The following is a 57,671-nucleotide window of genomic DNA, read 5'->3' on the forward strand; positions in this document are numbered from 1 at the left end:
ACAATGAGAAACCTTACAAGGAGAAATCCTCGTAAGGTTTTTTTGTTTATTGTTTACTGCCATTAACGTGGACCGCTTACATAGCTATATGGAGGATGAGGAGAGCAATTACCTGCCTCGTTATGTTGTATTAAATACAACATAACACTTACTTTTTCGCTACGAAATAACTTCCCGTTGCATAAAATACAACCATTTCACCGAAATATGCGAAAAAAGGGCTCGCAACTCAAAGAATGTTGCACTATGTACAACGAAGTGGCAAGCTCGCACTATTTTTGCATGATTTTAATGCATAAAGTACAACATAGGCGACGCAGGAGTCCCCCCTGGTGAGGTGAACGTCCAAAGAAACCAAACATTGTTTGTCAATTTTACAAAAGTGCGGATAGAATCAAATAAATCATTTAAACTTAGATTACAATAAGGCAAAGTTTACTTTGATGCCTGCCTGCAGATGTATATTCATATATAGATGCTGAAGTTGCAACAAGAGATAGGAGTGATGCGTGTGGGGAATACATATGTTCAGATTGGAATGGCGATGCTGCGTACAGGGATTCTGGGATATGGCGGTGGACCGTCGATAGTCCCGTTAATTCGGTATGAGGCAGTGACGCGTTTTCAATGGATGAAAGATGAGGAGTTCATGGAGGTACTGGCGATAGCGAATACGCTGCCTGGGCCCATTGCTACGAAGTTGGCCGGGTACCTGGGCTACCGCCTTAAAGGAACTGCCGGAGCAGCCGTTGGGGTGCTTGCGCATATTTTGCCTACCTGTGTGGCGATGGTGGGGTTATATTCATTTATTCAATTTTTTAGTACATCGCGTGTGATCAAAGGGATGATAGCTGCTGTTGTGCCGATTGTGGCGGTGATGCTGGGTGTCATGGCGTATGAGTTTGGGGAGAAAGCCATCAAGGGATTGGGCTGGGTGGCAGGCATTACTTTTTTCGTGATCTCTTTCTTACTGCTGCAGACGTTTTCTGTGCATCCGGCGATTGTTATTTTTCTCTTCCTCCTATATGGTGCCTTCCATCATAAGCTCAAGGATAAGTGGAAGAAGAGACGGTTGGGGACTGGTGAGGACGCATGATGGAATGGTGGCATTTATTCGTTAGTTTTTTTCTGGCCAATGTGTTTGGATACGGAGGAGGTCCTTCTTCGATCCCATTGATGTATCAGGAGATTGTCACGAACCATGACTGGATGACCAGCAGCGAGTTCTCTAACATGCTGGCGCTGGGCAATGCCCTGCCAGGGCCGATTGCGACGAAGATTGCCGCTTATGTCGGGTTTCAGCTCGGCGGATGGATCGGGGTTATGGTGGCTGTAGCGGCAACGGTGGTTCCGTCGATTATCGCACTCATCATTTTATTGAATATCCTGCAGAAATATAAGCAATCTCCTGTGATAAAAGGAATGACGCTGCTTGTACAGCCCGTAATTGCTATCATGATGGTGCTTGTTACTTGGAGCAGTCTGGTGGAGTCTACAAAGGCAATTGGATACCTTCAGTTTATTGGCATCGCGGCAGTGGCATTTTATCTGATTCAAAAGAGAAAGATTCATCCTGCTTTTGTCATTGTGGCCGGCTTTGTATATGGCGGCATCTTTCTTTCCTAGAGCGAGATTAGCTAAGGAGCAGTCACAAAACGTCTGTAGAGACGGTTTGTGACTGCTCCTTTTTGCATTCGCGTCAGGTTAGTTGACGCCTCGTTTGGCGCCTAGCACAAAATAGGAGGTATTTTTCGTGTACAGCGCTAATAAGATGTGATGTTAATTGACGTATATTTCACCTGAACAGTATAGTGGAAAAAATGGATAGAAGTATGTAGCAGCAGCAGATCCTTCCTGGGGAGATGCTGTTTTGAGCATATGCGGTTATACGAGGAGGGGCGCGATTGAAGAAAGAGGAGCAGTACTCCGTTGAGATGATCCGGATTGTGAAGCAATTTGGCTCGGTTATCGCGAACGATGAGGTGAATTTTCAGGCAAAAGCAGGAGAAATTCATGCGCTGCTCGGGGAAAATGGCGCCGGCAAAAGCACGATGATGTGCATGCTCTCCGGGGTATATCGCCCCACACATGGCGAGATCCGCTTGCATGGCGAGAAAGTGCGCATTCGCTCACCTAAGGATGCGATGCGGCTTGGCATCGGCATGGTGTTTCAAAACTTCAGGCTCGTGCAGACTCTAACGGCTGCGGAGAATATTGTGCTTGGCGAGGCGTCCTCATTCTGGAGAGGCCAGCGTTGGTTAACGCGGAAGTCTGAGGAGATTGAGGCGATTTCCAAGCATTTCGGGCTGCCGTTCCCAGTCGACCGGCCGATCTGGCAGCTATCCGTCGGCGAACAGCAGCGGGTAGAGATTGTGAAGACGCTCTATCGCGGAGCCGACTTCATTATTTTGGATGAGCCGACGTCGGTCTTGACGCCAGGTGAGGTCGAGCAGTTGTTTGAGACGCTGAACCGCATGAAGCAGGAAGGTAAAACCGTCATCATGACAACACACAAGCTGAAAGAAGTGATGTTCGCTTCCGATCATATTTCCGTAATGCGCAAAGGAAAAATGATCGCAACGATGGCGAAATCAGAGACGAGCGAACGTGATTTGGCGCAGCTGATGGTCGGACAAGAAAGCGTAAATGGCCGATCCGGTGTAAGGGAGAAGTCATTGGGCAGCCCGATGCTGGTGGTTAGCGGTTTGAACGTTTATGCGGATCATGGGCGTAAGGTGCTGGATGGGCTTCATTTTGATGTGAAGGCAGGGGAAATTGTCGGGGTTGCCGGCGTCTCGGGAAATGGGCAAAAAGAGCTCGCGGAGGTGTTAACAGGTCTTCGCCCATGGAAAGACGGTGACATCCGTTTTGACGGCAGTCCGCTGCGCAACGGTTCAGTGCGGGGAGCTATTGAGCAAGGCATCGCCCATGTACCGGAAAGCCGGATGAAGAGTGGTCTCGCGGGAAGTTTGGGAGCGGTTGATAATCTGCTTTTCAAAACCTACCGTTCCCCCGAACGTTCGCGCTTCGGTCTGCTTCGCACAGAGAAGAATCGGCATTGGTCGCAGAAGCTTGTTGAGCTTTTTGATGTGAAGACGCCGGGAATCGATGCGCCTGTGCGCCACTTGTCGGGGGGCAATCAACAGAAGCTGCTCCTCGCCAGGGAAGTGGACCTCGATCCGAAGCTGATGGTTGCGGTACATCCCACGCAAGGGCTCGATGTTGGCGCGACAGCCGGCGTCCATGATTTGTTAGAGGGTCTGCGGAAAAAGGGACGCTCTGTTCTGCTCATATCCGAGGACTTGGATGAGGTGCTGCAGCTATCCGACCGGATTATGGTCATGTACGGCGGACGCATCGTGGGCCATATAGCCCGGGAGGAAGCGAACCGCGAATATATCGGTATGCTGATGGCAGGCTCAGAGGAGGAGGACGCAGGATGAGTGAACAACAAACGGTCGGAACAATTCCAATGGAAACGAAAGTTGTCAAGCGTGAATCAGGTTTACGTCTACCGTATCGTTTGGAGATTGACCCGGCGGGTCGCGAAAGCCCATGGTGGATGACCATTGTATCCATCGTTTTGGCATTGGTAGCTTGCGGTATTTTTATCTCATTGAATGGTATGAACCCGATTACCGTCTATGCCAAAATGCTGACGGGAGCCTTCGGCTCTTCCTTTGGTCTGACGGAGACGTTGGTTAAGGCAATCCCTCTGCTGCTATGCGGCCTGGGAGTATCCATCGCGTACCGGATTTCCGTGTGGAATATCGGTGCGGAGGGGCAGTTTTTGGCCGGTGCTATGGCGGCGACAGCGGTAACGATCTATTTTCCACATCTGCCGATGTACCTTTCAATTCCCTGTATGCTGGTGGCTAGCATCGTGGCGGGGGGACTTTGGGGGCTGCTGACGGCGATCCCGAAGACCTATTTTCAAGTCAACGAACTGATTACATCCCTGATGCTGAATTATGTGGCGCTGCTTGCTTTGAATTATGCGGTATTCGGTCCATGGAAAGATCCGAAAGGTTTCAACTTCCCAGGCTCGCCGATGTTCACTGCGGCGCAATCTTTACCTACTTTTGGCACGTCGCGGCTCCATATGGGTATCCTTTTTGCCATCGTTGGTGTGCTGCTTTATGCGTTCGTCATTCGGTATACACGTTGGGGATATGAACTGCGGCTGATTGGAGCTAATGCGGAAGCAGCGCGGAATGCAGGTATAAGGATTTCCAGGCATGTGTTGGTTGTTATGGTCATAAGCGGAGGTCTGGCAGGGCTTGCCGGCATGGGGGAGGTATCGGGTGTGGCGCATCGTCTCATGTATGGCATTTCTCCGGGGTATGGGTATACGGCGATTATTGTGGCGTGGTTGGCGAAGCTGAATCCGCTTAGTCTGGTAGTTTCGTCGGTGCTTTTTGGCGGATTAATTGTGGGTGGATATAGTGTGCAAACAATTGGTCTCCCGTCGTCGATTTCGTCGATGATTCAAGGAGCTATCTTGTTTTTCCTGATTGCAGGCAGTATGGCGGGCAAATTTCGCATGCGCCGTAACAGCTGATTAGCTTGAGACGACAGTGGCCATTGAGGAGAAGGGGCTGAATGTAATGGAGATCCTTACGCAATTGATTGTCTCGGCCATTTCATCGGGGACTCCGCTGCTTTTGGCTGTGCTTGGCGGGATTCTGATCGAGAGGTCCGGCATCACCCAGTTAGGAGCAGAAGGGCTTATGTTGATGGGGGCGGTAACCTCTTGTCTTTTGTTCATACATACCGGGAGTTTAACATTGGCTATTCTCTGCGTTCTTGCCGTGAGTGGACTACTAGGGCTGCTGCATGGGGTGCTGAGTGTATCGCTGCATGCGAATCAAGTGGTATGTGGATTGGCGATGACGATTTTCGGTACCGGTCTTAGTGCATATCTGGGTAAGCCGGTGAGCGGGCAGCCTCTGACCGGAGCGGTGCCAAAGCTTCATTTGACTTGGCTGGAGAATGTACCTTTCTTGGGGAAGATTTTTGCGCATATGGACCTGTTTACTTGGTTTAGCTTTGTGCTGGTACTTGTGATGCATTTGTTTATTCATCGGACTTCATGGGGGCTGCACCTGAGAGCTGTCGGAGATAATCCTGCTACTGCAGATGTCATGGGTATACCTGTCGTGGCAATTCGGTATGGCTGCGTTATCATCGGTTCCATGTTAATTGGTCTAGGTGGAGCAGATCTGCTGCTTGTGTACACGCCAACATGGAATGAAGGGATGACGTCCGGGCGCGGCTGGATTGCCGTGGCGCTCATAATTTTTGCCAGGTGGAATCCGACTCGGGCCTTGGTATGCGCGTATTTCTTTGGGGTTTTGGATATTCTGGGTTTCCGCGTACAGCTGATTGGAAGCCATATTCCTTCTTACTTTCTGAAAATGATTCCCTATCTCGTAACCATTCTCGTTCTTATGTACTTAGGCTGGCGTAACCGCAATAAACCTTCGGGCGCGCCGGAAGCGCTGGGTATTCCCTATATTAGGGAACAAAGATTTTAGACGAAGCTGGAGGGTAGCCGATGAATGGACCAGAGAATCACTTGTTTTATTTAAAAAGATGCGTTGAACTCTCCGTCCTAGCCAGACAGTCTGGCAATACGCCATTCGGTGCGTTGTTGGTAGGGCCGACAGGGGAAATTCTTTTGGAGCAAGGCAACATAGAAATAACGGAATCGAATTGTACAGGGCATGCTGAAACCACGCTGATGGAAGCGGCCTCGAAAAAATACAGCAAAGCCGAGTTATGGACATGCACGCTGTATACTTCTGCTGAACCGTGCGCCATGTGTGCGGGTTCTATTTACTGGGGCAACGTGGGGCGCGTTGTTTATGGCATTTCGGAGACACGTCTGGCTGAATTGACCGGGGCGGATGAGCAGAACCCGACGCTGGATTTGCCGTGTCGGGTCGTTTTTGCTCGAGGCAGCAAGCCGATACAGGTGATCGGCCCGGTTGCAGAGATTGAGGCGGAGGCTGTTGCGGCGCATGCTGGTTATTGGGGGTGAGAAGCGCGTTGCAGAAGCCCAAAAATGAAAGCTGCTAGGGAGAACTCTTTGTCCCTAGCGGCTTTTTTTGTAATTTTACAAAAAAAGTTACTGATGTTATGAAACTTTACAAACTTCTTTCATATAAATTGACCCATGGGGATGGCGCATTTACAATGAAACAAATCTTGATCAAGAATGGTTAACATTTACATCGTTAGAGAGGTGATGGGGAGTGGCGCTAACACTTCAGGAAGTGAATGAACTGACACAGGAAGGGTTTGTCGATGCTTTCGGCCCATTGTTTGAACACTCCCCTTGGGTGGCGAAGCGGGCGTGGAGTTCACGGCCTTTTGCAACAAGACAGGATCTGATCAGCAGTTTGGAAAGGGAAGTATGGCGCGCGAATCGGGAAGAGCAGTTGGCTCTGCTGCGAGCTCATCCCGACTTGGGAACGCGAGTCCGCATGACGGACCACTCCGTAAATGAGCAGGCGGGAGCAGGCCTGAACCAGTTATCACCGGATGAATACGAGCAGTTTCTTCAGCTTAACAAGCAGTACACGGAGGCTTTTCAGTTTCCGTTCATCATGGCCGTCAAGGGTCAGACCAAGGAGACGATTCGCGAAGCGCTGAGCCATCGCATTCATCGAGAGGTGCAGGAGGAGATGGGCAAGGCTTTACAGGAGGTTTGCAAAATCGGGCGGTTTCGCCTAGAAGCCGTGTTAGTAGATGAAGCGGAGGGGAAAGCGATGAAGAACGGATCTGAGAGAATTATGTACTACGGCAAAGGCGATGTATGGGTGTACAGGTCCTATGCCAAACCGCTAACCAATCTGACGTTAATCCCTGAATCGGGTTTTGTGGGACGAGACAATGTGCTTTTTGGAATGAACATTAAGGTGGCGGTTAGCGGAGAGAAGTTTTTCACTTCTTTTACGGAAGGAGATAACACGTTGGTTGTGGCCACGGATTCCATGAAAAATTTCATCTTGCGCAAAGCTGGAGAATATGAAGGCGCAACGGCTGAAGGATTTCTCGCCTTCGCAAGCCGCAAGCTGCTAGAGACCTATCCGCAGATGACCGGCGTGAAAATGACCGCCGACCAAGTTGCTTTTGATGCGCTGCCGGTACCGGGGGCCCAAGGCTTCGAGAATGGGAATCTGGTCTACAGGTATTCACAAAATGAGCATCCGACAGCCAAGGTAGAGCTCACAAGGACGGAAGAGGGCATCTCGATTCAGGAGCATGAAGGCGGTATTGCCGATCTGAAGCTGATTAAGGTGAAGGGCAGTTCATTCGCAGGCTTCGTACGAGATGAGTATACAACACTACCAGAATCTTATGACCGCCCGCTGTTCATTTTCCTGGATATCGCTTGGAGCTATGAGGAAGTTGAGGATGCGTTGGATTCGGATCTGGGACGTTATGTGGCTGCTGAACAAATTCGGGACATTGCACATACAGTCTTTCATGAACAACACTCGCCATCGATTCAAAATCTCATCTACCGCATCGGACAGCGCGCGTTACTCAGATTCCCGCAGTTAAAAGAGATTCGGTTCGAATCAAATAACCGTACGTGGGAAACGATTCTTGAGCAGGCCACGGCAGGTGAAGGAAAGGTGTTCACAGAGCCTAGACCGCCGTATGGTTTCCAAGGCTTTTCGATGACAAAAAGTGATCTGGAGGGCCTATGAGCGCTGGACTAACAACGCACGTTCTGGACATTAGCCAAGGCAAACCGGCACAGGCGGTGCGGATAGAGTTGTACCGTCTTCAAGAGGGAAGGGCCGAACTTCTTCGGACCGAAATCACGAATGCCGATGGCCGACTGCAGGAGCCTATGCTGAGTGGGGAAGCTTTTGTACCCGGATCCTATGAGTTAGTGTTCCATGTCGGAGATTACTTCAGGGAGACGGGAGTACCTTTATCCGATCCTCCTTTTCTGGATCAAGTGCCCATCCGTTTCGGCGTTGCCGCAGCAGATAGCCATTATCATGTCCCGCTTTTGATTGCACCGTGGGGATATAACACGTATAGAGGAAGCTAGTGTTTGAAAAAAAAGTGTGGCTATATTTACGTCCGAGGGAGGATTTCGCATGGATGATCAACAGTTTGACCTCGTGATTCGCAAAGGTACCGTGGTACTCATGGATGACGTGCGGCAGGTAGACATCGGTATTCTAGGCGGCAAAATTGCTGCGTTAAGCGAAAACCTCAGCTACTCGGAGCAAACGCCTGTTTATGAGGCGGAACACCTGCATATCTTGCCCGGCATGATTGATGCACATGTTCATTTCAACGAACCGGCGCTTGGTCATTGGGAGGGCTTCGCGACAGGCTCGGCGGCTCTCGCAGCTGGAGGATGCACGACATTTATCGATATGCCGCTTAATGGCGTACCTCCAACGGTAAGGCTCAGCGCTCTGGAACAAAAGCTGGCAGCGGCCAAAGGACACTCCGTGGTCGATTATGCCCTGTGGGGAGGATTGGTTCCCGGCAATATCGGGCATCTGCAGGAGCTGGCGGAGGCAGGCGTCATCGGCTTCAAGGCTTTCATGTCCTGTCCCGGCGGAGAAGGGGAAGATATTTTCGCTGAGGTGGACGACAAAACACTCTACAAAGGCATGCAGGAGATCGCCCGCTTGGGGCTAGTGCTCGCTCTTCACGCTGAAAGCGAAGAGATCATATCCAAGCGAGCCGCCAAGGCTCAAGCGGAAGGCAGACGAGGAGCGCTCGACTACGTTGCGACGAGGCCGATCGCTGCGGAGCTGGAAGCGGTGAACCGCGCGCTGTGCTACGCAGAGCAGACGGGCTGCCGGCTGCATTTCGTGCATATTTCCAGCGCAGAAGGTGTGCAGGCCATCACGGAGGCGAAGGCCAAAGGGCTGGACGTCACGGTGGAAACGTGCCCGCATTATTTGGCGCTGACCAGCGCCGATCTGGCGCAGCTGGGTCCGGTCGCGAAGTGCGCGCCTCCGCTGCGCACGGCGGAAGATCAAGACCGGCTGTGGGCGGAGCTGATGGCCGGGCGGCTTGATATTCTCGCTTCGGACCACTCCCCGTGCCCAACGTCCATGAAGCAGGGGGATTTTTTCGAAGCGTGGGGCGGCATCTCCGGGGCGCAGAGCTCCATGGAGCTGATGTTGGATGAAGGGCATCTTCGCAGAAATGTGCCGCTGCCCGAGCTGTCGAGGATGCTTTCGCTTGAGCCTGCCAAGCGTTTTGGACTGTATCCTCGCAAGGGGGTTATTGCGGTCGGAGCGGATGCCGACCTCGCATTGGTTGATATGAGCAGGGGCTATACCCTGCAGGCGAATGATTTGCTTTACCGCCACAAGCATAGTCCTTATGTGGGGCGGGCGTTTGGATGCCGTGTGCAGGCGACATTTTGCCGTGGAAGCAAGGTGTATGAGCTTGGAGAAGGAGTTACGGAGACGGCGGATGGCGCATGGTTACGTCCCGCAGTGATCGTTGGAGGTGAGGTCGGTGGCTAAAAGGGTACCGAATTCACTTGATTTGTTGTCCCAATTCGGTGAGCGGATGCTTGAGGAGTTGGAGGAGCTTTCCTCGTATGGGGCTAATGCCGAAGGAGGCGTGACTCGACTGCTTTATACGGATCCATGGCTGAAGGCACAGCGAGCGATTATAAGCAAAATGCAGCTGCTGGGGCTGGAAGCCGGTTTCGATGCGGTTGGCAATGTATTTGGAAAGTTGCTCGGCAGTCAGCCGGATAAGAAGCCGGTACTGACAGGCTCCCATATCGATACGGTCAAAACCGGCGGAAAGTACGATGGCGCATACGGTGTCGTCGCCTCGATGATGGCCTTGGGTTATCTGAAAGCGACTTACGGAGCGCCGAAGCGAACGCTAGAAGCTGTTTCGTTCTGTGAAGAAGAGGGCAGCCGATTCCCGCTGGCCTACTGGGGCTCAGGGCATGTCACCGGCGTAAGACCCTTGCGGCTTGCGGATGAGATTGCAGATAGCGATGGCGTTACTTTGCTTGAAGCGATGCGGGAAGCAGGATTTGATGCTACAACTGCTGGGCAGCAGTACCCGGCAAAACGCGAATTCATTGGCGGTTATATCGAGATTCATATTGAGCAAGGTTCCATTTTAACCTACAAAAAGAAACAAATTGGCATTGTAACGGCCATCGTTGGCCAAATCCGACTAACCGTACAGGTAACGGGCAGCTCTAATCATGCGGGAACAACGCCAATGAAGATGCGCAAGGATGCGCTCGCCGGAGCGGCAGAAATGGTGGCAATAACGGAGCAAATGGCCCTTGAGGCAGGAGAGCCGCTTGTTGCTACTGTGGGACGTTTGGAAGTAAAGCGGGGAACCTCGAATGTGGTGCCGGGCGAAGTGGAGTTTACACTGGATATTCGGCATACTGACGAGCCCGAGATGCGTACATTTTGTGTAAGGTTGCTAACAAGGCTCGAAGAGATCGCGATGCGAAGAGGGCTTACTATAGAAACGGTTGAAAATTTACATGCTCCACCGGTCGCGATGCAGGAAAGCATGGCGAAAGAAATTGAAGCTGCCTGTGAAGCCGGCGGATTTCAGCATATGCGGCTGCCAAGCGGCGCAGGACATGATGCTCAGCTGTTCGGACCGATCTGTCCGTCAGCGATGATTTTCGTACCGAGTGTTGGCGGCATAAGTCACAGTCCGGAGGAATTTACGGAAGCGGATGATCTGATCGCCGGATTCCACACACTGGTTCATGTGCTATACCAATATGGCTATGGGGGGAAAGCAGATGAAACACTATAAGGACTTGTCGCCCTCGCCGAGAACCATTATGACCCCCGGACCTGTAGAGGTCGATCCACGGGTGCTGCGTGCGATGTCGTATCCGATTCTGGGGCAGTTCGATCCGGAATTTACAGAATTAATGAATGAAACGATGGAAATGCTTCGCGATGTGTTTCAAACGAGCAATCAATGGGCCTTTCCAGTAGACGGCACCTCGCGTTCCGGTATTGAAGCCGTGCTTGTAAGTGTTATTGAGCCAGGGGACAAGGTGCTTGTTCCTATTTATGGACGTTTCGGTCATCTGCTTGTAGAAATTGCTGAACGCTGCGGTGCAGAGGTTCTCATGTTGGAGCGGGAGTGGGGGTCTGTGTTCGACACACAGGAGATCATAGACGCCATCCACCGGGAAAAACCGAACATCGTCGCGATGGTCCACGGCGAAACGTCAACAGGCTGCATCCAACCGTTTGATGGCATCGGCGCAGCTTGCCGGGAAGTGGATGCGCTGCTAGTCGTGGATGCGGTAGCCACAATTGGCGGTGTCCCGGTTCAAACGGATGCATGGCAGCTCGATGCCGTCATCGGCGGGACGCAGAAATGCTTGTCCGTCCCATCGGGCATGTCGCCGATCACCTATAATGACCGAGTCGAGGCCAAGGTGCTGCGGCGTAAAACGATCGAACGGGGGCTGCGTGACCAAGGTTCGGCCGTTTCCAGTTTGAAGCCGGTGGCGAGCAACTATTTTGACCTGGGCATGCTGCAGGATTACTGGAGCCCGAAACGGCTTAATCATCACACGGAAGCTACATCCATGCTTTATGCTTTGCGCGAAGGGCTGCGTCTAGTCCTGCAGGAGGGACTGGATGAACGCTACCTTCGGCATAAGCGTCATGAAGCAGCGCTGGTCGCCGGCTTGCAGGCGATGGGGCTTACGCTTTATGGCAATCCGGCCTGCAAGCTGCCGGTCGTCACCTGCATCCGCATTCCGGATGGCATTGACGGAGAGTCCGTGCGCTCGATGCTGCTGAATACGTTCGGCATTGAGATTGCCAGCTCTTTCGGGCCATTGAAAGGTCAAATTTGGCGAATCGGCACGATGGGCTTCAGTTGTAATCAAAAGAACGTACTACACGTTCTTGGCGCTCTGGAGGCTGTTCTTCTCTGGCACAGAGCCGATGTGAATGTTGGTGCAGCGCTGCAAGCAGCCCTCAATCAATACGCTCGTAAGGAGGAGGAACAGCCATGTTAAACATCATGCCGCGAGCGGAGCGTGCCATGGTTGCTACGCCTCATTATTTGGCTAGCAGCGTGGGCAGCGCGATTTTGCAGCAGGGAGGCAATGCTTTTGACAGTGCCATTGCGATTAGCGCGACGCTCGGCGTTGTGTATCCGCATATGACGGGCATAGGCGGGGACGCTTTCTTCCTGATGTATGATGCAGCAACAGGTACCTATACAGGATTTAATGGAAGCGGGAAATCTGCTGCGCTGGCGAGCCCTGATTTTTACGAGGCTAAAGGTTTGCAAGCGATTCCGCAAAGGGGGATTCTGAGCGCGATTACGGTGCCGGGCATGGTCGATGCGTGGTGGCAGGTGTGGGAGAAATACGGCAAGCTGCCCTGGGAGAAACTGTTGGAACCCGCAATCGCCTATGCGGAAAAGGGGTTTCCGATTTCACGTAATTTACGCTACTGGATGAAGAAGGATGAAGCCTTCATTCGGGCTTCTGAACAGCTCAGTGCGATATATATGACCGGCGGTGAGCTATTGAAGGAAGGGGATCGACTGGTTCAGAAAGAGATGGCTGAGACGCTGCGCCAGATTGGTCTGGATGGCCGGGATGCTTTTTACAATGGCGCTGTCATGAAGGCGGTTGTGGAGAGTATGCAACAGGACGGCGGATTGCTGCAGGAAGAAGATTTTACGAGTTATGCGGGGGAATGGGTGAAGCCGCTCTCTAGCACGTACCGGGGCTATGAGATTTATCAAATGCCGCCGAACTCGCAAGGATTCACAGCGCTAATGATGATGAATATGCTGGAAAATATCGAGGTAAGCGCGGTTCCCAGAGCTTCAGCCAACTTTTATCATATCATGTCGGAAATTATAAAAAAGGCGTTTAAAGACCGTGATCTCTATTTAACGGATCCGAACTTTCGGGAAATTCCGCTGGAGCATCTGCTGTCCAAGGCTTATGCCAAGGAGCTCTGGCAGGCCATACAGGATGAGCCATTTAAGGCAAGCGAGCATTTATCTCCGGCAATCGGCCAAGATACGGCTTATGCGGCTGTCGTTGACGAAGCGGGCAATTCCGTTTCATTTATACAAAGCCTCTATTTCGACTTCGGCGCTGCCTATGTGCCGGGGAATACGGGGATGATTATGCAAAATCGGGGCTCTTTTTTCTCGCTGGACCCTGCTTGCGCAAACGTGTTGGAGCCGAAAAAAAGATCGTTCCATACGTTAATGCCAGCTATTGTCAGCAAGGAAGGTAAGCCGTACATGTTATATGGCACACAAGGCGGGGAGGGTCAGCCGCAAACGCAGCTTTCGATCCTCACAGGCGTACTGGACTATGGACTGTCCATTCAAGAAGCGATAGCCCTTCCTCGTTGGGTCTACGGACGTACATGGGGGGAAGACGGAGATGCGTTGAAACTTGAGCATCGTCTGGATGATGAAGTCTATGCCCGTCTCAAAAAATGGGGACATCGGGTAGAACCAATGAAAGCATGGGATGGCATCATGGGGCAAGCGCAAGGGATTGTCATTGATGAGCGGGGGTTTATGAGCGGAGCTGCGGATCCGCGAGGCGACGGTTTAGCAATCGGTTGGTAAGACGATGATGCCATAAAAAGCGAGGTGATCTGGGATGGAAGCCTACGACATTTTACAAGCGATAGAGGATTGTGCGCAGTCAGCTGTGCTGGCGACGGTCATTCATGTAGAAGGGCATGCTTACCGGAAGCAAGGAGCCATGATGCTGCTGCTCTCGGATGGCAGCTTGTACGGGAGCATCTCCCCGGGCTGCTTGGAAGCCGATCTATCCGGATATGTCCCCTTCGTGGAGGCATCACAGAAGCCGCAAATGGTGGAGTATGACATGCGGCCTGCCGATGATTTCGGCTGGGGTGAAACGATTGGATGCGGCGGATTAATTCGCATTCTGCTGGAGCCGGTTACCTGTGAACTGCTGGTTTACCTCCTGACGGCGAAAGCAGCTGTGGATCGCGGAGAAGCGATACGGCTGACTCGCTCGTTTGCTGAGGGGTATACCGATATTCAGTATAACTTGAGTGGAATAGATAAGGATTCCTCTGAATGCCAATCGTTGCCCAATGCGTATGCCTACACGTTCAAACCTAAGCCTAGAGTCATTGTGTTTGGTGCTAATCAAGATGCTATTCCGCTTGCAGGGCTGGCGATAAGCAGCGGATTTCGCGTAGTGGTCGCGGATTGGCGCGACGCCTACTGCACGCAAGAACGTTTTCCCGGTGCGGAGACGGCTGTTGCTTTTCCAGGAGAGCTAGTTGAAAAGCTAAGATTGACCGCTGACGACTATGTGGTTGTTATGAGTCACCAGTTCGATAAAGATGCTGAATTCGTGCAGGCAGTTCTGAAATCGTCACTGCGCTACCTCGGCATTATGGGGTCACGTTCAAGATCCGAGAGGCTGATGGATGGTGCGGAGCGACCGGAATGGGTGCATTACCCCGTTGGATTGAACATTGGCTCGGAGGGTCCTATCGAGAATGCGATTAGTATCATAGCGGAGTTAATTAGTATAAAACGTGGTGTACGCTCAAATGAAGAATGGAGTTCCCCTGTGAGAACGGGAGATATCCAAGGGTGCCGCCCATGGTGAGCGTCAGGAAGCGAAAGGTCGTCGGTGTCTATCTGGCAGCCGGCAGCTCCAGGCGAATGGGGACCTCGAAGACATCCTTAGAACTGGCGAGAGGTGTTCCGCTAGGTGGAGTTGCTCTCCAGCAAGCGCTGAGCTCGGAGCTAAGCAGCGTAGTTGTTGTCGTGCGAGAAGGTGACTCCTTGGATTGGCTGCCGGCAGCTGCTTTAGCGCAAATATCACTGGGGCGCTGCCATATTGCGGTCTGTCCAGATGCCACAAGCGGGATGGCGCACTCGCTGTGCACGGGGATTCAGGCGGCTAAGGAGCTGGGCGCAGAGGGGATTATGATTTTGCTGGCGGATCAGCCATTCGTTGATGGAGCGATGTTGTATAAACTTACGCAGGCTTTCAATGAGCATACAGGGGAGGACTATATCGCCAGCGGAGATCAAGGTCAGCCGAAGCCTCCGCTGATTATGGGACCGAGCATGTGGCAGGCCGCTGCTTCGCTCAAAGGGGATGTAGGGGCGCGATCCCTGTTTCGCTCGCCAATGTACCGAGGGCGTATCCTTGAAGGGACTGAGCTGCTATTCATGGACATAGACACAGCAGACCGATATGAAGAGGCAAAAAAGCTATTTGCCGACTACTTCATGTCAATTTAAATAACATATTTGAAGCGAAAAGTGCATTATTACTAATGATGCGCTATTTTTTTATACAAAAACACAAAATGATGTTAAGTTAGTTGACTCTATTTTCAGAAATTGTTTATAGTTGATCTAATTTAATTACGGACAATTATGTGGAAAAAGGCGGTTCAGAATACGCTGAGGAGGTTTTGTTCATGTCAGTTCCTTTGTACCAGCTGCCGGAGCAGCAGCCTTCGGTATGGCAGCCGACAAGCGTAGAGGAAGCCATGCAATTAAAACATCAATGGGGTGACAACTCGGTGTTAATCTCGGGTGGCACATGGCTTCGCACACGCTGGGAAAATGGCCTTTCGTCGACCCCGCAGCACTTAATCAGTTTGGGGCGCATTCCTGCTCTTTCGGGTTTAACCATTGACGCGCAAGGTCATGTTCATATAGGTCCAGCCTGTTGTTTATCTGATTTGATGGACAATGAGTTGATGAGGCAGCGATGCGGACTTTTGGTGCAAGCTTGTTCCGAAATTGCAGCACCTTCTGTCCGTAATTTAGCTTCGATCGGAGGCAATGTGGTAACCCGCACGGGAGATCTCATTCCGGTTCTCCTTGTCATGAATGCCCAAGTGGGGTGGTCGGATGGGCAGAAAGAGCGCATCCTTCCGCTAAAGGAGTGGTTGGAAAGCAGGCTTTTGACCTCTGATGAAATGATGACCAAGATTGTGGTGCGAGCTTCTGGGCAGGTTGCTGCGAAACAGACTGAGGCAGAGCAGCAGACTAACGTGGAGCCGAACAAAGTAGAACAACTCGAACAAGACGCTTCCCGGACCCATGAGTTTTATTTGAAAGTAGGCCGAAGAGAGGCTTTTACCCCATCTGTCGTAACGGTTGCAGGCAGTTTAAGGACGGAGGCGGACGGAACTATTGCCGCCATCGCTTTAAGCGCAGGCGGAGGAAGCGCTGTTCCGGCGAGGTTTGCCGAGCTTGAGGACGCGGTCACAGGTAAGCTTTTATCCAAGGAGGTCCTGCAAACGTTGCATAAGGGAGTGTCTGAAGGATTCGAGGCTGTAGCGGATGATTACGCAGGTGTTGCTTACCGCAAGATAACGGCGGCGAATCTGATCGTTTCCGAGTGCTACAAAGCTTGGCGAAAAGGGGGCGGAGCCTATGCTCCTAGGTCGTGATACGTATTCTAAAAAGTGGATCATTCGTCCCGATGGTGAAGAGAAGGTCACGGGGAAGCTCCAATACCTGACGGATTTAACAGCACCGGGGATGCTGCATGGGAAAGTGCTGAGAAGCAAGTACCCGCATGCGTGGATACTATCCATAGATACCAGTAGAGCCAAAGCGGCAGCGGGTGTTCGCGCCGTTATTACAGCGGAGAATGTGCCGGGCATGAATTTGTTCGGCATTGCCTTCCCCCATCAGCCTGTCCTCTGCCAAGAGCGTGTCCGTTATATCGGTGATGCCGTGGCGGCTGTAGCAGCGGATACAGAGGAGATCGCCGAGTATGCGCTTAGTTTAATCGAAGTTGTCTATGAGCCGCTGCCGGTTGTAGACGATCCGGAAACAGCGCTGGACGAAGGAACTGTGCGTCTTCATCCGGATGGCAATCTGCTGCATCGAACCAGCCTGAAGCAAGGTGAGGCTGAATCTGCTTTCGCGCAGTGTGCACATATTGTAGAGGAAACTTACTACACGCCGAGGCAGATGCACACCTACATGGAAACGGAAGGTGGGCTGTTTATTCCGGAAAAAGACGGCCGACTTACGGTATACTCGCCAACGCAGCATGGTTATAAAGATCGAATGCAGCTAGCCCGTATTCTCGCCATGGAAGAAGAGCAGATTCGCGTAGTATCCAGTCCCATCGGCGGATCGTTCGGTGGGAAGGATGAGCTGAATGTGCAGCCATTTGGCGCTCTGCTTGCGCTTACGACAGGCGTTCCCATCAAGATGCACAATTCCCGCAGGGAGTCGGTGATTTCCGGGATTAAAAGGCATCCGATGCGAATCACAATGAAGACGGGTACAGATGCAGATGGACATCTGGTTGCGCATCAAGTCAGCATTCTTGCGGATACAGGCGCTTACGCAACGTTGGGCTGTGAAGTGCTGAACTTTGCCACTGAACATGCGATAGGGCCGTATACGATTCCTCATATTGATGTAAAAGGAACTAGTGTTTATACGAATAACGGCGTATCCGGGGAGTTTCGGGGCTTTGGCGGCAATCAGGTGATTTTTGCCGTGGAGAGTCAGATCGAGCGGCTCGCTGAGAAGCTCGGGATGGACGCCTGGGAGCTGCGCAGGCTGAACCTGCGCGCTCCGAGTGACCCCGGGCCGATGGGCCAAGAGATTGTGGCGACCGAAGGCGCCAGCCAAGTATGGCACAAGGCGCAGGAGTCGCCGCTCTGGGCGAAGCGGGGCCAGCAGGGCCAGAAGGGCCAGCCGCAGGCGAGCGAGCTTGAGCCGTGGCTGCGCCGTGGCGTCGGCGCCTCGATGGTGATGCACGGCGCCGGGCTCGGCCTCGGCATCCCGGATCACTCCGGCGGACGCATCGAGCTCACGCCGGAGGGCAAGATCCAGGCCTCCTTCGGCTTCGAGGAGTTCGGGCAAGGGCTTTACGCAGCACTCACGCTGATGCTGCAGGATTGCTTCGGCTGCGCCGCCGATGACATCCGTATCGTCATCGGCGATACCGACCGCGTGCCGAGCAGCGGCTCGAGCACGGCGTCCCGCGCCACCACGATGATGTGGCGCGCCCTGCAGCGGCTGAAGCCGCCGTTCGTGCAGGCGCTGCTGGAGCAGGCGGCTGAGCTTGGCGGCTTCGCGCCGGAGGAGCTGACAACCGGCGTAGGCGGACTCCATCGCAAGGGCGATGGGGAGGGTGAGCCGGTTGTGACGTATGCGCAGTTGGCGGCGGCTGCCGATCAGGCAGCGAAGCCGCTCCTGGCGCAGACGGCGTTTGACTACCCGACGACGCCGGCGGGGCAGGTCGGAGCGCATTATTTGTACTCCTACGCAGCCGCCATCGTGGAGGTAGAAGTGAATATGCTGACAGGACGGGTGAGGGTGGTTGCGACGGACCACGTGATTGCAGCCGGTCCTGTCATTAATCCGATGGGCTTTCTCGGTCAAATTGAGGGAGGCAGCGTAATGGCCTTGGGCTTCACGTTAACGGAGGATGCTGCTATGCAGGAGAGCAACTATGTGAGGCATAATTTGGACACTTACTTGATTCCAACTTTTCGAGATAGTCCGCAAATCATTCGTGTCGAAGCGATTGAAGAATTACCCGAGGGCGATACGTTCGGCCCGCGTGGGGTAGGCGAAATCGGCAGCGTCGGATTAGCGCCGGCGATTACGGCGGCGGTTCGGCAAGCTACCGGTATTTGGGTGAACCGGCTTCCGATTTCACCGGAAGACATCGTGCAGTCCATCGACTGGTTAGAAGGGGTGGAGGCCATTGATTAATACAACGTATGTGCTGGAATGCTCCATTAACGGGAAAGAGATCGCGATTCCGGTTCCTGCTTCCAAGCGGATGTCAGATATTTTAAGAGACGACTTGCGTCTGACTGGTACCAAAGTTTCTTGTGAGATTGGACGATGCGGCGCCTGCATGGTGCTGCTTGATGGAAAACCCGTAAATGCGTGTCTGCTCATGGCCTATCAAGCCGCAGGCAAGCAGGTAACGACCATTGAGGGGATATCCGGTGGGGAAACGCTGCATCCAGTTCAACAAGCGATGTTAGAGGAAGGAGGGCTGCAGTGCGGGTATTGTACCGCCGGGATGGTTGTGACGTTAACGGCCTTGTGGGCCAAAAACCCCGCCCCGACGAGGGCTGAGGCCGAGCAAGCGCTGTGCGGCAATTTATGCCGCTGCACGGGTTATGAAGGCATTTTCAGAGCGGTAGAACGATGTGGTTTGTCCATAAAAAGAGAGGGGTAGAAGCCATAATGCCAAGAAAACTGATGTTGTCCTTAACTGCTATCTTCCTAGTGATTTTATCCGCTTGCTCCAGTTCACCCACATCCACGACAAGCACCACGACAGCACCAGCGAGCTCCCCTGCGGCGGCTTCAACTGCGGGCACCACCCCTTCAACCCCTACAGAGAAAAAATTGCCTAGAGTCGCCTTTGTTTATATCGGAGTGCCCGGTGACGGAGGTTGGACCTATGAGCATGATCAAGGCCGTTTGATGATGGAAAAAGAGCTGGGTATTAAAGCGACTACGGTTGAAAATATTCCTGAGGGCCCTGACGCGGAGCGGGTTTTCGAAGAATTGGCACAGAAAAACGATATCATTTTCGGAACCTCTTTCGGCTACATGGACCCGATGTATAACGTGGCGCAAAAGCACCCGAATGTGAAATTCCTCCACGCCACAGGCTACAAAACACTGCCTAACATGGGGACGTACATGGGACGCGAATATCAAAGCGCCTACCTCGTCGGCATGGCTGCAGGCAAAATGACGAAAAACAATCATATGGGCTATGTGGGCGCGTTCCCGATTCCGGAAGTCATTTATACTATTAATGCTTTCACCTTGGGCGCACAAAGCGTGAATCCGAACGTGGACGTTTCTGTTGTTTGGAGCAACACCTGGTTCGACCCGGCAACGGAGAAGCAAGCGGCCATTTCTCTTCTGGACAAAGGCGTTGACGTGCTGGCTGCTTATCAAGATTCGCCTGCGGGCATTCAAGCGGCTGCTGAGCGCAAGGTTTGGGGGATCGGCAACGATTCCGACATGGGTCGTTTCGCTCCGGAAACGTACATTTCCAACCCGAAATGGAATTGGGGACCTTACTACGTGAAAACGGTGAAAAGCGTCATGGACGGCACTTGGAAGTCCGAAGCCTACTTTGGCAGCATGAAGGAAGGCATCACGGAAATGGCACCGCTTGGCAAAAATGTGCCGGCCGACGTGAAGGAGCTTATCGAGAAGAAAAAGCAGGAGATTTTAGCGGGAACCTTCGATGTGTTCCAAGGCCCGATTGTCGATCAAGACGGCAAAGTTCGTTTTGAACAGGGCAAAAAGATGACAGATGAGGAAATCCTGGGTACAACCTGGTTTGTTAAGGGCATTAAAGGTGTCATTCCAAAATAACGTGGGAAAGGTTGTGGGACGATGACGATACAAGATAAGACGCTTCTTGATGAATGGCATCCGGTATTGTTGTCGTCGGCGCTGACGGATCGACCGGTTCCTGTCGTTGTACTGGGGGAAAAAGTGGCTGTATTCCGCACTTCTGACGGCGTTCACGCCTTCAAGGATTTGTGCATTCATCGGGGCGTTCCGCTCTCACTGGGCAAAGTAAAGTCAGATGAACTCGTATGCGCCTATCATGGCTGGTCTTATAACGGCTGTGGAACGTGTACGCGAATTCCCTCGCTGCCTGCCAATCGGGCTATTCCTTCGAAAGCGAAGGCTTTTGTCTACGCTTGTGTGGAAGCACACGGATTTGTCTGGGTATGCCTGGGCCAACCGGATGGGCCGATGCCGAGGGTGAGCGCATATATCCCGGAGGGCTTCAAAGAAGTATGGATGGGACCGTATACGCTGCAAGCCGCAGGTCCTCGTATTATTGAGAATTTCCTCGATGTCTCCCACCTCATGTTTGTTCATGAGGGTCTGCTGGGCGATAGTGATTATGCTGAAATTGGCGATTATCAGGTGCATGAAGAAGACGGTGTCCTCACCTCGGAGGAAATCGTCGTCTACCAGCCCGATCCTGATGGAACGGGGCGTGGGGTACATAGCCGTTACGTGTACGAAGTGTATGGCCCGCTTAGCGCTGCTTTTACGAAAAGAGATCGGGATACGGATCATATCTTCCGTTTGTTCCTCATGGTGCTGCCGGAATCCGAGCAGCGCAGCCAAGCCTTTATGCTCAAGCAGCGCAACTATGCATATGAGGAGCCGGATGATATTTTCATCCAGTTCCAGGACCTGCTGATCGAGCAGGACCGCGAAATGGTTGAAAATCAGAAGCCGGAGCTGCTGCCGCTGGATTTGCAGGCGGAGCTGCATTTGAACACGGACCGATTAAGTATTGCGTATCGCAAGCGGTTAAGGGAGTTGGACGTCACGTTTGGGACTGCTTAATGTGGTTAAATAAGTAGGGCTATCGAAGGGGCTGGGGATGCCTTTTTGGTAGTCTTTTTTTATGAAACAGAAACGTATGTGGGAACTACGGTCCGTTATTTCTGCAATTTGCAGCCATTTGGACATCGAGAGGGAACTACGGTCCGCTATTTTGCCGATTTTGGCGGAAGTGTGTTGGAATTCGAGGGAATAAGGCCCTGTAGTTCCGTTTGAATAGTGAAATATGCGATATATATTTAAATAGCGGACTCGTAGTCCCCTATTGTTATGACATAGCCGCTCCCCCCGAGCGCCCCACAAGCCCTCTCAAATATATTCCATATGTGTACTAATTAACATATTATTTGTTATACTGATTCACATCACAAGAGTAGTAGACTGGCATGACCAACTTTCGTATGAAGAAAATCAAAAAAGATCGTATAACAGCCAAAAGCTGGTTATACAATCCTTTTTGATTTTGGTAAAATAAGACAACGGGATTAGAACCAGTTGCAGATTGGTTCGGTTTGTTTTTTCTCTCTTGTTGTAAAGGTTTTCATGATCGCTGACGATTCCTCTCTAGATAGGGCACCAGCAACTGCTAGAGGGTTTGATACTGGGTTTAATTCAAGATTTTTTAGCATGTGAACAACGTCGTGCAGCTTAGAGGCTAATTGGATAGTCATTGTGTAGAAAGACTCCCTTCAACAATTTTTTAACTACTATTTGATTATATCAAATGTTTGGAGGACGTGTAGTATGGATACTAGAAAAACGTATTTATTTAGTTTTTTTGTCGCAATATTTGCATTCTTGCAAATCTGGTGTTCTTATATAACGTTTCATTCGCCATATATCGGAATCATGGTAGCCTTGAATAAGGCAGATCAATGGGAGGTAATAGAGGCTCATTCGCAGAGTGCAAGCGCTAAATTAGGGATTAGAGTAGGAGATGTTGTAAAGCTTGTTGATGGAAAACCCCCTGAGGATTCTAAGTATGTGGTCAAATGGGGCGCTATTGAACAAGCAAACACATTGCTTATATCCAGAGTTGGAATTGATCATGATTTTAAAATAGTAAAAAATAGTACGACTCTCTATGATGTGATTCCCTTAGCAGAGGAATCTATCTGTATATTTTTAGCCTGTATCCTCTTATTGAAATTGCGCCGATCTCCATCTGCCAGATTGCTTTCCGTTGTTTTTGTGGCGATGGGGTTAATTTACATGAGTCTAGGTGCCTCGATTAGAGGTGATCTGCTTGGAAAGATCGTAATATCCTCTTTTATGATGATACTGCCGGTTGTCTTCTTGCATTTTATAGTGACTTTTTTTAAGGAAAAAGGAGAATTACAATTCGCTACGGGGTATTTCAAGTATATTTATGCCATTCTAGTAGGGATAGCGATGCTGCGAGGGTTTTATTTAATGCCATCAATGACTCAGTTTTATCGGTTGGATGGCATCGTAACGTTAGTTTTTTTCATTATTGGCTTTTTAATTAATATCTGTGTGATTGCGTACATGTATTTTAAAGTTCGTAATGATAAAACGTACTTATCCAGCATAGTAAAAAGTGTCTGTTTTTCTTTGTTCATCTCTATATTTCCTATTATATGTCTGTCTTTTCTTCCTAAACTTTTTCTTGGCATTTGGGTCATTGATGCGATTTATACGAGTTGGACGATCATCTTGTTCCCGATTTCATTTATCTACTTAATAGCTTCTAATCAGCTTTATGATATTGGTATGGTGATTCGTCGGTTTATCTTTGCTGGTCTTGTATCGGTCATTCCGGTCAGTTTGTTCACGGGTATCTATGCTTTCCTGTTTAGCCACGAGGTGAACGAGAAGCAAATCCTGTTCGTTTTCGCTGGTTCCATATTTCTGGGATCGCTTTTGCTCTATGCAGCAGAGTACTGGACAACGCGTCTTGAGCCATTCCTTTTCCCGAAGAAGCACGTCCTGCAGTTAGCTTTAAAAAAGATCTCAAAAAACTTGGGGGCCATCTCCACACTGCGAGAGTTGAAGGATATTATTCTGATAGACATTGTAAATACCTTACAGGTTCTTGGGGGCGCCATCGTATTTCGGCATGAAAATGAAAAAATAGAAATTATTACGCAAGGTGAAATTGATGCTTTGGAAATTGAACGTTTGATCCATGAGGCATCCTTACCTAACCATCCTGATTTTACAAGCATAGAGATAACGGGTCACGGGGCATTTACGGGATATTTGGTGATGACACGCAAGAAGACCAATATGCTCATTTCAAAAGAGGAGAAGCAGTGGCTCCAATTTATTACGACGTATTTGGAAATTAGTCTGGAAAACGTACACTTGATACGCAAGTTAACGGGGAATTTGCAAAAGTTTGCCGCACAGCTTCCGCATGAGGCGGTCGCGCAGGACATCCAGTGGTTTCGGAAGGTGATGTTTGAGCTGCAAGAAGAGGAACGGATTCGCATCGCAAACGATTTGCATGATACAACCATGCAGGATTTGTTTTTCCTGAAAAGAAGAATTTCCTCCATCGCGGATAAAAGTACACTGGAAAAGTCCGATCAAGAACAACTTAATAACATGAACAATTTTGTAGATATGATTAATGCGAGTTTGCGCCAGAGCTGCTTTGAGTTGAACCCTCATTTACTGAGGGAAGTAGGACTGATTCAAACGCTTCAAATGTACGTGGAGAAGGAAGCCTATACAACGCCGTTCGAGCTATCTATTGACGTAGGCTCAGTAGCCTATATAGAAAGCAAAGATTTGCCGACAAAACGCCATTTATTCCGAATTGTGCAAGAGCTGCTGAATAACGCAAAGAAGCATTCGCAAGCGGCAAGAGTCATGTTTACCGTAGAGGAAGCGGATCATTATTTTTATATCTATTATGAAGATGACGGTGTGGGGTTCAATGTTCAAAATGAAGGCGTACAAAAGGAGATCGGAGCTTCTGGCATGGGGATTGAACAAATTAGAAGCCGAATTATTCATATGGGCGGTCAAATGGTCTTGAACACGATAAAAGGGCAAGGCACGTCATTTAGAATGTGGATTCCTATTGAGGAAGTTATTTCTGCCTAAATGAGTGAGTCCGCCCGTTAACAACGAAAGAGATAAAAGCGAGGCGAATGGAGCATGAAGCAAAGTGTGAAAGAACATATGGTTCGCTTGGTGGACGAGTATATTGAGGTGAAGGGCTTAAACGAACTTTTGAAGTCTTTTATTGCGGATAAAGAAAAAGAGAATGGGGCTTGGGCTAAGGTCACACTTTGCACGCACTATATGTTGGGTGGGGATTCACCGCATATTGACCGTTACGCGGCACTCGCGGAGTTGGCCAATTTAATCTTGGACGTTGTGGATGATCTGCAGGATCAGGATCAAGAGGACAAACCTTGGATGAAATGCTCGCAAGCGGAGGCATTGAATGCGGTTCTGGCGTTGATCATGGGATTCTTCGGTGAATTGGGGCAGCTGCAGATCAAACCGGAATGGCTGGTCGAGGTAACGAAGATCATTGGACGTTCGATCAACGGACAGCACAAAGACGTGGTGAATGCAGCCGTGTCGGTGGATGATTATCTGGTGATGACGCAGGAGAAGTCGGGCTCTCTTTTTCGTTTAGCTTGTTTTATGGGATACATGACGGTAGATTCCCCGCGGGAGACGATCGAGCAGCTTCATGAGCTGGCCGATTGCTTCGGGCTCATTCATCAGATTCAGAATGATATGCGCGATATCGTCCGCTATGATGTGAAAAATGATTTGTACGGTAAGAAGCGTACGCTTCCTATTCTGTATTTGCTCTCCGTTGAGGATGAGGCGTTTACTCCATTGAAGGAGTACTATGACGGGAAAATTTCGTCGGATGTTCTTTTACAAGAGGAGGAAGCATTTATTCAAATGATCAAGGACTCCGGATGTCTGGAGTATGGACAGGTTGTGCAGTCGGTGTGTGTTCAAAAAGCGGAGGAAATCTATGAGAAGCTGCAGGGAGTTTCCCCTTGGAAGGAAAGGTTCCGGGAAGTGACGTATGGCAGTTTTGTCGTGGAAGAGTAAGCATAATCGATCAGGAAGGGCGATAAAGGATGATCATAGTAGCCGCAGACGGAACTGCCGATTATATGCGTATTCAGGAAGCAATCGACAGCCTTGCTGAGGAGAGAGCGGAGGAGACGGTCATTTATGTGAGAAGCGGCGTATATGAAGAAAAGCTGTATATCACGAAACCGAGCATCAGACTGATTGGGGAGTCGGCAGAGACGACGATTATCACGAACGGTGATTATGCGAAAAAATTATTTCCTAATGGCGAGCCGTATCAAGGATGCGCCTAGTGAATCAGTCGGGCTTGGAAGGCCTTGGCGGAATTACGCCAAGGTGGCATTCGTGCGCTGCTGGCTGGGCCCGCATGTGAAGAAGGCAGGCTGGGACCGATGGAACGAGCGGGAAAGTGTCGAGGCGCTTACTTTCGCCGAGTATGGGAACACCGGGCCTGGCGCGGATGTCGGGGAGCGGGTGGAATGGTCCAAGCAGCTTACGGAGCAGGAGGCGGAAGCGCTTGACGTTGACCGCATTCTTGCGGGGCGGGATGGATGGAGTCCACGAGCGGCATGGGTTGATCGGCGTGGTGGATGACACGCGCTTCTTGAGAGCGGGGCGTTTGTTGAAATAGGAAAGCCGATAGTTTCGATCGCGTTTGCGGTTGGGGGTATCGGCTTTTTTTGGTTGCGACTCGGAGGCTCGGTTACGAGGGGACCGCACCGATTGCGGTTCCTCGGATCGAATAGATGGAAAAACTACCGTTATTCTGCACTGCTCGGTGGCAGGGGATGAAATAGCGGCAGAAGCTCCATCTAAATCACGTGTAACTAGATGAAACCTGCTAGATCAGGCGGAATTAGTGGTAGAAACTGCAGTTATTTGGGTAAAAATGCAGTATTCACTGAAATTAGCTGGAGGAATCGGAGTTAATTATGAAAAGTGAGTCAATGAGATCATTGACAATTATTATCATTTAAAATAAAATGAATACTATATTATAATAATTATAAATAAGAAGTTATTATCCAATAAGAGCGCACTCAAGCGCCTTAAAAATAGATCATAAATCGCAGAGGAGGTTTCCACAATGGCAAAACACGATCTGAATCAAGCGCTGCAGCGCATGCGCGCCAAAAACATTCCCTTAACTCCGCAGCGTTACGCGCTGTTGGAATTTATGTACGACCAGGGCAGTTACACAACGGTCAAAGAGATTTGTGAAGCATTAGTCGTCAAATATCCGACGATTAATGCGATGACGGTGAACAGCTCTCTGCATGTGTTCAAACAGCTGGGTTTGGTGAAGGAGCTGACCATGATCGGAAGCTCCTTGCGGTATGAAGCCGCGTTAAGCTCATAAGCATGCGGCATGCTAGCGGCTACAACAAAAAAAGCGCCCCAACGCTACGAAGAAGCTCTCTCACAGCTTCGTGCAGTTGATGGGGCGCTTTTGCTATTCTCACTTAAAATCAGACAACGGAATCGGAAACTCCAGAATTCCGAGCGCATAAGGGGCATACTCGTAAAGCCCGAAATAAACGACGACGGTGTCATCTTTTAAATAAAAGCCCTGATCGTTGCGAATCGATTCGAACGGTTCAATAAGTTCATAATCATTCGCTTCTAATTGCTTCTTAATCTCTTGATTGATAATAGTCTTGTAAGTCGTGTTATTCGAAGTCACCTGCTGAAGAGTCAGCTCATTCCCCGTATCCAGATCGAACGTATGGGCATCCCAGGAATAAAACCCGTGCGCACCGCCAGAGAAGGTGTAGACGATAAAATACAGACTTAACTTATGGTCCTGGTTATAAGTAATTTGATAATTGACATCGAACGTATTCGGAAAATCCGGTTCAGTCCCGCTGGTATCCTCGGTAAGATCAGCTAACTGTTGGATGGCCGCGGCTTTATATTTGGCAATCTCATTTTGAATGAATGTATTAATTTTGGTGCTTGCAGCTGAATTCGCCCAGCCTTCGATCTGAGGATACTGCAAGCTGATGCTCCGGTTATCGCTCTTCGCTTGCATCTCGGACTTGTTCGTCAGCTTAAGTTCGTTTTCTTTGATTTTAGAAATGCTCACGACACGGCTCTCATCATTATAACCAATCTTGTAACCCATCTGCTCCAGAAGCAGACGAAGCGGCAAGTAGGTTGTTCCATCGATAATGACGGGAGGCAGAGGTGCGAAAAAGGTATGACCATTCAGCGCGTATTGCGTGCTTTGGTTCTGCATGCTCATTGTCTTGTTAGGTCCGCTAACGGTGACGGTTTTGGTCGCTGCGTCCCAGGAAGTCGTCAAGCCCAACTGCTTGCTAAGAAAAGCGAGGCCGACATAAGTGTCGCCATCCTTCGATTTTCCGCCAGGCACACTGAGCTGTTGATCACCGATCTGAATATTAATCGTTGCGAGCTGTACGCTGAAATCCACGCTGTCGGATTGGGCATACACACTTGCCTGCTGCGGGAGAAGAGCAGAACTAGCAGCGACTAGCAGGGCTGTAGCCAATGCGATTTTTGCTGAGAACATCTTCTTTTTCATTTGAACTCTCTCCTTCTTGAAGTCATCTATTTAATTAGACGATATTTGTGGGGAAAAGTTAGTGGCATTCTTCGGATTTGTCGAAAAAAAGATGAAGGTCTATTCCTATTCTATACCCGAATACCGAACAAGTCTAACCCTGATGTGAGGGTGGAAATAGAAAGAATGAATCAAAAGTTAGTTTTTGGAGAAAAAAACAGCAAAAAACGAACTATTCAAAAGATTTACCTAAAAATCGTTCGTTTTTTGAAATTGACATGACACGTCAGTTGGTAGTAAACTAGGGAAGCGGGAAATGAAGCCGCACTAATTGAAAATGTCGAATCAACTCGTATAAAATCAGGGATAAGGCCTGAAAGTTTCTACCCAAAAACCATGAATTTTTGGACTACGAGGAAGCGAATGAGGGAAACCATAGGAAGATGATGGTCTTTTTGCATTCGGTTCTTTTGCTGTCCAGCGGATAGAATCGTGTATTCTAGCTCTGGGCATTTTTTGGTTTAGAGGGTTTGACCATATTTACCATACAATAGAGAGTGGGTTAGTGATGACGGTACGTGTTGGTGTCATAATGGGAAGCCAGTCGGATTGGGAAACGATGAAGCACGCATGCGACATGTTGGAAGAGCTGGGAGTGCCTTATGAGAAAAAGGTGGTTTCCGCGCACAGAACGCCGGATCTGATGTTCGAATATGCAGCCGCAGCGGCAGGCCGCGGCATTCAAGTCATTATCGCCGGAGCAGGCGGAGCGGCACATCTACCAGGAATGGTAGCAGCCAAAACGGAGCTTCCGGTTATTGGTGTTCCAGTCAAAACATCGACGCTGAACGGTCTCGATTCCTTGCTTTCGATCGTGCAGATGCCGGGCGGCATTCCGGTTGCCACGGTGGCGATCGGGCATGCAGGCGCAACGAATGCAGGCCTTCTGGCTGCGCAAATCCTGGGCGCTTTCGAGCCTGAGCTGCAAGCGAAGGTCAGAGCCCGCCGCGAGCGCATTGCGCAAACGGTGATGGAAAGCAGTGACCTGTTATGACAGAAGCAGCAGGTGGTAAGGTCATCAAGCCCGGCGGCACGATCGGCGTCTTGGGCGGCGGGCAATTAGGCCGCATGCTGGCCTTGGCCGGCCGCAACATGGGGTATCGCTTCGTAACGCTCGATCCCACAGAGGATGCGCCTTGCGGACAAGTCGCAGATGAACAGATTCTTGCGAACTTCGACGATGTCGAAGCGGCTAGGAAGCTTGCGGCATTATCCGATGTGATCACTTACGAATTCGAGAACGTGGATGCTCACGTGACCCGCATTCTGATGAATGAGTCCTATGTTCCCCAAGGGAGCGAGCTTTTATATACGACTCAGCATCGTCTTCGCGAGAAGAGAGCTATTGAGGCGGCAGGCGTTCCGGTTGCCCCTTATACGGAAATCAAGAGCGCCGCAGAGCTGAAAGACGCAGTCATTAAGTTCGGCACACCGTGTGTGCTCAAAACGGCAACGGGCGGTTATGACGGCAAAGGCCAATGGGTTATTCGCTCTTTAGATGAAGTAGAGGAAGCCTATGAAACGCTGAGCCGTGCCAAAACCGAGCTCGTTCTCGAACAATTCATTCATTTTGATAAAGAATTATCCGTTATTGCAGCAAGAAGCCCTCGCGGTGAGGTGAAGGCGTTCCCTGCAGCGGAAAATATACATGTACATAACATCCTGCATCAATCCATCGTGCCTGCCCGCATCCCAGCGGATGTGCAGCAGGAAGCCGAGAAGCTGGCGACGCGAATCGCCGAAGGGCTTGGCGTAATCGGATTGATCGCCGTAGAGCTGTTCCTCACGAAGGACGGCCAGCTATACGTCAACGAGCTTGCGCCGCGCCCGCACAATTCCGGTCATTACACGATGGAAGCGTGCCGCACGTCACAGTTCGAGCAGCATGTTCGAGCCATTTGCAACTTGCCGTTAGGCTCGACGGAGCTTTTATCACCGGTGGTTATGGTGAATTTGCTCGGCGAGCATATCGAACCGCTTAACGGTCTAATCGACCAGCCCGGATTCTTGGAGGATGCAGACTTAGGCGTTAGCGCCAAGGTTCATCTATACGGGAAAAAGGAAGCAAAAGAGAAACGCAAGATGGGACATATCAATTTGCTGACAAACGATGTAGAGCAAGCCCTGACTTGGATAGAACGCACGACGATTTGGGAAAGTAAGTAAATGATAACTATTGGAGGAACGGCAAAATGATCGAACGTTATACACGCCCCGAAATGGCGAGCATTTGGACTGAGCAAAACAAGTTTCAAGCATGGCTCGAAGTTGAAATTTTATCCTGTGAGGCTTGGGCTGAACTAGGCGTAATCCCGAAAGAAGATGTGAAAGTACTGCGCGAGAACGCAAGCTTCAACATCGACCGCATCTACGAAATCGAGCAAGAAACGCGTCATGACGTGATTGCTTTCACAAGAGCGGTATCCGAGACACTGGGGCCTGAGCGCAAATGGGTTCACTACGGATTAACTTCAACAGACGTTGTAGATACGGCACTTGGTTACTTGCTAAGACAAGCTAACGAGATTTTGGACAAAGACATTCAGAACTTCATAGAAATCCTTCGCAATAAAGCGATTGAACATAGAGATACAGCCATGATGGGCAGAACGCATGGTGTGCATGCAGAGCCGACGACGTTCGGACTCAAAATGGCGCTGTGGTACGAGGAAATGAAACGTAACCTGGAGCGTTTCCGTTTTGCCGCTGATGGCGTACAATTCGGTAAAATCTCCGGCGCCGTAGGCACCTACGCGAACATCGATCCGTTCGTAGAGCAGTACGTGTGCGAGAAGCTTGGCACGAAAGCAGCTCCGATTTCCACACAAACGCTGCAGCGTGACCGTCATGCTGAGTACATGGCTACTCTGGCGCTCGTTGCTACGTCCCTGGACAAATTCGCGACAGAAATTCGCGCCCTCCAAAAGAGTGAGTTCCGCGAGGTGGAAGAGCCGTTTGCAAAAGGTCAAAAAGGTTCCTCCGCGATGCCGCACAAACGCAATCCGATTGGTTGCGAGAGCATTTCCGGTCTGTCCCGTGTCATTCGCGGGCATATGATTTCCGCTTACGAGAACGTGACGCTCTGGCATGAGCGCGACATTTCGCACTCCTCCGTTGAGCGTGTCATCCTTCCGGATGCTACACAATTGCTGAATTACATGCTGAACCGTCTTGGCAACATCATCAAAAACTTGACGGTGTTCCCGGAGAATATGAAACGCAATATGCGCAGCACGTACGATGTACCTTTCTCTGGCCGCGTCATGACGAAGCTGATCGACAAAGGTTTCTCCCGTGAGCAAGCCTACGATACCGTGCAGCCAAGAGCCATGCAAGCTTGGGAAGAGCAGCGTTCGTTCCGTGACATCGTAGAGAATGAGCGTGCAATTACGGAAGTATTGAGCCCGGCTGAAATTGCGGATTGCTTTGATCCAAGCTGGCATTTGAAACATGTAACTACAATCTTTGACCGTTTAGGTTTGAAATAGAAGGCACTTTGGGAGAGAAGGGAAGGGTTGTCTGTGGCAGGTAAAATCCTTGATTCAGCGGTTGAACTCGTAAAAGCGCCTCTGGTACACAAAGGCAAAGTACGCGAGCTGTATGATTTGGGTGAAAATTTCCTGATCGTCGTGACGGATCGGATTTCAGCTTTTGATTACATTTTGAAGCCGGGTGTTCCTGACAAAGGATACGTGCTTAACGCGCTCAGCAAGTACTGGTTCGATATCACGAGCGGTTATATGAAAAATCATATCGTTCACACGGATGTCGAGCTGCTTCAAGATATTATTCCGGATGCGGCGGCGAGAGAGCTTCTGAAAGAGCGTATTATTGTGGCGAAAAAAGCGGAGCGCATCTCCATCGAGTGCGTCGTTCGCGGATATATCACAGGCAACGGCTGGAGACAGTATGAGAAAACCGGCGAGATCAACGGCCGTAAGCTGCCTGAAGGATTGCGCAAAAACCAACGTCTGCAGGATCCTATTTTCACCCCGGCGGCGAAAAATGATGTCGGCCACGACGAGGACATCTCCAACGAACAGATGATTGAGCTGGTTGGCGAAGAGCTGACGTACGCGCTGCAAGAGCGCAGCATCATGCTTTATACGCTAGCTCATTCCATCTGTGAGCGCAAAGGCATTATTTTAGCGGATACGAAGTTTGAATTCGGCTTTTATGCGGGTGAACTAATTATTATTGATGAAATTTTCACGCCGGATTCCTCTCGTTATTGGTCGGAAGATAAATATGCCTTGGATATCGAAATTGATTCCATGGACAAGGAGCCTGTTCGTACGTATTTGGCAAGTTCGGGTTGGGATAAAAACAGTGAGCCGGATGAGCTTCCAGCGTCTGTCGTGGAAGAGACATCGAACCGATACAAAGAGATTTTGCACCGTTTAGTCGATTCAAAAAATTAGAGCAAGCACATACGAGGAGGAGAATAGAAAATGAAAGCAACGGTCTACGTAACGATTAAGCAGAACGTATTGGATGTGCAAGGAACAGCGGTGCAAGGAGCGCTTCATTCCATGGGTTTCGAGGAAGTTGGTAAAGTGCGCATCGGGAAATATTTGGAGTTGGAGCTTGGAACAACGGATAAAGCAGAAGCGGAAGCACGCGTGAAAGCTATGTGCGAGAAGCTGCTTGCGAACACAGTTATCGAAGACTACCGCTACGAGTTGGCCTAATAGAGATCAGGAGAGGGAGGAAACGTCATGAATTTTGCGGTTCTTGTATTTCCGGGATCGAACTGTGACATCGACTGCTACAAAGCAGTTGAGGACACGATTGGACAACCGGTTGATTATGTGTGGCATACGGCGGACGATTTGTCCAAATACGATTGCATCCTCGTGCCGGGCGGATTCTCTTATGGGGACTACCTGCGCTGCGGAGCGATCGCGCAATTTACGAATGTGATGAAAGCTGTGGCTAAAGCTGCGGAAGAAGGCAAATACATTCTAGGTATTTGTAACGGATTCCAAGTCTTGACGGAAGCTAAATTGCTGCCAGGCGCTTTGCTGCGCAATAACGGCATGAAATTCCGCTGCCACCAAGCGGTTTTGAAAGTGGAAAACAACACAACGGCCTTCACGCGTGATTACGCCGAAGGTGAGCTTATCAATATTCCGATCGCACACGGCGAAGGCAACTACTATTGTGACGATGCTACACTGAAAGAACTGCAAGAAAACAATCAAATCGTTTTCCGTTATGAAGCAGGAGCTAACCCGAACGGATCCCTTGACGATATTGCCGGAATTAGCAACAAAGCGGGCAATGTTGTAGGTATGATGCCCCATCCGGAGCGCGCCATTCATGAGATTCTGGGCTCCGCAGACGGCAAGAAAATGTTCACATCTATTCTAAGTGCTTGGAGGGAAAAACATGACGCAGCAGCTATCCGCTAAGGAACCAACAGCCGAACAAATCGCGGAACAGAAAATTTACAAGCAAATGGGCGTAACGGACGAAGAGTTTGCCAAAATTTGCGGCTTCCTTGGACGTAATCCTAACTATGTGGAGATCGGCGTATTTAGCGTAATGTGGTCCGAGCATTGTTCTTATAAAAACTCCAAACCTGTTCTTCGTAAATTCCCGGTTACAGGACCACGCGTTCTGATGGGACCTGGCGAAGGCGCAGGGATCGTAGATATCGGCGACAACCAGGCGGTTGTTTTCAAAATTGAAAGTCATAACCACCCTTCCGCAATCGAGCCTTACCAAGGCGCGGCAACAGGCGTGGGCGGTATTATTCGTGATATTTTCTCCATGGGCGCACGCCCGGTGGCTTTATTGAACTCTTTGCGTTTCGGCAAGCTGCAAAATGACCGCGTGAAATACCTGTTCGAGCACGTTGTATCCGGTATCGCAGGTTACGGTAACTGTATCGGGATTCCGACAGTCGGCGGCGAAGTGATGTTCGACGAGAGCTACGAAGGTAATCCGCTCGTTAACGCGATGTGCGTGGGTCTTATCGACCACGACAAAATCCAACGCGGTGTTGCCAAAGGTGTAGGCAACCCTGTATTCTACGTCGGTCCGGCAACAGGCCGCGACGGTATCCACGGTGCGACATTCGCCTCCGAGGAATTGACGGCTGAGTCCGAAGCGAAACGCCCGGCGGTACAAGTGGGCGATCCGTTCATGGAAAAGCTCGTGCTGGAAGCGTGCTTGGAGTTAATCAATTCCGGCATCGTGCTCGGAATTCAAGATATGGGCGCTGCAGGCCTTACCTGCTCCAGCGCTGAGATGGCAAGTAAAGCCGGCAACGGCATGGAGCTTTACCTGGATGAAGTTCCGCAACGCGAAGAAGGCATGACAGCTTATGAAATGATGCTGTCCGAGTCGCAAGAGCGCATGCTGTTCGTTGTTGAGCCGAAGCATGAGGCGCAAGCGAAAGGGATTTTCGAGCGCTGGGGTCTGCACTGCGCGAAAGTCGGTAAGGTAACCGACGACGGTTACCTGAAGCTGATCCACCACGGTGAAGTCGTGGGGAACATGCCAGTAGGCGCACTCGTCGACGAGTGCCCGGTTTACAATAAGCCGAGCAAGGTTCCGGCTTATTATGAAGCAAGCGCAGCGATCGACACGACGCGTTACCCAGAGGTAACGAAGCTGACGGATGCGCTGAAATCGGTGCTCGCGTCCCCGACGGTAGCGAGCAAAGAGTGGGTTTACAACCAGTATGACCACATGGTTCGTACGGATACAGCTGTGCGTCCGGGATCGGATGCAGCGGTTGTGACCATTCGCGGCACGCGCAAAGGTCTTGCGATGACAACCGACTGCAACGGACGTTATGTGTACTTGGATCCGGAAGTTGGCGGACGGATCGCGGTATCCGAAGCAGCGCGTAACGTTGTTTGCTCCGGCGCTGAGCCTTTGGCTGTTACGGACAACCTGAACTTCGGCAGCCCTGACAAGCCTGAAATCTTCTGGCAGTTGGAGAAATCCACTGACGGTATGGCGGAAGCTTGCCGCTTCTTGGATACGCCGGTTATCGGCGGTAACGTTTCTCTTTACAATGAGAACGCCAAAGGCGCAATCTACCCGACTCCGGTTATCGGGATGGTCGGTTTGGTGCATGACATCGACCACATCACGACGCAAAGCTTCAAAAAAGAAGGCGACATCATCATCCTGCTCGGCGAGACGAAAGCGGAACTCGGCGGCAGCGAATTCCAATATGTGATTCACGGCGTAACCGAAGGCCGTCCACCAGTGCTTGATCTGGCGGTGGAGAAACGCCTTCAAAACACAGTGCTTAAAGCGATCCAAGAAGGTCTTGTCGCTTCTGCGCATGACTTGTCCGAAGGCGGCTTGGCCGTTGCTTTGGCAGAGAGCTGCATCAGCGGCCGTCTAGGTGCTGAGGTTAACGTAGCTTCCGAGCTTCGTCCTGATTTCGCATTGTTCAGCGAATCGCAATCCCGTATTTTGCTAAGTGCTTCCCCTGACAAAGCGGATGCCCTTAAGCATTGGGTAGCTTCGCAAGGCGTTCCTTATCAAGAAATCGGAACGGTTACAGGTACAGAACTAACGGTTAAAATCAACAACGAACAGCGTCTCCAGTCTCCGGTAAACGAGCTGGCGAAAGTCTGGAAGGATGCGATTCCATGTCTAATGGCATAAAACAATCCAAGGCCCTAAAGCTGCCTGCGGCTCCCCTGGTTCATCTGGGGGATCAGCAGCACGAGCTTTGGACAGGGGAGTACTTCAACGAAGGTGTAGGCGGCCATGGCGGATTGTTTGATAAGCTCAATGAAGAATGCGGCGTTTTCGGCGTGTATGGTCATTCCGAAGCCTCTTCTCTATGCTACTATGGCCTTCATGCTTTGCAGCACCGTGGACAGGAAAGCGCTGGTATTTGTACGGTAGAAGACGGCAAGTTTAACTACTATCGCGGTATGGGGCTTGCGAAAGAGGTATTTACGAACGAGAATTTGTCACCTCTGACAGGTTCCACAGCGATTGCACACGTGCGGTATTCGACTGCAGGCGAAAGCAAGCTGGCGAATGCACAGCCGTTAGTTTTCAAATATCGTGAAGGCGATCTTGCGATTGCGACGAACGGTAACTTGGATAACGCGAACATTATCAAACGCGAGCTTGAGCGTAAGGGTTCGATTTTCCAAACAACAAGCGATACGGAAGTTCTGGCGCATCTGATTGCCCGTTCGGAGCATGACGATATCGTGGATGCGGTCAAAGACGCTTTGACGCAAGTGATTGGCGGATTTGCCTTCTTGATTATCACCAAGGATAAATTGATTGCTGCGCTTGATCCGAACGGCTTGCGTCCATTCATGATCGGCCGTCTCGGCGATTCCTACTTGTTCGCTTCCGAGTCCTGCGCTTTCGATGCGGTGGGAGCTACGTATTTCCGCGATGTTCAGCCAGGCGAACTCATCGTGCTCGATCGCGACGGTTTCCGTTCCGAGCAGTTCACGGAGAGCGGCCGACGCGCGATTTGTGCGATGGAATATATCTACTTTGCTCGTCCGGACAGCGACATCGATACGGTGAACATTCACTCCGCGCGTAAGCGGATGGGGAAAAGGCTGGCGATGGAAGCTTTCGTTGATGCGGATGTAGTAACTGGCGTGCCGGATTCCAGTATCTCGGCGGCAATTGGTTTTGCTGAACAAACGGGTATCCCTTATGAGCTGGGGCTGATCAAGAACCGCTACACAGGCCGGACGTTCATCATTCCAAGCCAGGAGCTTCGTGAACAAGGTGTCAAAATGAAGCTGAGCGCGGTTCGCAAAGTAGTTGAAGGCAAACGTGTCGTGATGATCGATGATTCCATCGTTCGTGGCACAACGTCCCTTCGCATTGTTAATTTGCTTAGAGAAGCTGGAGCTACAGAAGTGCACGTGCGGATTTCTTCGCCGCCTTTCATGAATCCATGCTACTACGGCATTGATACACCGGATCGGAAAGAGCTGATTGCTGCTATGAACTCCATCGAGGAAATTCGTAAGGCGATCAACGCGGATTCCCTGCATTTTCTAACCAAAGAAGGGCTGCTCGATTCCATTGGTCAAGGATCGGCCGGTTCCCAGAGCGGGTACTGTACAGCTTGCTTCGATAATACGTACCCAACGGAGATTGTGGATGTAACGAAGGTTGGTTGTGCTTGCGATTAAAGGATAGGGGAGGCTTCGGGCCTCCCACTATATATAGACAAATATAAGGAGTGGTTGCGAAGTGTCGGATGCTTACAAAAAGGCCGGAGTCGATATCGCGGCAGGTAACGAAGCAGTAGAACGGATGAAAAAACACGTCAAACGGACTTTCCGTCCTGAAGTGTTAACGGACCTCGGCGGCTTCGGCGGGCTGTTCAGCTTGAACAAAGACAAGTATGAGGAGCCTGTGCTTGTATCTGGAACGGACGGCGTGGGCACGAAGCTGAAGATTGCTTTTGCAATGGATAAGCATGATACGATCGGGATCGACGCGGTGGCTATGTGCGTGAACGATATTATTGTTCAAGGCGCTGAGCCGCTCTTCTTCCTGGACTATCTCGCTTGTGACAAAGTAGTTCCAGAGAAAATCGAAGCTATTATCAAAGGGATCGCTGACGGTTGTGCGCAGTCTGGCTGCTCACTCATCGGTGGCGAAACGGCGGAAATGCCTGGCATGTATGCACAAGGGGAGTATGACATTGCCGGCTTTACGGTTGGAATCGTCGACAAGAAAAAGATCATCGACGGTACGACAATCCGTCCTGGAGACGTAGTGTTAGGTCTGGCTTCAAGCGGTGTGCACAGCAACGGGTTCTCTCTTGTGCGCAGGCTTTTGCTGGAAGAGAAAGGGTACACGCTTCAAGGGCATGTGGACGAACTGGGCGATAAGCTTGGCAACGTGCTGCTAGAGCCTACTAAGCTGTATGTGAAGCCGATTCTGGCGATGCTTGAGGACGTAGCGATCAAAGGCATGGCGCATATTACAGGCGGCGGCTTTATCGAAAATATTCCACGCGTTCTGCCTGACGGCGTGAACGTGGACATCCAATACGGCTCATGGCCGATTCTGCCGATCTTCTCTTTGATGCAGCGTGAGGGGGGCATTTCGAACAACGATATGTTCCGCACGTTCAACATGGGGATCGGTATGGTGATCATCGTGAATGCGGATGATGCGGAGAAAGCGATTGCCGCAGCGGAAGCGCAAGGCGAGAAAGTTTACCGTTTGGGCGTTGTTACTGAAGGCGAGCGTGTCGTAACGTTCCAAGGAGCTGAGGTGTAATGCAGCCTTATCGAATAGCGATCTTTGCTTCGGGCAGCGGCTCGAATTTCCAAGCGATCGTGGATCAGGTACAGAAGGGGAAGCTTGATGTCAGCATCGAGCTTCTTGTCTGTGACCGTCCGCAAGCTTATGTGGTGGAACGTGCCCAGGAAGCGAAAGTGCCTGTGTTCGCGTTCCGTCCCAAGGAATATGCAAATCGCGAGGCTTATGAGGCCCTTATTTTGAAGGAGCTGCAAGACCGTCAGGTTGATCTGGTCGTGATGGCAGGCTACATGCGTATTATTACGAATGTGCTGGTTGAGCCGTTTTTCGGCCGGATGATTAATATCCATCCATCGCTGCTGCCGTCCTTTCCGGGCGTGCGCGCGATTGAGCAAGCCGTTGAGTACGGCGTGAAGCAAACGGGCGTCACCGTGCACTTCGTGGACGGCGGGCTGGACTCCGGCCCGATCATCGCGCAGCGTGCGGTGGAGATCCACGAGCACGAGACGGCGGAATCGCTCGCAGAGCGGATTCATGCGGCTGAGCATGTGCTGCTGCCGCAGGTCATTCGATGGCTCCGCGAGGGCCGCGTGAGCATGGATGGCCGCAGGGTGGGCATTCGGCTGTAGGTTTTATATATATATAAATTACTTTTCTGGGAGGAAGAACCGTGGCAATCAAAAGAGCACTGATCAGCGTGTCCGATAAAACGGGGATCGTTGAGTTCGCGAGCGAATTGGCGAAGCTGGGCGTTGAGATTATTTCTACTGGCGGTACGCAAAGTTTGTTGAAGGATAAAGGGGTTCCGGTTATCGGGATTTCCGAGGTTACAGGCTTCCCTGAGATCATGGATGGCCGCGTCAAAACGCTGCATCCGGCTGTTCACAGCGGTCTGTTGGCAGTTCGTGACAACGAAGAGCACCAAGCGAGCATGAAGAAGCTGGGCCTGGATTATATTGATCTGGTTGTCGTGAATTTGTATCCTTTTGCAGAGACGATTGCGAAGCCGAATGTCTCTTACGAAGACGCTATCGAGAACATCGATATCGGTGGTCCGACCATGCTTCGTTCAGCGGCAAAGAACCATGCGTTCGTATCTGTTGTTGTCGATGCAGCGGACTATGCCAAAGTGCTTGAAGAGGTCCAAGAGACTGGCGATACAACGCTTGAAACGCGCAAACGTCTTGCGGCCAAAGTATTCCGTCACACAGGCTCTTACGATGCTTTGATTGCTGATTACTTGTCCAAACAAATGGGCGAGCCTTACCCAGAGCGTTACACAGTTACTTACGAGAAAATGCAAGAGCTTCGCTATGGAGAGAACCCGCATCAAAGCGCTGCGTTTTATCGCAAGCCTAATGCGGCGGCCGGCAACATTACGACGGCTGAACAGCTTCACGGCAAAGAGCTTTCTTACAATAACATCAATGATGCCAATACGGCGCTTCAAATCGTTAAGGAATTCAGCGAGCCTGCCGTTGTTGCAGTTAAGCACATGAATCCTTGCGGTGTAGGTATCGGTACGAACGTGCTGGAAGCTTACCAAAAAGCGTACGCCGCTGACCCTACGTCCATCTTCGGTGGTATCGTAGCTGCGAACCGTACGGTTGACGAAGCAACTGCGCAATTGCTGCATGAGATTTTCCTTGAAATCGTCATTGCGCCGGATTTTACACCAGAAGCACTTGATATCCTTTCTAAAAAGAAAAATATCCGTCTGCTCAAAGTAGTCGGCTTAGATACCGTTGCTGGCCGCAAGGCAGAGCCAGTTGTTACAACCGTTGAAGGCGGCATGCTCGTACAAGACAGCGATGCTTACCAACTGACGGAAGCGGATCTGAAGGTTGTTTCCGAGCGTCAGCCGACAGAAGAAGAAATGAAGCAGCTGCTTTTTGCATGGAAAGTAGTTAAGCACGTTAAATCTAACGCCATCGTACTTGTCGCTGACGACATGACGGTTGGTGTTGGCGCGGGGCAAATGAACCGTGTCGGTGCGGCTAAAATTGCCATTGAGCAAGCTGGGGACAAGTCGAAAGGGGCTGTTCTTTCCTCCGATGCTTTCTTCCCGATGGGCGACACGCTTGAAATGGCTGCGAAAGCAGGCATCACAGCGGTTATCCAACCGGGTGGATCGATCAAAGACGAAGAGTCCATTCGCGTAGCGAACGAGAACGGAATCGCGATGGTTATGACGGGCGTTCGTCACTTCAAACACTAAAACAACTGAGAATGCTCACGATTCGAATGCGGACCGTGAGCATTCCCCATGAAAGGGACTGGTGACATAGATGCGTGTATTAGTAATTGGACGAGGCGGGCGCGAGCATGCCATTGTATGGGCGCTGAGCAAAAGCCCGAAAATCAGCAAGCTTTTCTGCGCACCGGGGAACGGCGGTATTGCCGGATTGGCGGAATGTGTGCCGATTTCGGAACTGCAGTTCGAAGAGATCAGCACATTTGCGAAAGAGCAAGCGATTGATCTGGTAATGGTAGCTCCTGACGATCCGTTAGCTGCAGGCCTTGTGGACCATTTGGAGTCCAAAGGGATCGAGGCGTTCGGTCCTCGCGCAAATGCTGCGATTATCGAAGGAAGCAAAGTATTTATGAAGGAGCTCCTGAAAAAATACAACATTCCTACGGCGGCTTATGAAACTTTTGACGCGTACGAACCAGCACTGGCTTACTTGCGTTCGCAAAAAGCGCCAATCGTAATCAAAGCTGATGGACTGGCTGCCGGTAAGGGCGTAACGGTTGCGCAAACGATGGAAGAAGCGGAAGCGGCGCTTCGCGATATTATGGTGGATCAAGTATTCGGTAAATCCGGAGCGAGCGTCGTGATTGAGGAGTTCTTGACGGGACAAGAGATGTCGCTGCTTGCATTCGTTGACGGCTCTACGGTTCGTCTGATGGTGCCTTCACAGGATCATAAGCCGGTCTTCGATAACGACAAAGGGCCGAATACGGGTGGAATGGGCACGTACTCACCGCTGCCGCATATCCCGGAGTCCATCGTGCAGGAAGCGCTTGTGAACATCGTTCAGCCTACGGCTGATGCGATGGTGAAAGAGGGCCGACCGTTCAAAGGCGTGCTCTATGCGGGTTTGATTTTAACTTCGAACGGTGTGAAAACAATCGAGTTCAACGCGCGTTTCGGCGATCCGGAGACGCAGGTTATTTTACCTCGACTCAAAACAGATCTGCTGGATATTTTCCTTGCCATCAACAACGGAACGTTGGCTGAGCAGCCGATCGAGTGGAGCGAGGACGCAGCGGTTTGTGTGATCGTGGCTTCCGGCGGTTACCCAGGGCCATATCCGAAAGGATTGCCGATTACGGGACTGGAAAATGTGCAAGATTCCTTGGTGTTCCACGCAGGAACGGCATTGGAGAACGGGCAAATCGTGACCAACGGCGGACGCGTTCTGGGCATCACAGGCATCGGTAAAGACATCGTCGAAGCTCGTCAGAAAGCTTACGCGGATGCGGACCGGATCCATTTTGACGGGAAGCATTACCGGACGGATATTGCGATGAAAGCTTTGAAATAGGATAATGAAAAACACAGTGTCTTTCTTGCGGGAAAGGGCTGTGTTTTTGTTTTTAGTAGGGAGGGGCAAGGGGCAGGACAAATGGCTACTTAATCTTTCCCGCCGCGGATATATTTGTCTTTGTTTTTGTATTCGTACCAGATGGCGAGGAGCACGCCGACGATGAGCGCGAGCGATATCCAGTGATCTACGATAAAGTTCCAGAGGGTGTTCATGCGATTGCCTCCTTGGGATGCCTTTCGACTAGTTTTGGCTGCCGCTTTGCGTTTCATGCATGGTTAGATAACAGATAGGAGAGAGCAGTGTGATGATGGTGGGTAAAAAGGCGATTCAGCTGGTCGTCATGGGTGTGTTTGTCTTGGTGGTTGGTTGTGGCGGCGTGCCGCAGGAACCTGAGATGACGGCGGCGGTACAAGAGCCTACGCCGGTGTCAGTGGTACAGGAGAGAGAGTTGGTGCCAGTGCCTGCGGTGCAAGCGGCAGAACCACAGGCAGCGCCAGTGGAAGCGCTGCCTGCGGCGCGCAAGCTGGTGATGCTGGACCCGGGCCATCAGCGTCATGGCAACAACGAGCCCGAGGCCGTAGGCCCGGATACGCGAGAAGTGAAACCTAAGGTCAGCTCCGGCACCGTCGGCGTTCGTACGAAGAAACCGGAGTATGTGCTGAACCTGGAGGTTTCTCAGTTGGTTAAGGCCGAGCTGGTAAAGCGCGGCATCGAAGTGGCGATGACCCGCGAATCGCACGAGGTCGATATCTCTAACAAGCAGCGCGCGGAGATGGCGAATGAGGCCGGCGCAGTGCTGGCCGTGCGCATTCATGCAGATGGGGATAGTTCGCCGAAAACGAGCGGATTTTCGGTTTTGTATCCATCGGCTGCTTCGGCGGCGCTGAAGCCCATTGCAGCAGAAAGCCGTCAAGCTGCCGGTTTCATTGCCGAGCAGTTAAAGGCGGCGACAGGGACAGCCGGCAGAGGGCTGTCGGCGCGCAGCGACCTGTCCGGTTTTAACTGGTCCAAGGTACCAGTTGTGCTGGTTGAGCTCGGTTTCATGACCAACCCTGAAGAAGATGAAAGGCTGTCAGAAGCGGAGCACCAGCAAAAGCTCGCCACTGGGATTGCTGACGGGATTGAGCGGTTTTTGAATGCTGGCAGCTAGCCCATCAGCACGCAGGCTACAGCCTCCGAAGCCACCTGTACAAGGCTTCCCACCCATCCCGTTGGACAAAATCCAACAGAAAGACGGATTTAGCTGCTTAAATCCCTATTTCATTGGACGAAATCCAACGGAGTGGTCTTTTTTTGGCTCTAAAAGCCGATTTTTCTAGGCATCATTGGAATTTGTCCAATGTCATGTAAGAGGAAAGCCTCAAATGTGCCCCTTCATTGGATTTCATCCAACGGGCACTCAACAAAACAGATCTTACGGCTGACAATCCGCGGGTTTTATTTCGTAACACTGGAGAATACTGTAGAATATTGGTAAAATGTTTCCAATCCGGATGAAAGGGTGATTCGTCATGCTGCCAGCCTTTTTTATCGCACATGGAACACCGAACTTGGCTATTGAGCAGCATGCTTACACCGAGTTTCTACACAAACTGGCGAAGAGCATACCGCGGCCCAAAGCGATTGTTGTATTCAGTGCGTATTGGGAGAGTCCTGTGCAGGCGATTAGCTCAGCGATTCATCCGGAGACGATGTATGATGTTTCGGGAGCATCAGATAAGGTTTATAGCATTAAATACCCAGCTAGAGGCGATTTGACGCTGAGCTTGCATATTCAGCAGCTGCTTCAAGAGGAAGGCATCCGCTGTGAGCTGGATGATGAGCGAGGATTGGATCATGGGGTATGGGCTCCCCTGCACCTGATGTACCCAGATGCGCTGATTCCCGTAGTGGCGCTTTCGGTGAATCCGAGACTGACGCCGGAAGAGCATTACCGCATCGGTGCGGCGCTCGGCTCATTGCGGGAGGAGGATGTCCTCATCCTCGGAAGCGGCGGCACTGTGCACAATTTGCAGCGGTTAGACCGGAATAATCCGGTGCCCCAGCTGTGGGCGGTGGAATTCGATGAGTGGCTGGCGGAGCAGCTCGAAACGTGGAATCTTGAGGCGCTCGTGAGGTACGACGAAAGAGCGCCCCATGCGGCTGCGGCGGTGCCGACGCCGCAGCATTTTGCGCCTTTGCTGCTCGCACTAGGTGCGGCAGACGGCGGACGTCGGGCGAAGCTGCTGCATCACAGCTTCCAGATGGGCACGCTCAGCCTGTGCTGCTGGATGTTCGGCGGCTTGAAAAAGCCTGAGCGCTTCCTGGATTAAGCGCGTGCTGTCCTGCGGCGCTACTCGAGGAAGCGCTGCTTGAACTCAGGCTTCGGCAGCATGCAGTGCTCAGCCTTGCCGAACCAGCGATAGCGATTGCTTGCGATGAAGGCATAGCCGAGATTCCGCAGCGGAGGCGGAATGATGATGGCGGCATACGCCAGCGGGTAAGCGCCGCGCAGCCGCCGGGCAATGCGCAGCGCCGCCGTCGAGCGGGTGTAGGCGCGCCCGTTCTCGATCAGCACAATCGTGCTGATATTGTCCGTGGGCAGCCGATGCTGCTCAAGCAGCATTTGCCCTGCAGCCGACTGCAAGGACGCGAAGCGGAAATGGCCCTTCGGGTCGTTCCGCAGGATGAACTGCACAGCTCCGCTGCACAAATTACAGACGCCGTCGAATAGAATGACGGCCTTGTCATCAGTTGGCTTGGTCATGGGCAACGCCTCCTTTGGGAGTGTCCTCCGAAATTTACTGTACTTTTTACAAGATGTTTACCTCTACTATACCTAATCAGCTTGAATTCCTCCAACATGTAAAGTAAGAAGGGTATGGAAGTAGATGCCTGATGAATTCCTCCAACGCATGAAACATGAAGTTTGTGATTAGTTCTCCAATACAATGCCCCCCTACCCAAAAAGTCTTCTATTTCTCTCTTGCCTAGCATATACATTTTCATAGAACAATAGATGAAGAGAAGAGGTACCTATTGATGAAATCATTGTCCCTATCCCGCCGCAAAAAAACGCTCAGCGCCTGGCTCGTCCTCGGCTGCTCGGTCATAACCCTTGTCGGCTGCGGCGATACGCCGGTTTCTCTGCCAACAACGACGCCGGATACCGCAGCAGTAACGCCATCAGCTTCAACACCAGCCACGAAGCCTGCAACCACAGCCGTTGAAACGGAGCTGCCCTACAAATTCCCGCTGACTGGTCTTCCTTCGGCGAAAGAAGTGAAGAGCCGTCCTTTCATGGTCATGGTTGAAAATGCTCCGCAAGCCAGGCCGCAAACCGGCCTTGATCAGGCCGACATCGTCTACGAAATTCTCGCAGAAGGTGAGATTACTAGATTTGTCTCCGTGTTCCAAAGCCACGAGGCCACAACGATCGGTCCGGTGCGCAGCATCCGGCCTTATTTTGTAGAGATCGGCGACGCGCTCGATGCCGTTATCGTTCATGCCGGTTGGAGCCAGGAAGCGATGGACATGATGGCGGGCCGCAAGCTGGCTCATCTCGATGAGGTCTACGGCGATGGCGCCTATTACTGGCGCTCGACGGACCGTAAGGCTCCTCACAATCTCTATACCTCTGTGGATAAAATGAAGAAGGGCGCGGAAGCGCGCAAATTCCGCTCGGAGTGGAATGGACCGCTGCTTACTTTTGCCAAGGATGATGGTCAAAGTAAACTAACGGGCGCTGCCGCGCATTATATTCTTATTCCTTATCTCCAAGGGTATTTCGTTTCCTATGAATACAATCCAACGGAAGGCGTGTACATGCGCAGCATGGAGGGCAAGCCGCATCTCGACAAGGAGACCGGCAAGCAGCTGCAAGCCAAAAATCTGCTCGTGCTCGAGAGCAAGCACAAAATCGTAGACAAAGAAGGGCGCCGCGAGGTCGACGTGTTCGGCCCTAACAAAGGTGTGATCCTGCAAGAAGGCAAAACCCAGCAGATTACATGGGAACGCAAAAACGGGATGCTGCGCGCCTACGCGGAAGATGGCAAAGAAGTGCCGCTGCTGCCTGGCAATACGTGGGTGCAGATCGTGCCCGAGGGAACCGCACTTAAGATGGAGTAGGCGCAGCATGCAGATTTAACAATCTCTTAACACTCCAATAATCGTGTTCATACATTGATCCCCTATGATTTAAAGTCATGGGGGGGAATATCATGAATAAATTTCAACGTAAAGTTTCAGTACCCATTTATACGATGTTTATTTTGCTGCTGTTTGGCATTTTTGGAATTAGCTATACAATCTGGGGGAACCAAAGCGGTGTCAGAGGAACGAAGGCGGGGGCTGCAGAAGCCGTCTCGGAGTCGAACGTTGGGGTTACGAAAATCGTCTGGTGGCACGCGATGAGCGGCGAGAACGGCAAAGTGGTGGACAAGCTCGTATCTGCGTTCAATGCATTGCATAAAGATATGAAAGTAGAAGCCGTCTATCAGGGCTCTTATTATGATAGCCTGACCAAGTTGAAAGCGTCCATCGGTACAACAATTGCACCTACCATGGCACAGGTGTATGACATTGGAACCCGGTTTATGATTGATTCGAAAGCCATTACGCCGATCCAGACGTTTATCGATCGGGAGAAGTATGACACGTCTCAAATGGATGAAGCTATTATTAATTATTACACAGTGGATAATAAGCTATTTTCGATGCCTTTTAATGCATCCAATCCAATTTTATATTACAACAAAGATTTGTTCACGGCAGCAGGAATGAATCCTGATCAACCTCCCGTGTTGTATGAAGACGTTAAGAAAGCAGCAACGAAGCTGACAAAAGGCGGCGTAACGGGCGCTTATTTTGGCACACATAGCTGGTATATGGAGCAGTTTGTCGCCAATCAAGGCGCAGAGTGGGTAAATAACGGGAATGGTCGCGATGGACTAGCTACCGCTTGGCAGCTGAACGGCGCTGAGGGCGTTAAGGCGCTTGCTTGGTGGAAGGAGCTTGTGGACAACAATTTAGCGATCTATTCGGCGGGTAAAGGGGATACCTCCAAGAAAGCATTCGCCGAAGGCAAGGTTGCGATGATTTTCGATACAACGGCCGCATTGCGTGATATCTTGGATTCGGTTGAAGGCAAGTTCGAAGTGGGAACTGGCTTCTTTCCGAAACCAGCTGAGACGGCGAGTGGCGGTGTAGGAGTTGGAGGCGGCAGCAACTGGATCCTGAACAGCAAGTCCGAAGAGGAGCAGCAGGCTGCTTGGACGTTCATGAAGTTTTTGTCAGAGCCTGAACAGCAAGCCATTTTTCACGTTAACACGGGCTATTTTCCAATCACGAAAAAAACGTATGAGCTTCCGATTGTGCAGGAAAACATGAAGAAATATCCGCAGTTCAAGACAGCGATCGAACAACATCATGCTTCCAAATTAAATAAAGCGACGCTAGGCGGCGTTCTTGGCGTATACCCCGACGCAAGAAAGCTTACGGAGGAAGCCGTCAATCAGGCGCTCAGCGGACAGCAATCTCCGCAGGCCGCACTTGATGCGGCAGCAGCCGAAATTAACGCCAAAATTGCAGCGTATAATCAGGCATTACAATAAACCTAAAAAAGCACCCCGATTCGGGATGCTTTTTTTTATAGCTTTGTCTTGCGGTATTCGCCTGGGGATGAGCCTGTGCGGTTTTTGAACATCCGGTTAAACGAAGAGATGTTGCGATAACCCACTTGAATACTGATCTCTTGAATGTTCAAATCGGTCGAGTGCAGCAATTCCTTCGCATTGCTTACTCTTCGGTCATGCAGATGTTCCATGAAGTTGGCACCCGTCTTCTCTTTGATATACGTCGAGAGATAGGAGGTGCTTAAATTCAGTTGATCGGCCAGCACATCGAGCGAGAGATCCTCTGCGAATTGCTCATGAATCACGCGCAGAACACGGTCAATGATGGGGTCGTTGGCTTCTTTTTTCTCACGGATAATCTGAGTAACGGCACGGAAATAAGCCTGGAAGGTGATTTCATATTCCTCGAGTGTGCAGCATTCGTCCAGCTGAAGCAGAAGGGGTTTAAGCTGCCATAAGGCTTCCCCATGGACTTTGTAATGCTCCAGCACCATCTTGGCCTTGTCCGTCACAGCAAGTGTCATATGCCTAAACACATCTACTGAGGCTTCTTTGTGTTCAAGTTCTTGTAACCAAGGGAGGAAGAGCTCCAGTGTTTCCTGCTCTTTGCCAGCTTTTAGTACGGCGGTTAGATCCTGCTCCTGCGAAAGCGTTAAGACATACGTAGAGCGGTCCGAGCGGAACTCGGTGATCGTTTGCGTTTCATTCAGCAGCCTGGCTTGCATGGCCATTTCATTGACTTGGCGGTAGGCATAGCCAAACTGGATCGAATGTTCGAAAGCAGAGCTTACGGCCGCCGTTACTAAACAGTAGCGCTTATCTTGATCCAGAACCTGCTTCAGCTGCTCCAGCATGGCGATGATACGATCTCTTTCATTACCGGGAAAAACAGATAGAAACTGATGATGCTCAATCTGAAAAGTATGGGACCCAGGAATGGTTTCATCCGCAAACTGTTTGAGCTGCGCACCGATCGACTGGGAGATCTGCTCCTTGCTCATCGGGACATCTACAAAAGCTGCTGCTCGATAGCGAAGTTCGTACAGAACGATAGTGTAGGTTTCTTCAGTACCTTGAATGTGCGGCCATTCGCCTGATTCCAGATTGATATTTTTCAACTTATTGATGAAGTGGTAGTTGGTCAGCTCGGACTGCTGCTCTTTTAGTTCCTGTTGAATTTGGCCTTTTTCCTTCAGCAGCTGACGAACAGGATGATTAATCCTTTTGCTGAAAAAAATCGAAACTACGAAAGCGATGAAGATCGAGATACCCAGCAGGATGATCATCAGATTATCCAAACGAAAGATTTTGCCTGCGAAATCTGGATTGGTAACCCGCATGATGAAATGCAGGTTGTCTTCATTTTGATAATCGACATAATAAATCCCTTTTTCCAGTAGATACGGTCGTTCAGTGGGTGGGGAAGACAATAACGACTCAGGCAGCTTGGTTCCACCACGATTGGTCTGATAGATGAGCTCTTGTCCCGGTCCTACGATGGTTAAATCCAGATTGGGATTCTCCTTGAGCATCGCGTCCCGCAAACGGTCTGCGTCAATCATGGCGATCAACATATTATCGGCCAATGAAGGCTTGATGGAATAAGGAATCATGGTTTTGAACGTTGGATCAGCTTGTGTAGCGCCAAAGTCAGCAGCCGGATGAAGCACGAAATTCTCTGAACGCTGAAACTGTGACTGCCAATAAGAAACAGGGTACAGCTTGCTGGCATACAGTCCTGTAAACAATTCTTCATTTGTTCCCGGACCAAATTTATTAACGGCAAGATTCGCTGAACGAAACAGCAGGATCATATTATCCAGATAAAGCTCTGAAACACCCACGATACTTTGGATATCCAGGACAATGGGACGAGTGGTTAACGTCTCGGCATCTTTCTTAAGAATTACTTGATTATTAAGGGTAATGACATCTTTATCCGTGTATTGTTTGAAAAGGGCTTCTCTGATTTTATCCAATTGAAACTGATAACGCTCCGCCACTTTCTGCAAAGTGAGGTGATTCTGTTCGATCATTTCGCTGCGAAGGTGGCTTTTTAGCATCCAATAGATAAGCAGGCTGAAAGAGGAGAAGATCAGAATCAGGATGATGAAGCTGGTTAAAACATGTCGAAACAATGATTTATTGATGGAGAAAATAGTCATAAATCGCAGGCCCCTTTAATCGTTACGCTGATGACTTCCGGCGAGTTATATACACTTAATTGTAGACGATTATCCTCGGTAAGGGTATGGGATTTTTTTTGGAAACTTTGCATTTTTTACGGATGGGGCGTTCATAAAAGCTTAAAAAACCAATCGAAACAATCGACAAAGATCGAAAATCATGTGTATAGGCAAGGCAGCGGCTCCACGGATATGATGGGCAAGTAACAAGCGAGACTCATGGGAAGGAGAGGCGGTTTAAGGTTCGAATGAGCAAGATCAGTTGATGAAGATGAATGAGGGGATAGGAACGAAATGAAACACATGCGTGGTAGAACCGTGACCAACATCTATAAGAGCTTTTTTGCTATTGCATTGGCGGTAATCATAGGCATGACCTTAGCTGGTTCGGCGGGGGCCCATTTCTCCTCGACCGGGTATTCCGATATCAAGGTAGGTGCGGACACGATCCAATATCACCTGTCGATCCTGGAGAGCGACTTCGTTCATATATTCCCGGATAAGCCGGATGGCGGTGACAAGATCAGCGACAAACAGTTGACGGGCTCTATAGAAGTTCTGACGAAACTTGTCGATGACGGTTTGATTGTAACGGGAGACGGAAAAATCGGAAACGCCGTTATTACCGGTGTCAAACATGAGAAACGAGCCAGCATGGATATGATCGGTATCGATATCCGATATAAATTCGCTGCCACTGTGAAGCAATATTTGATGCAGTACAATTTCTTCTGGTACAGCGGGGTCGATGTCAACCATAGTAACTATGCGACGATTCAGGTCGGTGGCCAAACCATTCAGCAAGTACTTGGCAGCCAGAACTATATTGTCCAGATTCAGGGACCGGGCGCAGCAGTCGGGAATCCGCCAGCAGCGGCACCACCTGCAGCCCTCGATGCAAAACCTGCAGTTCATATGGAGGCGACTTCTTGGCTAAGTACACTCAAAACTTACGTCCTCATGGGGATGGAGCATATCTGGTCTGGACTGGATCACATGCTTTTCGTTCTCGGGCTACTGTTAGCCGCTGAGCAAAGGGTCTGGAAAATAGTGCGACTGATTACCGCCTTTACAATAGGTCACTGCATTACGCTAGTCCTATCTTCTCTAGAGGTCGCTTATCTTTCACCTAAAATCGTGGAACCTTTAATTGCCCTTAGCATTCTGTATATTGCCGTAGAGAATATATGGAAGCGAAAAGAGAGTGCGCGCGTAATCGTTACGTTGTTGTTTGGCCTTGTGCACGGATTCGGTTTTGCCGAGGTGCTGCGAGGAACGTTGTCTGGACATATGGCCCTTCCTTTATTTTCATTCAACCTGGGGGTAGAAATTGGACAGCTTGTCGTCGTAGCGATTGTGATTCCAGTGCTTCTGTGGATAAGACGTATGCCATTGCAAATGAAATGGAATCAATACGCTTCGGGGATCATTGGCGTGTTCGGGCTTTACTGGTTGATTGAGCGCATTATTAGTCAATAAAATTTTTTGTGATGAGGGGACGTTATCAAGTTGGTTAAAAAGAGTTTCAAACGATGGATATCCGGCGCGACCGTAGCTGGGATGATGTTCAGCATGCTGATGCCTATGGCGGCACAGGCGGATGAGACGCAAATCAGCGCGGTGGACTATTCGAAATTGCCTAAGCTGATGATTACGGAGCTTGTTCCGGATACAGCGAATATCAGCAGTTCAGACGCTTATGAATTTATTGAAGTTTATAACAATACGAATAAAACGCTCGATTTTAAAGATTACAATCTGGTGTACCGATATCCCGGAACGAGCACCGTTTGGGGAGCTTATCAGAATGGGAATCCCAATGGGAGCATGAAGATACCTGCGCAATCCTCCATCGTCCTGTGGGTGATGAATACGGATAAAGGGATTAATTTAAATCTGCAAGCATCGGATTTTAATCAGAACTTCCATACGAATCTGCAAGAAAATGTGAATCTTTTCCGTGTTGACGGCGGTGGAGGTATGCACAACAGCAGTCCAAGAGATTTGGTTATTCAAGAAAAAGACGGCACGGATATTTCGGTTGCCAGCTATCAAAACGATGACCAAACGAAACCGGAAAAAGGGATTTTCTATCGCTTCCCGGCGGATGGAACGAAGAACATGGTGATGTATGGCTCGGGCGCTGACACGAATGCAGCCGCTGCCACACCAGGGACTATCGACCCTACTCAGGTTCCGCCTGTTCCATTGTACTTCTCTGATCCTCCTGTCATCGGCCACACGCCGGTTGCCCAAGCTGATCAGAAGAACGACTTGATCTTGCAAGCTCAGATTGCTAACACAGAGCAGAATGAAACGGTATCTGCTTCCGTTTATTATCAGTTGGCGTCGCAAACGAGCTATGAATCCGTACCTATGACAGTGACGGGCAGCAATCAATATCAAGCTGTTATTTCGAAGGACAAGCTAACTGAAAGTCAATTGAATTACTATATTCAAGCAAATGACGGCTTCAGCACGGTGAGATCGAACGTTTATAACGTAAATGTTACGCTTGATCAATCCGACTACTCGAAAGTTCCACCGCTGATGGTAACCGAAGTTGTACCGGATTCCACGAATGTGGGCTCGGCGGACGGTTATGAGTTCATTGAAGTTTATAACAATACGGATCAACCCGTTAACTTCAAAGACTATAAAGTCGTCTACCGTTACACGGATTCGGGTCCTGATGCGGACGTTCCATGGCCTGCGGATAAAGAAGATATGATTATTCCTTCAAAAGGGACGCTCGTCTTCTGGATCATCAATAACCAGAATGGGAACTCAACCGCAGCTGACTTTAATGCCAACTACGGAACGAACCTGGTAGAAGGTACTAACCTTGTGCGGGTGCACAGTGATGGGATGGCGAACGCCTCTAACCGTGGTCTTGTGATTGCTACGAATACGGGTGTCGAGATTTCTACAGCTTACTACATCAACGGCGATTCAAAGGCCAATAAAGGGATTTTGTATAAATATCCAACGGATGGCGGCAAAACGATGATCAAATACAGCTCGACCGTTGCAGCAGCAACGCCGGGATCTGTAGATCAAGTTCAAGTGCCACCACAGACGGTGAAGGTCACGCCGGATACTCTTAAGCCTACGCTTAATGATTTGACCAAAGAGAGCACGCTGGATCAAGCCTTGGATCTCGAAATTATCGGAGAGGCTAAAGACGAAACATCGCTCAAAACAGTAGCACTCTACTATAAAACAGAAAAGCAGTCCCAGTACAATAAGAGATACTTGAAAGAAAGCTTCGCGGATACGTTGTACCACTATATGGTTTATTCGCCTGAGCTTATCGGAAACTCTTACATGGATTATTATTTCACAGCGTCCGACGGCACGAATGAAACGGTTACTCAGACGAAGCGTGTTCAAATTCAAGGCGGATCGGACCATTCCAGCCTGCGCTTGAATGTGAAAGACGGTGACGTCGTTTCGCAAACGAAAGCGTTGAAAGGAACAGGCGAGGGCGTTAGTCCGGACAGCCTGAAACTGGCGATTGACGGCAACGAGCTGACACAGTCGACCTATCATGCCGTGGAGCATGATGCGTTCTTTGCTTTTGAAGTCATGGGCGTGAACTACTATTTCAAAAACGGGATTACCCAAGGGCAGGAAATTCTCTCGATTTTCCAAGATCCGATCAATAGCTACAAAACATTATCCATTCCATTAAAAGCCGAGCGCCTTAAAGAAGGCAGCAACGCATTCCAGATTCGTGCGGGTTCCAAAGCTTCCCCGTTTGACGATCGTCTGGAAGAAAACAAAGATAATTTTGAAGTGAAGAACGTTCGTCTCGTGTTTGCTGACGGTACGGTTGTGTATGATGCGAAATATAGCGATCCGAACAAGGTGATCAAAATCGGGGATTCCTCCGGTCTGTCGCCAGTGATCGATTTCAACTTCGTCATTCCGTCCACGCAGCTTGCTTCCAAAGCTTATGATTGGAACACGACTTCGGTGAGTGACGGCAATCATCAGGTTACAGTTAGCAATACGTCAGGCGGTACGATTACTTCCAACGTGCTAGTAGATAACACAGCTCCTGTTGTACAGCCTTCCATTGAGGAAGGGAAAATGTACCGCGGAAGCTTCACAATCGATGCGACCGTAACGGATGCATTGGCCGGTGTAGACAAGGTTGAGGCTCTGTTAGACGATCAGCCAGTTACGCTGCCGATGGCTACTTCATCCGCACAACTGCCGGGTGGAGCGCATGTTTTTAACGTCAAGGCCACGGATAAAGTTGGGAATGTGAAGGAAGTCACCGTTCATTTCGAAGTGCCTAACGAGGCGCCGGATATGCCGGTATTGATCACTCCGAGTCAAGGTGCGAGCAATGTGGATCCGAACGCTTCCTTAAGCGTGAAAGTAAGCGATCCGATGAACGACGACTTGAAAGTTACGTTCAATCAAGGCTTCAAATACGATGCAAGCACACAGGGAACGTTCACCGGCTATCGGGGCGCTGCGGATACAGAGCCTCCGAAGCAGGAGAAGCCTGCAAGTGAAGCGGCTATGACACCTGAAGATTACAGTAAAATCAGCAATGTAGACGGCAATTATCTTACCGATGATGCTGTTGAGAAGTTCCCTTATCAACGTTTTGAGGTTGCATTGGATCCTGCGATTCAAAGCACGGATGAAGTTGTCATTGACTGGAAAGGGAAGTCCCTGGAAGGGCGTAAAGTTTCCTTGTATGCTTGGAGCCCAAGTAAGCTGGAGTGGGTCGCTTTGAAGACCGTTATCGCGGGCAGCGAAGACTTTGAGCTCAAAGCGAATGTTCAAGCCGGTGATTATGCCAATAACGCGAAAATTCAAGTGATGGTGCAGGACGAAATTGCTATCACACAGAATCAAGCGGCTGATACCGACTATGATTTCTCCTTCGTGTGGATGTCCGATACGCAGTACTATTCCAAGAGCTATCCATATATCTATCAAAAAATGGTGAAATGGATCGCTGATCACAAAGAAGATAACAAAATTAAATACGTTATTCATACCGGCGACATCGTCGATAATGCCGACCAAGAGTATCAATGGATTGAAGCCGATAAAGATATGAAAGTTTTGGAAACGGCAGGAATCCCTTACGGGGTACTAGCTGGGAACCATGACGTAGGCCATCAAGACAATGATTACAGCTATTATGACAAATGGTTTGGTGATTGGCGCTTTAAGGATCAACCGACCTACGGTGAGTCTTATGATAACAACCGCGGCCACTATGACTTAGTTTCCTCGAACGGTAACGATTTTATCATGGTTTACATGGGCTGGGGTTATGGAGACAAAGAGATTGATTGGATCAACGAAGTGTTGAAAAAGTATCCGAACCGCAAAGCGATTCTGAACTTCCACGAATTCATGCTCGTTTCCAATAACCGTGCGCCAATGGCGGAAAAGGTATTCGAGCGCGTTATTAAACCGAATAAGAACGTTATTGCCGCTCTATCCGGTCACTATCACGACGCTGAGCTGAAAGTCGATCCGATCGATGATAACAACGATGGCATTCCAGACCGCAATGTGTATCAAATGTTGGCGGATTACCAAGGCGCGCCTGAAGGCGGACTTGGCTATATGAGATTGATGCAGTTTGATTTGGCACATGGCAAAATCAACATGAAAACTTACTCGCCTCATTTGGATGATTACAACTATTACGATCCGAGTGAGTATCCTGGTAAAGACGAGTTCAGCCTGGATCTGAATCTGGATGCTGTAACCAAACGTGTAGCTACGGATTATATCGGTGTGAACGTGTATACGAACAAAACGATCGGTAGCGTAGCAACTGTGAAAAGCGGAGAGAACGCCTCGGTAACGTGGCCGAATCTTGCTCAGAATACGACTTATCAGTGGTATGCTGTCGCAGAGGATGCGTACGGCGGTTTGAGACAGTCGGATATTTGGAGGTTTACGACTGGAACGTCTACGACGGATCCGTCTGATTCAGACTCTGGCTCAGGTTCGTCTTCACCATCTACGCCAGTTGACACTAAAGTTACCTCGACAGATGGTAAGCTGACCCTTCCGCTAGGTAGTACGGGCGAAGTTAGCTACGAGAATGCGGTTACCGTCACAATTCCGGCGGATGCTTCTATGAAAGAACTGAAGTTGACCATTGAGAAACTAAATGAAACGAAAGATCTTTTGAAGAATAATGAAGTGCTAGCGAGCCCGATCTATGAGCTCCTCAAAAACTTCACCGAGAACTTCAATAAGCCGGTAACATTAACGTTTACGTTCGACCCGGCAAGCTTGAAGGGCGGCCAAAAAGCAGCAGTTTTCTATTTTGACGAAGCGAACAAGCTGTGGGTGCAAGTAGAGGGTGGCAAGGTTAATGGCAATCGCATCAGTGTAGAGGTTAATCACTTTACGAAGTATGCGGTTATGGCAGTTGGTTCAGCTGTCGTGGATCCTACTACGCCGGCCGTTACCTTAAACGACATCAAAGGACACTGGGCAGAATCTAACATTCTTGAACTAGTTAAAGCGGGTTCCATTAACGGCTACGAAGATGGCACATTTAAACCGGAAAACCGCATCACACGCGCTGAATTCGTTTCAATCATTGTGAAATACCTGAAATTGAACGAGCAGGGCAGCAGCAATAAGTTCGCGGATGCAGCGAACCACTGGGCGAAGAATGCGATCGCCACTGCTGCAGCGCAAGGCATTATCACAGGTTACACGGATACAACCTTTGGTCCGGATGATTTCATTACCCGTGAGCAAATGGCGGAAATCATGGTTCGTGCCGCTCATTTGGACAAAATGGCAGGGAATACAAGCTTTACCGATAACGCTGCAATTTCGGATTGGGCACAAGTGGCAGTAGCTACGTTAACCTCCAAAGGGTTCATGAACGGTTACGAGGACGGTACGCTGAAGCCGCAAGGATTAACAACGCGCGCGGAAGCATCTACCCTTATCCTAAGAGTATTGAAAAAGTAGAAATGAAAAGGCTCCTTCGTCTGAAAAGACGGGGAGCCTTTTTTTGCTCACAGGTTCTCTCTCGTGGGCAGGTGAAGAGGAACTACAGGGCGCTATTTTGCTCAAAACTGTTCTATGAGCGGGGGAGTGGGAACTGTGGTCCGCTAATTAGCTGATTTGGGCAGGTTTTTGAGCGAAGGTGGCGAAATAAGAGCCTGTAGTTCCCCTTCGCCTAGTGAAACTCCATGTTCACCCTAGATAAGGGAATGGAGTTCCCTTATCATCCAATTATCTGCGTTTGCGCTTCGCTGTTCCGGATTTGGAACCGCCTTTGCGTCTGCTGGCCGACCCGGATTTCTTCCGGCGTTTGCGTCTCGGTCTGAATACCTCAACCGAATCTCCCGAGGCGACTTTACCTTTGCCAAGAGCGCTAAAAATCGTTTTCACCATCGGAGCCATCTGCTGGAAGCTGGACATGAACTTCTGAACCTTGCCCATCGTGCCGAGGATGCCGTCGATGCCGCCCATCCGCTCAACGAAGCCGGAGATTTGCTTCATATTGAGGCCGCTCAGCGGGTTGGAGCTTCCGCCAGTTGCGGCGCCACCACCGCCACCTCCAAGGAGGTTGCTGAGGAAATTGCCGCCACCGCCACCGCCTCCTCCTGTGGCACCGGCATTTCCGCCGCCGCCCCCGAAGAAGCCGCCACCACCACCACCGGCGTTACCACCGCCGCCAAAAAATCCACCGCCACCGCCGGCATTACCGCCGAAGAAATCGCCGCCTCCTTGGAAAGGAGTAGGGAACCCTCCGCCTTGAGAGAAATCCGAGAACGGATTGCCGCCGCCTAAGCCTGGATACTGGCCGAATGCGCGATCATCACCAATTTGCGGAGGTAAAGTGGTGAGGCTTCTTGTATGCACTTCAGGACGGTTACCGCCATTACCAATGATTTGTCTAGGGTTAGTCACTGGGATTCACGATCCTTTTTATCAGATTTGTCTCCTACAGGATATGTCACTTGCCTATCGTTGGTATGGACGAATGTCACGGGTCCTAGATATTTGTCACAATTCAGCTCATTAACGCATAGAAATTTTAACGTTTCGC

The 57,671-nt window shown here is 50.4% G+C and carries 47 protein-coding genes and 1 riboswitch; of the genes, 42 read left to right on the top strand and 5 right to left on the bottom strand.

Features of this window, described 5'->3' with window-relative positions; genetic code table 11:
- Positions 1-505 precede the first annotated feature (505 nt).
- The 24 genes from PCH02S_RS19165 to PCH02S_RS19275 all read left to right on the top strand — a co-directional run bounded on the left by PCH02S_RS19165 (position 506) and on the right by PCH02S_RS19275 (position 26,794).
- A complete protein-coding gene (locus PCH02S_RS19165; RefSeq protein WP_127455558.1) occupies positions 506-1,096 on the top strand; it encodes a chromate transporter in 591 nt (196 codons plus the stop codon).
- A complete protein-coding gene (locus PCH02S_RS19170) occupies positions 1,093-1,626 on the top strand; it encodes a chromate transporter (RefSeq protein ID WP_127455559.1) in 534 nt (177 codons plus the stop codon). Before PCH02S_RS19165 ends, PCH02S_RS19170 begins: the two co-directional genes overlap by 4 nt.
- A gap of 308 nt (positions 1,627-1,934) precedes the next feature.
- The gene (locus PCH02S_RS19175) at positions 1,935-3,443 is read left to right on the top strand and encodes an ABC transporter ATP-binding protein (protein WP_127455668.1); all 1,509 of its coding nucleotides are present in this window, start codon (positions 1,935-1,937) and stop codon (positions 3,441-3,443) included.
- Positions 3,440-4,561 carry an ABC transporter permease gene (locus PCH02S_RS19180; protein ID WP_127455560.1) on the top strand — a complete coding sequence of 374 codons (1,122 nt, stop codon included), beginning with the start codon at positions 3,440-3,442 and terminating at the stop codon, positions 4,559-4,561. The genes PCH02S_RS19175 and PCH02S_RS19180 overlap by 4 nt, the downstream gene beginning before the upstream one ends.
- A gap of 46 nt (positions 4,562-4,607) precedes the next feature.
- Positions 4,608-5,537: an ABC transporter permease gene (locus tag PCH02S_RS19185; protein WP_127455561.1), complete on the top strand. Its 930-nt coding sequence runs from the start codon at positions 4,608-4,610 to the stop codon at positions 5,535-5,537.
- 20 nt (positions 5,538-5,557) lie between these two features.
- On the top strand, positions 5,558-6,043 hold the full coding sequence (locus tag PCH02S_RS19190; RefSeq protein ID WP_127455562.1) for a nucleoside deaminase: 486 nt from the start codon (positions 5,558-5,560) through the stop codon (positions 6,041-6,043).
- A 214-nt stretch (positions 6,044-6,257) separates the two neighbouring features.
- Entirely contained in the window at positions 6,258-7,721 is a 1,464-nt protein-coding gene (pucL, locus tag PCH02S_RS19195; protein WP_127455563.1) for a factor-independent urate hydroxylase, read from the top strand.
- The gene (gene uraH, locus PCH02S_RS19200; RefSeq protein WP_127455564.1) at positions 7,718-8,074 is read left to right on the top strand and encodes a hydroxyisourate hydrolase; all 357 of its coding nucleotides are present in this window, start codon (positions 7,718-7,720) and stop codon (positions 8,072-8,074) included. Before pucL ends, uraH begins: the two co-directional genes overlap by 4 nt.
- 49 nt (positions 8,075-8,123) lie before the next feature.
- The gene (locus PCH02S_RS19205) at positions 8,124-9,521 is read left to right on the top strand and encodes an allantoinase (protein ID WP_127455669.1); all 1,398 of its coding nucleotides are present in this window, start codon (positions 8,124-8,126) and stop codon (positions 9,519-9,521) included.
- Positions 9,514-10,806 (top strand): M20 family metallo-hydrolase, encoded by a 1,293-nt coding sequence (locus tag PCH02S_RS19210; protein ID WP_246069163.1) that lies wholly within the window; start codon positions 9,514-9,516, stop codon positions 10,804-10,806. The genes PCH02S_RS19205 and PCH02S_RS19210 overlap by 8 nt, the downstream gene beginning before the upstream one ends.
- A complete protein-coding gene (locus PCH02S_RS19215; protein WP_127455565.1) occupies positions 10,793-12,037 on the top strand; it encodes a pyridoxal-phosphate-dependent aminotransferase family protein in 1,245 nt (414 codons plus the stop codon). The genes PCH02S_RS19210 and PCH02S_RS19215 overlap by 14 nt, the downstream gene beginning before the upstream one ends.
- A complete protein-coding gene (gene ggt, locus PCH02S_RS19220; protein WP_127455566.1) occupies positions 12,031-13,626 on the top strand; it encodes a gamma-glutamyltransferase in 1,596 nt (531 codons plus the stop codon). Before PCH02S_RS19215 ends, ggt begins: the two co-directional genes overlap by 7 nt.
- A gap of 34 nt (positions 13,627-13,660) precedes the next feature.
- The gene (locus PCH02S_RS19225) at positions 13,661-14,653 is read left to right on the top strand and encodes an XdhC family protein (RefSeq protein ID WP_127455567.1); all 993 of its coding nucleotides are present in this window, start codon (positions 13,661-13,663) and stop codon (positions 14,651-14,653) included.
- Positions 14,647-15,297 carry a nucleotidyltransferase family protein gene (locus PCH02S_RS19230; protein ID WP_246069168.1) on the top strand — a complete coding sequence of 217 codons (651 nt, stop codon included), beginning with the start codon at positions 14,647-14,649 and terminating at the stop codon, positions 15,295-15,297. Before PCH02S_RS19225 ends, PCH02S_RS19230 begins: the two co-directional genes overlap by 7 nt.
- Positions 15,298-15,479: 182 nt before the next feature.
- On the top strand, positions 15,480-16,463 hold the full coding sequence (locus PCH02S_RS19235) for an FAD binding domain-containing protein (protein ID WP_127455569.1): 984 nt from the start codon (positions 15,480-15,482) through the stop codon (positions 16,461-16,463).
- Positions 16,447-18,759 (top strand): xanthine dehydrogenase subunit D, encoded by a 2,313-nt coding sequence (pucD, locus tag PCH02S_RS19240; protein ID WP_127455570.1) that lies wholly within the window; start codon positions 16,447-16,449, stop codon positions 18,757-18,759. The genes PCH02S_RS19235 and pucD overlap by 17 nt, the downstream gene beginning before the upstream one ends.
- Positions 18,752-19,237, top strand: coding sequence for a (2Fe-2S)-binding protein (locus tag PCH02S_RS19245; RefSeq protein ID WP_127455571.1), 486 nt, complete (start codon positions 18,752-18,754; stop codon positions 19,235-19,237). The genes pucD and PCH02S_RS19245 overlap by 8 nt, the downstream gene beginning before the upstream one ends.
- Positions 19,238-19,245: 8 nt before the next feature.
- Complete coding sequence (locus tag PCH02S_RS19250; RefSeq protein WP_127455572.1) at positions 19,246-20,400, top strand: BMP family ABC transporter substrate-binding protein; 1,155 nt, start codon at positions 19,246-19,248, stop codon at positions 20,398-20,400.
- A gap of 21 nt (positions 20,401-20,421) precedes the next feature.
- Complete coding sequence (locus PCH02S_RS19255) at positions 20,422-21,399, top strand: aromatic ring-hydroxylating oxygenase subunit alpha (RefSeq protein WP_127455573.1); 978 nt, start codon at positions 20,422-20,424, stop codon at positions 21,397-21,399.
- Positions 21,400-22,140: 741 nt separating this feature from the next.
- A complete protein-coding gene (locus tag PCH02S_RS19260; RefSeq protein WP_127455574.1) occupies positions 22,141-24,471 on the top strand; it encodes a sensor histidine kinase in 2,331 nt (776 codons plus the stop codon).
- Between the two features lie 54 nt (positions 24,472-24,525).
- Positions 24,526-25,449: a polyprenyl synthetase family protein gene (locus tag PCH02S_RS19265; protein ID WP_127455575.1), complete on the top strand. Its 924-nt coding sequence runs from the start codon at positions 24,526-24,528 to the stop codon at positions 25,447-25,449.
- Positions 25,450-25,478: 29 nt separating this feature from the next.
- On the top strand, positions 25,479-25,727 hold the full coding sequence (locus PCH02S_RS36210; protein ID WP_218033162.1) for a pectinesterase family protein: 249 nt from the start codon (positions 25,479-25,481) through the stop codon (positions 25,725-25,727).
- Positions 25,678-26,028 (top strand): pectinesterase family protein, encoded by a 351-nt coding sequence (locus PCH02S_RS36215; protein ID WP_218033163.1) that lies wholly within the window; start codon positions 25,678-25,680, stop codon positions 26,026-26,028. Before PCH02S_RS36210 ends, PCH02S_RS36215 begins: the two co-directional genes overlap by 50 nt.
- Positions 26,029-26,521: 493 nt before the next feature.
- Positions 26,522-26,794 carry a Fur family transcriptional regulator gene (locus PCH02S_RS19275; RefSeq protein ID WP_127455576.1) on the top strand — a complete coding sequence of 91 codons (273 nt, stop codon included), beginning with the start codon at positions 26,522-26,524 and terminating at the stop codon, positions 26,792-26,794.
- A 99-nt stretch (positions 26,795-26,893) separates the two neighbouring features.
- Here PCH02S_RS19275 and PCH02S_RS19280 read toward each other — a convergent pair whose 3' ends face one another.
- A complete protein-coding gene (locus PCH02S_RS19280; RefSeq protein ID WP_127455577.1) occupies positions 26,894-27,979 on the bottom strand; it encodes a stalk domain-containing protein in 1,086 nt (361 codons plus the stop codon).
- A gap of 309 nt (positions 27,980-28,288) precedes the next feature.
- Positions 28,289-28,390: riboswitch (purine riboswitch) on the top strand.
- 136 nt (positions 28,391-28,526) lie between these two features.
- Between PCH02S_RS19280 and purE the strand changes: the two genes are divergently transcribed.
- From purE to purD, 12 genes are all read left to right on the top strand, one after another.
- Positions 28,527-29,012, top strand: coding sequence for a 5-(carboxyamino)imidazole ribonucleotide mutase (gene purE, locus PCH02S_RS19285; protein ID WP_127455578.1), 486 nt, complete (start codon positions 28,527-28,529; stop codon positions 29,010-29,012).
- Positions 29,009-30,184, top strand: a complete 1,176-nt coding sequence (gene purK, locus PCH02S_RS19290; protein ID WP_127455579.1) for a 5-(carboxyamino)imidazole ribonucleotide synthase — start codon at positions 29,009-29,011, stop codon at positions 30,182-30,184. Before purE ends, purK begins: the two co-directional genes overlap by 4 nt.
- A gap of 26 nt (positions 30,185-30,210) precedes the next feature.
- Positions 30,211-31,506, top strand: coding sequence for an adenylosuccinate lyase (gene purB, locus PCH02S_RS19295; RefSeq protein ID WP_127455580.1), 1,296 nt, complete (start codon positions 30,211-30,213; stop codon positions 31,504-31,506).
- Positions 31,507-31,539: 33 nt separating this feature from the next.
- Entirely contained in the window at positions 31,540-32,439 is a 900-nt protein-coding gene (locus PCH02S_RS19300; protein ID WP_127455581.1) for a phosphoribosylaminoimidazolesuccinocarboxamide synthase, read from the top strand.
- 30 nt (positions 32,440-32,469) lie between these two features.
- Positions 32,470-32,709 carry a phosphoribosylformylglycinamidine synthase subunit PurS gene (purS, locus tag PCH02S_RS19305; protein WP_079414612.1) on the top strand — a complete coding sequence of 80 codons (240 nt, stop codon included), beginning with the start codon at positions 32,470-32,472 and terminating at the stop codon, positions 32,707-32,709.
- Between the two features lie 27 nt (positions 32,710-32,736).
- Complete coding sequence (gene purQ / locus PCH02S_RS19310) at positions 32,737-33,432, top strand: phosphoribosylformylglycinamidine synthase subunit PurQ (RefSeq protein ID WP_127455582.1); 696 nt, start codon at positions 32,737-32,739, stop codon at positions 33,430-33,432.
- A complete protein-coding gene (gene purL, locus PCH02S_RS19315) occupies positions 33,410-35,653 on the top strand; it encodes a phosphoribosylformylglycinamidine synthase subunit PurL (protein WP_127455583.1) in 2,244 nt (747 codons plus the stop codon). Before purQ ends, purL begins: the two co-directional genes overlap by 23 nt.
- Entirely contained in the window at positions 35,638-37,170 is a 1,533-nt protein-coding gene (gene purF, locus PCH02S_RS19320) for an amidophosphoribosyltransferase (protein WP_127455584.1), read from the top strand. Before purL ends, purF begins: the two co-directional genes overlap by 16 nt.
- A 61-nt stretch (positions 37,171-37,231) precedes the next feature.
- Positions 37,232-38,272: a phosphoribosylformylglycinamidine cyclo-ligase gene (gene purM, locus PCH02S_RS19325; protein ID WP_127455585.1), complete on the top strand. Its 1,041-nt coding sequence runs from the start codon at positions 37,232-37,234 to the stop codon at positions 38,270-38,272.
- Entirely contained in the window at positions 38,272-38,883 is a 612-nt protein-coding gene (purN, locus tag PCH02S_RS19330) for a phosphoribosylglycinamide formyltransferase (RefSeq protein WP_127455586.1), read from the top strand. The genes purM and purN overlap by 1 nt, the downstream gene beginning before the upstream one ends.
- Positions 38,884-38,924: 41 nt before the next feature.
- Positions 38,925-40,472 (top strand): bifunctional phosphoribosylaminoimidazolecarboxamide formyltransferase/IMP cyclohydrolase, encoded by a 1,548-nt coding sequence (gene purH, locus PCH02S_RS19335; RefSeq protein WP_127455587.1) that lies wholly within the window; start codon positions 38,925-38,927, stop codon positions 40,470-40,472.
- Between the two features lie 70 nt (positions 40,473-40,542).
- Positions 40,543-41,802, top strand: a complete 1,260-nt coding sequence (gene purD / locus PCH02S_RS19340) for a phosphoribosylamine--glycine ligase (RefSeq protein WP_127455588.1) — start codon at positions 40,543-40,545, stop codon at positions 41,800-41,802.
- Between the two features lie 89 nt (positions 41,803-41,891).
- Here the strand turns inward: purD and PCH02S_RS36730 are convergent, their stop codons facing one another.
- Entirely contained in the window at positions 41,892-42,017 is a 126-nt protein-coding gene (locus PCH02S_RS36730) for a hypothetical protein (protein ID WP_258567647.1), read from the bottom strand.
- A gap of 92 nt (positions 42,018-42,109) precedes the next feature.
- Between PCH02S_RS36730 and PCH02S_RS19345 the strand changes: the two genes are divergently transcribed.
- Positions 42,110-42,955 carry an N-acetylmuramoyl-L-alanine amidase family protein gene (locus PCH02S_RS19345; protein WP_246069169.1) on the top strand — a complete coding sequence of 282 codons (846 nt, stop codon included), beginning with the start codon at positions 42,110-42,112 and terminating at the stop codon, positions 42,953-42,955.
- Between the two features lie 361 nt (positions 42,956-43,316).
- Entirely contained in the window at positions 43,317-44,117 is an 801-nt protein-coding gene (locus PCH02S_RS19350; protein WP_127455590.1) for a DODA-type extradiol aromatic ring-opening family dioxygenase, read from the top strand.
- A gap of 20 nt (positions 44,118-44,137) precedes the next feature.
- Here PCH02S_RS19350 and PCH02S_RS19355 read toward each other — a convergent pair whose 3' ends face one another.
- On the bottom strand, positions 44,138-44,551 hold the full coding sequence (locus PCH02S_RS19355; RefSeq protein ID WP_127455591.1) for a thiol-disulfide oxidoreductase DCC family protein: 414 nt from the start codon (positions 44,549-44,551) through the stop codon (positions 44,138-44,140).
- A gap of 275 nt (positions 44,552-44,826) precedes the next feature.
- On the opposite strand from PCH02S_RS19355, the gene PCH02S_RS19360 reads away from it, so the two are divergent.
- Entirely contained in the window at positions 44,827-45,912 is a 1,086-nt protein-coding gene (locus PCH02S_RS19360) for a DUF3048 domain-containing protein (RefSeq protein ID WP_127455592.1), read from the top strand.
- Positions 45,913-46,004: 92 nt separating this feature from the next.
- The gene (locus PCH02S_RS19365; protein WP_127455593.1) at positions 46,005-47,396 is read left to right on the top strand and encodes an ABC transporter substrate-binding protein; all 1,392 of its coding nucleotides are present in this window, start codon (positions 46,005-46,007) and stop codon (positions 47,394-47,396) included.
- Between the two features lie 35 nt (positions 47,397-47,431).
- Here PCH02S_RS19365 and PCH02S_RS19370 read toward each other — a convergent pair whose 3' ends face one another.
- The gene (locus tag PCH02S_RS19370) at positions 47,432-49,582 is read right to left on the bottom strand and encodes a helix-turn-helix domain-containing protein (protein WP_127455594.1); all 2,151 of its coding nucleotides are present in this window, start codon (positions 49,580-49,582) and stop codon (positions 47,432-47,434) included.
- A 315-nt stretch (positions 49,583-49,897) separates the two neighbouring features.
- On the opposite strand from PCH02S_RS19370, the gene PCH02S_RS19375 reads away from it, so the two are divergent.
- Positions 49,898-51,082 carry a HupE/UreJ family protein gene (locus PCH02S_RS19375; protein WP_127455595.1) on the top strand — a complete coding sequence of 395 codons (1,185 nt, stop codon included), beginning with the start codon at positions 49,898-49,900 and terminating at the stop codon, positions 51,080-51,082.
- A gap of 30 nt (positions 51,083-51,112) precedes the next feature.
- Positions 51,113-56,584, top strand: coding sequence for an S-layer homology domain-containing protein (locus PCH02S_RS19380; protein ID WP_127455596.1), 5,472 nt, complete (start codon positions 51,113-51,115; stop codon positions 56,582-56,584).
- Positions 56,585-56,851: 267 nt separating this feature from the next.
- Here the strand turns inward: PCH02S_RS19380 and PCH02S_RS35780 are convergent, their stop codons facing one another.
- Positions 56,852-57,532: an aminotransferase gene (locus PCH02S_RS35780; protein ID WP_164819632.1), complete on the bottom strand. Its 681-nt coding sequence runs from the start codon at positions 57,530-57,532 to the stop codon at positions 56,852-56,854.
- Positions 57,533-57,671 lie beyond the last annotated feature (139 nt).

The organism is Paenibacillus chondroitinus NBRC 15376 (assembly GCF_004000765.1).
GTDB lineage: Bacteria > Bacillota > Bacilli > Paenibacillales > NBRC-103111 > Paenibacillus_E > Paenibacillus_E chondroitinus.

Bases quoted from the DNA above. Each gene is read 5' to 3' on its own strand.
- PCH02S_RS19185 (WP_127455561.1), top strand. From the start codon at position 4,608: ATGGAGATCCTTACGCAATTGATTGTCTCGGCCATTTCATCGGGGACT.
- PCH02S_RS19190 (WP_127455562.1), top strand. From the start codon at position 5,558: ATGAATGGACCAGAGAATCACTTGTTTTATTTAAAAAGATGCGTTGAA.
- purL (WP_127455583.1), top strand. From the start codon at position 33,410: ATGACGCAGCAGCTATCCGCTAAGGAACCAACAGCCGAACAAATCGCG.
- PCH02S_RS36210 (WP_218033162.1), top strand. From the start codon at position 25,479: ATGATCATAGTAGCCGCAGACGGAACTGCCGATTATATGCGTATTCAG.
- PCH02S_RS19225 (WP_127455567.1), top strand. From the start codon at position 13,661: ATGGAAGCCTACGACATTTTACAAGCGATAGAGGATTGTGCGCAGTCA.
- pucD (WP_127455570.1), top strand. From the start codon at position 16,447: ATGCTCCTAGGTCGTGATACGTATTCTAAAAAGTGGATCATTCGTCCC.
- PCH02S_RS36730 (WP_258567647.1), bottom strand. From the start codon at position 42,017: ATGAACACCCTCTGGAACTTTATCGTAGATCACTGGATATCGCTCGCG.
- PCH02S_RS19250 (WP_127455572.1), top strand. From the start codon at position 19,246: ATGCCAAGAAAACTGATGTTGTCCTTAACTGCTATCTTCCTAGTGATT.
- purD (WP_127455588.1), top strand. From the start codon at position 40,543: ATGCGTGTATTAGTAATTGGACGAGGCGGGCGCGAGCATGCCATTGTA.
- ggt (WP_127455566.1), top strand. From the start codon at position 12,031: ATGTTAAACATCATGCCGCGAGCGGAGCGTGCCATGGTTGCTACGCCT.
- PCH02S_RS19170 (WP_127455559.1), top strand. From the start codon at position 1,093: ATGATGGAATGGTGGCATTTATTCGTTAGTTTTTTTCTGGCCAATGTG.
- PCH02S_RS36215 (WP_218033163.1), top strand. From the start codon at position 25,678: ATGCGAAAAAATTATTTCCTAATGGCGAGCCGTATCAAGGATGCGCCT.
- PCH02S_RS19280 (WP_127455577.1), bottom strand. From the start codon at position 27,979: ATGAAAAAGAAGATGTTCTCAGCAAAAATCGCATTGGCTACAGCCCTG.
- PCH02S_RS19235 (WP_127455569.1), top strand. From the start codon at position 15,480: ATGTCAGTTCCTTTGTACCAGCTGCCGGAGCAGCAGCCTTCGGTATGG.
- PCH02S_RS19260 (WP_127455574.1), top strand. From the start codon at position 22,141: ATGGATACTAGAAAAACGTATTTATTTAGTTTTTTTGTCGCAATATTT.
- PCH02S_RS19345 (WP_246069169.1), top strand. From the start codon at position 42,110: ATGATGGTGGGTAAAAAGGCGATTCAGCTGGTCGTCATGGGTGTGTTT.
- PCH02S_RS19205 (WP_127455669.1), top strand. From the start codon at position 8,124: ATGGATGATCAACAGTTTGACCTCGTGATTCGCAAAGGTACCGTGGTA.
- PCH02S_RS19365 (WP_127455593.1), top strand. From the start codon at position 46,005: ATGAATAAATTTCAACGTAAAGTTTCAGTACCCATTTATACGATGTTT.
- PCH02S_RS19175 (WP_127455668.1), top strand. From the start codon at position 1,935: ATGATCCGGATTGTGAAGCAATTTGGCTCGGTTATCGCGAACGATGAG.
- PCH02S_RS19275 (WP_127455576.1), top strand. From the start codon at position 26,522: ATGGCAAAACACGATCTGAATCAAGCGCTGCAGCGCATGCGCGCCAAA.
- purK (WP_127455579.1), top strand. From the start codon at position 29,009: ATGACAGAAGCAGCAGGTGGTAAGGTCATCAAGCCCGGCGGCACGATC.
- PCH02S_RS19255 (WP_127455573.1), top strand. From the start codon at position 20,422: ATGACGATACAAGATAAGACGCTTCTTGATGAATGGCATCCGGTATTG.
- PCH02S_RS19215 (WP_127455565.1), top strand. From the start codon at position 10,793: ATGAAACACTATAAGGACTTGTCGCCCTCGCCGAGAACCATTATGACC.
- PCH02S_RS19360 (WP_127455592.1), top strand. From the start codon at position 44,827: ATGAAATCATTGTCCCTATCCCGCCGCAAAAAAACGCTCAGCGCCTGG.
- PCH02S_RS19350 (WP_127455590.1), top strand. From the start codon at position 43,317: ATGCTGCCAGCCTTTTTTATCGCACATGGAACACCGAACTTGGCTATT.
- PCH02S_RS19265 (WP_127455575.1), top strand. From the start codon at position 24,526: ATGAAGCAAAGTGTGAAAGAACATATGGTTCGCTTGGTGGACGAGTAT.
- purB (WP_127455580.1), top strand. From the start codon at position 30,211: ATGATCGAACGTTATACACGCCCCGAAATGGCGAGCATTTGGACTGAG.
- purS (WP_079414612.1), top strand. From the start codon at position 32,470: ATGAAAGCAACGGTCTACGTAACGATTAAGCAGAACGTATTGGATGTG.
- PCH02S_RS19355 (WP_127455591.1), bottom strand. From the start codon at position 44,551: ATGACCAAGCCAACTGATGACAAGGCCGTCATTCTATTCGACGGCGTC.
- PCH02S_RS19180 (WP_127455560.1), top strand. From the start codon at position 3,440: ATGAGTGAACAACAAACGGTCGGAACAATTCCAATGGAAACGAAAGTT.
- PCH02S_RS19165 (WP_127455558.1), top strand. From the start codon at position 506: ATGCGTGTGGGGAATACATATGTTCAGATTGGAATGGCGATGCTGCGT.
- purF (WP_127455584.1), top strand. From the start codon at position 35,638: ATGTCTAATGGCATAAAACAATCCAAGGCCCTAAAGCTGCCTGCGGCT.
- uraH (WP_127455564.1), top strand. From the start codon at position 7,718: ATGAGCGCTGGACTAACAACGCACGTTCTGGACATTAGCCAAGGCAAA.
- PCH02S_RS19375 (WP_127455595.1), top strand. From the start codon at position 49,898: ATGAAACACATGCGTGGTAGAACCGTGACCAACATCTATAAGAGCTTT.
- purQ (WP_127455582.1), top strand. From the start codon at position 32,737: ATGAATTTTGCGGTTCTTGTATTTCCGGGATCGAACTGTGACATCGAC.
- PCH02S_RS19230 (WP_246069168.1), top strand. From the start codon at position 14,647: ATGGTGAGCGTCAGGAAGCGAAAGGTCGTCGGTGTCTATCTGGCAGCC.
- purE (WP_127455578.1), top strand. From the start codon at position 28,527: ATGACGGTACGTGTTGGTGTCATAATGGGAAGCCAGTCGGATTGGGAA.
- PCH02S_RS19370 (WP_127455594.1), bottom strand. From the start codon at position 49,582: ATGACTATTTTCTCCATCAATAAATCATTGTTTCGACATGTTTTAACC.
- purN (WP_127455586.1), top strand. From the start codon at position 38,272: ATGCAGCCTTATCGAATAGCGATCTTTGCTTCGGGCAGCGGCTCGAAT.